The organism is Paraburkholderia graminis, from assembly GCF_003330785.1.
In the GTDB taxonomy this organism is placed as follows: Bacteria; Pseudomonadota; Gammaproteobacteria; order Burkholderiales; family Burkholderiaceae; genus Paraburkholderia; species Paraburkholderia graminis.
The window spans coordinates 3,954,107-4,011,320 of the sequence record NZ_CP024934.1 but is presented as its reverse complement, the minus strand read 5'-3'; the positions used below and the strand labels follow the sequence as shown (position 1 = coordinate 4,011,320).

General features: G+C 63.5%; 51 protein-coding genes (2 of these 51 cut by a window edge). 32 read left to right on the top strand and 19 right to left on the bottom strand.

Annotated elements, in window-relative coordinates; translation table 11 throughout:
• The 4 genes from ada to CUJ91_RS18090 all read left to right on the top strand — a co-directional run.
• A protein-coding gene (gene ada / locus CUJ91_RS18105; RefSeq protein WP_114156641.1) for a bifunctional DNA-binding transcriptional regulator/O6-methylguanine-DNA methyltransferase Ada crosses the window boundary here: on the top strand, positions 1–338 show its end. The gene continues 838 nt to the left of window position 1, outside the view; 338 of the gene's 1,176 nt are visible here — the last part of the coding sequence; the start codon falls outside the window, past its left edge; it ends in the stop codon at positions 336–338.
• A complete protein-coding gene (locus CUJ91_RS18100; RefSeq protein WP_114156640.1) occupies positions 335–1,252 on the top strand; it encodes a DNA-3-methyladenine glycosylase family protein in 918 nt (305 codons plus the stop codon). The genes ada and CUJ91_RS18100 overlap by 4 nt, the downstream gene beginning before the upstream one ends.
• Before the next feature lie 318 nt (positions 1,253–1,570).
• On the top strand, positions 1,571–3,187 hold the full coding sequence (gene gshA, locus CUJ91_RS18095; protein ID WP_114156756.1) for a glutamate--cysteine ligase: 1,617 nt from the start codon (positions 1,571–1,573) through the stop codon (positions 3,185–3,187).
• Between the two features lie 136 nt (positions 3,188–3,323).
• The gene (locus tag CUJ91_RS18090; protein WP_029971187.1) at positions 3,324–3,851 is read left to right on the top strand and encodes a hypothetical protein; all 528 of its coding nucleotides are present in this window, start codon (positions 3,324–3,326) and stop codon (positions 3,849–3,851) included.
• Between the two features lie 19 nt (positions 3,852–3,870).
• Here the strand turns inward: CUJ91_RS18090 and CUJ91_RS18085 are convergent, their stop codons facing one another.
• Positions 3,871–5,469 (bottom strand): DHA2 family efflux MFS transporter permease subunit, encoded by a 1,599-nt coding sequence (locus CUJ91_RS18085; RefSeq protein WP_006050793.1) that lies wholly within the window; start codon positions 5,467–5,469, stop codon positions 3,871–3,873.
• Positions 5,470–5,600: 131 nt separating this feature from the next.
• Positions 5,601–6,146: a MarR family winged helix-turn-helix transcriptional regulator gene (locus CUJ91_RS18080; RefSeq protein ID WP_114156755.1), complete on the bottom strand. Its 546-nt coding sequence runs from the start codon at positions 6,144–6,146 to the stop codon at positions 5,601–5,603.
• 217 nt (positions 6,147–6,363) lie between these two features.
• Between CUJ91_RS18080 and CUJ91_RS18075 the strand changes: the two genes are divergently transcribed.
• A complete protein-coding gene (locus CUJ91_RS18075) occupies positions 6,364–6,789 on the top strand; it encodes a hypothetical protein (RefSeq protein WP_114156639.1) in 426 nt (141 codons plus the stop codon).
• A 178-nt stretch (positions 6,790–6,967) separates the two neighbouring features.
• Entirely contained in the window at positions 6,968–8,551 is a 1,584-nt protein-coding gene (locus tag CUJ91_RS18070) for an efflux transporter outer membrane subunit (protein ID WP_114156638.1), read from the top strand.
• Positions 8,552–9,209: 658 nt separating this feature from the next.
• Here CUJ91_RS18070 and CUJ91_RS18065 read toward each other — a convergent pair.
• From CUJ91_RS18065 to gspG, 8 genes are read right to left on the bottom strand one after another with little or no spacing between them, the layout of a single operon-like run.
• A complete protein-coding gene (locus tag CUJ91_RS18065; protein WP_114156637.1) occupies positions 9,210–9,989 on the bottom strand; it encodes a type II secretion system protein N in 780 nt (259 codons plus the stop codon).
• A 22-nt stretch (positions 9,990–10,011) separates the two neighbouring features.
• On the bottom strand, positions 10,012–10,515 hold the full coding sequence (locus tag CUJ91_RS18060) for a type II secretion system protein M (protein ID WP_006050798.1): 504 nt from the start codon (positions 10,513–10,515) through the stop codon (positions 10,012–10,014).
• Positions 10,512–11,933 (bottom strand): type II secretion system protein GspL, encoded by a 1,422-nt coding sequence (gspL, locus tag CUJ91_RS18055; RefSeq protein WP_029971194.1) that lies wholly within the window; start codon positions 11,931–11,933, stop codon positions 10,512–10,514. The genes CUJ91_RS18060 and gspL overlap by 4 nt, the downstream gene beginning before the upstream one ends.
• A 28-nt stretch (positions 11,934–11,961) precedes the next feature.
• The gene (gspK, locus tag CUJ91_RS18050) at positions 11,962–13,080 is read right to left on the bottom strand and encodes a type II secretion system minor pseudopilin GspK (protein WP_114156636.1); all 1,119 of its coding nucleotides are present in this window, start codon (positions 13,078–13,080) and stop codon (positions 11,962–11,964) included.
• A gap of 43 nt (positions 13,081–13,123) precedes the next feature.
• Entirely contained in the window at positions 13,124–13,825 is a 702-nt protein-coding gene (locus tag CUJ91_RS18045) for a PulJ/GspJ family protein (protein ID WP_114156635.1), read from the bottom strand.
• Positions 13,803–14,237, bottom strand: coding sequence for a type II secretion system minor pseudopilin GspI (gspI, locus tag CUJ91_RS18040; RefSeq protein ID WP_029971197.1), 435 nt, complete (start codon positions 14,235–14,237; stop codon positions 13,803–13,805). The genes CUJ91_RS18045 and gspI overlap by 23 nt, the downstream gene beginning before the upstream one ends.
• A 1-nt stretch (position 14,238) precedes the next feature.
• Complete coding sequence (locus CUJ91_RS18035) at positions 14,239–14,778, bottom strand: GspH/FimT family pseudopilin (protein WP_114156634.1); 540 nt, start codon at positions 14,776–14,778, stop codon at positions 14,239–14,241.
• Positions 14,769–15,233, bottom strand: coding sequence for a type II secretion system major pseudopilin GspG (gspG, locus tag CUJ91_RS18030; protein WP_006050804.1), 465 nt, complete (start codon positions 15,231–15,233; stop codon positions 14,769–14,771). Before gspG ends, CUJ91_RS18035 begins: the two co-directional genes overlap by 10 nt.
• A 157-nt stretch (positions 15,234–15,390) precedes the next feature.
• On the opposite strand from gspG, the gene CUJ91_RS18025 reads away from it, so the two are divergent.
• Positions 15,391–15,804: a type II secretion system protein N gene (locus CUJ91_RS18025; RefSeq protein WP_006050805.1), complete on the top strand. Its 414-nt coding sequence runs from the start codon at positions 15,391–15,393 to the stop codon at positions 15,802–15,804.
• A 60-nt stretch (positions 15,805–15,864) separates the two neighbouring features.
• On the opposite strand, the gene gspF is transcribed toward CUJ91_RS18025, so the two are convergent.
• The 3 genes from gspF to gspD are packed head-to-tail and all read right to left on the bottom strand — an operon-like array spanning position 15,865 to position 20,988.
• Positions 15,865–17,082, bottom strand: a complete 1,218-nt coding sequence (gene gspF / locus CUJ91_RS18020) for a type II secretion system inner membrane protein GspF (RefSeq protein ID WP_006050806.1) — start codon at positions 17,080–17,082, stop codon at positions 15,865–15,867.
• A 4-nt stretch (positions 17,083–17,086) separates the two neighbouring features.
• Entirely contained in the window at positions 17,087–18,646 is a 1,560-nt protein-coding gene (gene gspE / locus CUJ91_RS18015) for a type II secretion system ATPase GspE (protein WP_006050807.1), read from the bottom strand.
• Positions 18,643–20,988 (bottom strand): type II secretion system secretin GspD, encoded by a 2,346-nt coding sequence (gene gspD / locus CUJ91_RS18010; RefSeq protein WP_114156633.1) that lies wholly within the window; start codon positions 20,986–20,988, stop codon positions 18,643–18,645. The genes gspE and gspD overlap by 4 nt, the downstream gene beginning before the upstream one ends.
• Before the next feature lie 520 nt (positions 20,989–21,508).
• On the opposite strand from gspD, the gene CUJ91_RS18005 reads away from it, so the two are divergent.
• Complete coding sequence (locus CUJ91_RS18005) at positions 21,509–21,955, top strand: lytic transglycosylase domain-containing protein (RefSeq protein WP_006050809.1); 447 nt, start codon at positions 21,509–21,511, stop codon at positions 21,953–21,955.
• A gap of 144 nt (positions 21,956–22,099) precedes the next feature.
• The gene (locus CUJ91_RS18000) at positions 22,100–23,464 is read left to right on the top strand and encodes a GTP-binding protein (RefSeq protein ID WP_114156632.1); all 1,365 of its coding nucleotides are present in this window, start codon (positions 22,100–22,102) and stop codon (positions 23,462–23,464) included.
• Between the two features lie 133 nt (positions 23,465–23,597).
• Here the strand turns inward: CUJ91_RS18000 and CUJ91_RS17995 are convergent, their stop codons facing one another.
• Entirely contained in the window at positions 23,598–23,876 is a 279-nt protein-coding gene (locus CUJ91_RS17995; RefSeq protein ID WP_006050811.1) for an HU family DNA-binding protein, read from the bottom strand.
• A gap of 414 nt (positions 23,877–24,290) precedes the next feature.
• Between CUJ91_RS17995 and mnmC the strand changes: the two genes are divergently transcribed.
• The 7 genes from mnmC to CUJ91_RS17960 all read left to right on the top strand — a co-directional run bounded on the left by mnmC (position 24,291) and on the right by CUJ91_RS17960 (position 33,630).
• A complete protein-coding gene (mnmC, locus tag CUJ91_RS17990; RefSeq protein ID WP_006050812.1) occupies positions 24,291–26,309 on the top strand; it encodes a bifunctional tRNA (5-methylaminomethyl-2-thiouridine)(34)-methyltransferase MnmC2/FAD-dependent 5-carboxymethylaminomethyl-2-thiouridine(34) oxidoreductase MnmC1 in 2,019 nt (672 codons plus the stop codon).
• Positions 26,310–27,169: 860 nt separating this feature from the next.
• Positions 27,170–28,375: a cation:proton antiporter gene (locus CUJ91_RS17985; RefSeq protein WP_029971201.1), complete on the top strand. Its 1,206-nt coding sequence runs from the start codon at positions 27,170–27,172 to the stop codon at positions 28,373–28,375.
• Between the two features lie 127 nt (positions 28,376–28,502).
• On the top strand, positions 28,503–29,618 hold the full coding sequence (locus CUJ91_RS17980) for a YbdK family carboxylate-amine ligase (RefSeq protein ID WP_006050814.1): 1,116 nt from the start codon (positions 28,503–28,505) through the stop codon (positions 29,616–29,618).
• A 539-nt stretch (positions 29,619–30,157) separates the two neighbouring features.
• A complete protein-coding gene (locus tag CUJ91_RS17975; RefSeq protein ID WP_006050815.1) occupies positions 30,158–30,796 on the top strand; it encodes a MarR family winged helix-turn-helix transcriptional regulator in 639 nt (212 codons plus the stop codon).
• A 123-nt stretch (positions 30,797–30,919) separates the two neighbouring features.
• Positions 30,920–31,633: a glutamine amidotransferase gene (locus tag CUJ91_RS17970; protein ID WP_114156631.1), complete on the top strand. Its 714-nt coding sequence runs from the start codon at positions 30,920–30,922 to the stop codon at positions 31,631–31,633.
• A gap of 97 nt (positions 31,634–31,730) precedes the next feature.
• The gene (locus tag CUJ91_RS17965; protein ID WP_006050817.1) at positions 31,731–32,843 is read left to right on the top strand and encodes an NADH:flavin oxidoreductase/NADH oxidase; all 1,113 of its coding nucleotides are present in this window, start codon (positions 31,731–31,733) and stop codon (positions 32,841–32,843) included.
• A gap of 229 nt (positions 32,844–33,072) precedes the next feature.
• A complete protein-coding gene (locus CUJ91_RS17960) occupies positions 33,073–33,630 on the top strand; it encodes an SET domain-containing protein (protein ID WP_114156630.1) in 558 nt (185 codons plus the stop codon).
• Positions 33,631–33,693: 63 nt separating this feature from the next.
• Here the strand turns inward: CUJ91_RS17960 and CUJ91_RS17955 are convergent, their stop codons facing one another.
• A complete protein-coding gene (locus tag CUJ91_RS17955) occupies positions 33,694–35,196 on the bottom strand; it encodes a sensor histidine kinase (RefSeq protein WP_006050819.1) in 1,503 nt (500 codons plus the stop codon).
• A 132-nt stretch (positions 35,197–35,328) separates the two neighbouring features.
• Positions 35,329–36,015 (bottom strand): response regulator, encoded by a 687-nt coding sequence (locus CUJ91_RS17950; protein ID WP_006050820.1) that lies wholly within the window; start codon positions 36,013–36,015, stop codon positions 35,329–35,331.
• A 179-nt stretch (positions 36,016–36,194) separates the two neighbouring features.
• On the opposite strand from CUJ91_RS17950, the gene CUJ91_RS17945 reads away from it, so the two are divergent.
• On the top strand, positions 36,195–36,419 hold the full coding sequence (locus CUJ91_RS17945) for a DUF3717 domain-containing protein (protein WP_006050821.1): 225 nt from the start codon (positions 36,195–36,197) through the stop codon (positions 36,417–36,419).
• A 39-nt stretch (positions 36,420–36,458) separates the two neighbouring features.
• On the opposite strand, the gene CUJ91_RS17940 is transcribed toward CUJ91_RS17945, so the two are convergent.
• Complete coding sequence (locus CUJ91_RS17940; protein ID WP_006050822.1) at positions 36,459–36,788, bottom strand: 4a-hydroxytetrahydrobiopterin dehydratase; 330 nt, start codon at positions 36,786–36,788, stop codon at positions 36,459–36,461.
• Between the two features lie 192 nt (positions 36,789–36,980).
• On the opposite strand from CUJ91_RS17940, the gene CUJ91_RS17935 reads away from it, so the two are divergent.
• Positions 36,981–37,472, top strand: coding sequence for an Lrp/AsnC family transcriptional regulator (locus CUJ91_RS17935; protein WP_006050823.1), 492 nt, complete (start codon positions 36,981–36,983; stop codon positions 37,470–37,472).
• A gap of 28 nt (positions 37,473–37,500) precedes the next feature.
• On the opposite strand, the gene CUJ91_RS17930 is transcribed toward CUJ91_RS17935, so the two are convergent.
• Complete coding sequence (locus tag CUJ91_RS17930) at positions 37,501–38,040, bottom strand: class IV adenylate cyclase (protein ID WP_006050824.1); 540 nt, start codon at positions 38,038–38,040, stop codon at positions 37,501–37,503.
• Positions 38,041–38,299: 259 nt separating this feature from the next.
• Entirely contained in the window at positions 38,300–39,199 is a 900-nt protein-coding gene (locus CUJ91_RS17925; protein ID WP_114156629.1) for a LysR family transcriptional regulator, read from the bottom strand.
• 156 nt (positions 39,200–39,355) lie between these two features.
• Here CUJ91_RS17925 and CUJ91_RS17920 point away from each other — a divergent pair, with 156 nt between their 5' ends.
• The 14 genes from CUJ91_RS17920 to rsmG form a co-directional block, all read left to right on the top strand.
• Complete coding sequence (locus CUJ91_RS17920) at positions 39,356–40,894, top strand: CoA-acylating methylmalonate-semialdehyde dehydrogenase (RefSeq protein WP_006050826.1); 1,539 nt, start codon at positions 39,356–39,358, stop codon at positions 40,892–40,894.
• A 133-nt stretch (positions 40,895–41,027) separates the two neighbouring features.
• Positions 41,028–42,740 (top strand): GMC family oxidoreductase, encoded by a 1,713-nt coding sequence (locus tag CUJ91_RS17915; RefSeq protein ID WP_006050827.1) that lies wholly within the window; start codon positions 41,028–41,030, stop codon positions 42,738–42,740.
• 322 nt (positions 42,741–43,062) lie between these two features.
• The gene (locus CUJ91_RS17910; RefSeq protein WP_006050828.1) at positions 43,063–43,842 is read left to right on the top strand and encodes an ABC transporter ATP-binding protein; all 780 of its coding nucleotides are present in this window, start codon (positions 43,063–43,065) and stop codon (positions 43,840–43,842) included.
• Positions 43,839–44,597: an ABC transporter ATP-binding protein gene (locus CUJ91_RS17905; protein ID WP_006050829.1), complete on the top strand. Its 759-nt coding sequence runs from the start codon at positions 43,839–43,841 to the stop codon at positions 44,595–44,597. The genes CUJ91_RS17910 and CUJ91_RS17905 overlap by 4 nt, the downstream gene beginning before the upstream one ends.
• A gap of 53 nt (positions 44,598–44,650) precedes the next feature.
• Entirely contained in the window at positions 44,651–45,865 is a 1,215-nt protein-coding gene (locus tag CUJ91_RS17900) for an ABC transporter substrate-binding protein (RefSeq protein ID WP_006050830.1), read from the top strand.
• A 164-nt stretch (positions 45,866–46,029) separates the two neighbouring features.
• Positions 46,030–46,914 (top strand): branched-chain amino acid ABC transporter permease, encoded by an 885-nt coding sequence (locus CUJ91_RS17895; protein WP_006050831.1) that lies wholly within the window; start codon positions 46,030–46,032, stop codon positions 46,912–46,914.
• On the top strand, positions 46,914–47,885 hold the full coding sequence (locus CUJ91_RS17890) for a branched-chain amino acid ABC transporter permease (protein ID WP_006050832.1): 972 nt from the start codon (positions 46,914–46,916) through the stop codon (positions 47,883–47,885). The genes CUJ91_RS17895 and CUJ91_RS17890 overlap by 1 nt, the downstream gene beginning before the upstream one ends.
• 523 nt (positions 47,886–48,408) lie before the next feature.
• On the top strand, positions 48,409–49,575 hold the full coding sequence (locus tag CUJ91_RS17885; protein ID WP_006050833.1) for an ABC transporter substrate-binding protein: 1,167 nt from the start codon (positions 48,409–48,411) through the stop codon (positions 49,573–49,575).
• A gap of 387 nt (positions 49,576–49,962) precedes the next feature.
• Positions 49,963–51,135, top strand: coding sequence for an ABC transporter substrate-binding protein (locus CUJ91_RS17880; protein ID WP_006050834.1), 1,173 nt, complete (start codon positions 49,963–49,965; stop codon positions 51,133–51,135).
• 164 nt (positions 51,136–51,299) lie between these two features.
• Positions 51,300–52,355: a branched-chain amino acid ABC transporter permease gene (locus tag CUJ91_RS17875; protein ID WP_006050835.1), complete on the top strand. Its 1,056-nt coding sequence runs from the start codon at positions 51,300–51,302 to the stop codon at positions 52,353–52,355.
• A 4-nt stretch (positions 52,356–52,359) separates the two neighbouring features.
• The gene (locus CUJ91_RS17870; RefSeq protein WP_006050836.1) at positions 52,360–54,144 is read left to right on the top strand and encodes a branched-chain amino acid ABC transporter ATP-binding protein/permease; all 1,785 of its coding nucleotides are present in this window, start codon (positions 52,360–52,362) and stop codon (positions 54,142–54,144) included.
• A gap of 11 nt (positions 54,145–54,155) precedes the next feature.
• Positions 54,156–54,908 carry an ABC transporter ATP-binding protein gene (locus CUJ91_RS17865; protein WP_006050837.1) on the top strand — a complete coding sequence of 251 codons (753 nt, stop codon included), beginning with the start codon at positions 54,156–54,158 and terminating at the stop codon, positions 54,906–54,908.
• A 162-nt stretch (positions 54,909–55,070) separates the two neighbouring features.
• Positions 55,071–57,029, top strand: a complete 1,959-nt coding sequence (mnmG, locus tag CUJ91_RS17860; RefSeq protein WP_114156628.1) for a tRNA uridine-5-carboxymethylaminomethyl(34) synthesis enzyme MnmG — start codon at positions 55,071–55,073, stop codon at positions 57,027–57,029.
• A protein-coding gene (gene rsmG / locus CUJ91_RS17855; RefSeq protein WP_006050839.1) for a 16S rRNA (guanine(527)-N(7))-methyltransferase RsmG crosses the window boundary here: on the top strand, positions 57,026–57,214 show its 5' portion. Its footprint extends 510 nt past the window's final position; the window shows 189 of its 699 coding nt (coding positions 1–189); the start codon lies at positions 57,026–57,028; its stop codon lies off the right edge, out of view. Before mnmG ends, rsmG begins: the two co-directional genes overlap by 4 nt.

Sequence of the window (57,214 nt, the reverse complement as noted above, 5' to 3'; positions counted from 1 at the left end):
CGACGGCCTTCCGCCAGCGCGTGTGGGACGCGCTGCGGCACATTCCCTACGGCGAGACGCGCAGCTACACGGAGATCGCCGAAGCCGTCGGCGCGCCGCGCGCCGTGCGCGCGGTCGCGAGCGCCTGCGCGACGAATCCGGTTGCGCTTGCCATTCCGTGTCATCGCGTCGTGCAAAAGGGCGGGGCGCTTGCCGGCTATCGTTGGGGCTTGCCGCGCAAAGCCGCGCTGCTCGACAACGAGGCGCAGCACGCGCACCGCGTTTCCGCCGACGAAACCGCCCGCCCCGAAACGACGCCTGTTCAACCCCTCGCCAACAAACTGGACCACGCCGCGTGAGCACGCTCGACGACGTTGCAACTCTTGAACTCCCGTACAAAGCGCCGTTCGACTGGCGGCGCCTGCTGCGCTTTTTCAGCGGACGCGCGACGCCCGGCGTCGAGACCGTCGAAGACGGCGCGTATCGCCGCGCGATCGAATGGGCCGGCGACAGCGGCACGCTCAGCGTGTGCGAGCATCCGCGCAAGCGCTGTCTGGTGGCGAGCATAGAAGGCCCGGTGAGCCGTCACGCCGACGCGCTCGCCGCGCCGATTGCAAAGATGTTCGATCTGCACGCCGATCCGAAGAAGATCGGCGCCGCGCTCGCCGCGGACCCCTGGCTTGCGCCGCTGATCGACGCCGCGCCCGGCTTGCGCGTGCCGGGCGCGTGGTCGGGCTTCGAACTGGTGGTGCGCGCGATTGTCGGCCAGCAAATCAGCGTGAAGGGGGCGACCACTATCATCGGACGATTGGTGCAGCGGGCGGGCGAGCGTATCGAAGGGCATCCGCATGACAACACGGCGTGGCGTTTTCCGACGCCCCAAGCGCTGGCAGCCGTCGACCTCGCGCAAATCGGCATGCCGGGCAAGCGCGTGGCCGCGCTGCAAGGCTTCGCGCACGCGGTCGCGACGGGCGATGTGCCGCTCGACAGCGCCACGGCGGACGCAAGCGAACTGCGCGCGGCCTTGCTCGCCCTGCCGGGCATCGGCCCCTGGACGGTCGAGTATGTCGCGATGCGCGCGTGGCGCGATTCCGACGCCTGGCCGGCGTGGGATCTCGTGCTGATGCAGTCGATCTGCGCGCGCGACCCGTCGCTCGTGCGGCCCACGCAGCAGCGCACGCGCACCGACGCTTGGCGCCCGTGGCGCGCTTATGCGGCGATGCATCTGTGGAACGAGGTGGCGGATCGGGCCGGGGCCGCGCGCGGCGGTTAGTGCTGCGCGAGCTAGCCGTCTAAGGCGAAGGTGGCGACACGTCATGCCGTGTCGCCACGCTCACTAAAAAACGCGGCTGCAATGGCCGCAATAACCTGGAATCCGTGTGGCCAAATCCGCAAATCCGGCGTGAAAACACACCGGCCAACAGACGCCCCGGCGGCCTGCAATCGCCCGCCGAAGCGGCCTCAAGCAGGCGCGGTGGCGAGATGTTAAAGTGCCCGCTACTGAAAATTCCGCCGAACGTTGTCAACCGCAACATGCTGCCCGCGAGCAGCCAGGCGGCACATGGCGGCCGACAACGCCCGACTCGCATCAATGCCAAACACGACCTCATCCCGCACGACCGACGCGTTCCTGCACCGCCTGTCCGTGCTGACTTCAGGGCCGCAGCGCGACGCGCTGCTACGCGGCCTGCGCGGCATCGAAAGAGAAAGCCTGCGCGTGACGCACGAGGGCCAGCTCGCGTTGACGCCGCATCCGCGCGCGCTAGGTTCGGCGCTCACGCATCCTTCGCTGACCACCGACTATTCCGAAGCGCTAATCGAACTGATCACGCCGGCCGAGCACGACGTCGCGCTCACGCTCGAGAAGCTCGACACGCTGCATCGTTTCGTCTACGCGAACCTCGGCGACGAGATTCTGTGGAACAACTCGATGCCGGGCCTGCTGCCCGACACCGATGAAGGCATTCCGATCGCGGATTACGGCTCGTCGAACATCGGCAAGCTGAAGTACGTGTATCGCATCGGCCTCGCGCTGCGCTACGGGCGCACGATGCAATGCATCGCGGGCATTCACTACAACTATTCGCTGAACGAAGAAGTGTGGCGGCTCCTGCACGCCGAGCAGCAATCCACCGCGAACGCGGTCGATTTTCAGTCCGACCGTTACCTCGCGCTGATCCGCAATTTCCGCCGCACGAACTGGCTGCTGATGTACCTGTTCGGCGCGTCGCCCGCGCTCGACCGCCGCTTCTTGCGCGAGCGCAAACATTCGCTCGAAACCTTCGACGCCGACACGTTGTATCGCCCGTATGCGACGAGCCTGCGCATGAGCGATCTCGGCTACTCGAACACCACCGCGCAAGCCGCGCTGCACGCCGACTACGACACGCTGCCCGGTTATCTCGACGCGCTCGCGAAGGCCGTCAGCCAGCCGTATCCGGCGTATGAGGCCATCGGCACGCAGCGCGACGGCGAGTGGGTGCAGATCAACACCAACGTATTGCAGATCGAAAACGAGTTTTATTCGACGATCCGTCCGAAGCGCGTCACGTATCCCGGCGAGCGGCCGCTGCATGCGCTCGCCGCGCGCGGCGTGCAATACGTCGAAGTGCGCTGCATGGACATCGATCCTTTCGAGCCGGTCGGTATTTCGCTCGAAACGTCGCGCTTTCTCGACGCCTATCTGCTCGTGTGTGCGCTCGACGACAGCGCGCCGCTGCCGCCGCCCGCGTATTGCGAGGCGAACCAGAACTTCGCGCGCGTGACGACCGAAGGGCGCAAGCCTGGCCTGGAACTCACGCGCGACGGGCAGACCATCGCGATGACCGAATGGGCCGACGAACTGTTCGTCAAGATCGAAGCGGCCGCCGCCGCGCTCGACGCGCTCAACGGCGGCGACGCGCATGCGCGCTCGGTTGCGGTTCAGCGCGCGAAGCTGGCGGATGCGTCGCTGACGCCGTCCGCACGCGTATTGCAGACCATGCGCGAGAAGCAGCAGAGCTTCCTCGAATTCGGTCTTGAACAGAGCGAAGCGCATGCGGCGCATTTCCGCGCGCGTCCGCTGCCTGCAGACGTGGCAAAGGAGTTTGAGGAGCTGGCCACGCAATCGCTGGAGGAACAGGCGAAACTCGAGCGGGAAGAAGTGGGCTCGTTCGATGCGTTCGTCGCCGCTTATCGGGCTTATACGTTGAACCGCTTCAGCGTGTGACTGAAGCGGCTGCCGCATCGGCACGCATCGGTAAGTTGTCCACGCATTTGCACGTTTCTCTGATCTGAAGGAAACACCCTCTACACGACGCGGTCCAAACTGATAAGACACGCTAACAAGAGGGAGGATCAACGTGATGAAGCAACGTCTGTTGTCCGTACTGTGCGTTACCGCGGCTGCCGTTGCCGCGACGGCATGCTCTACACAGGGACAAGTCGATCCCGACGTCATGCAGATCGCCACCACGCCGCTGACCTGTTCGAGCAAGGCCGAGTGCGACCTCTGGTGGCAGCGCGCGCAAACGTGGGTCGCGAATAACTCAAAGTACAAGATCGAAGCCGCGACCAGCACGCTGATCCAGACGGCCGGCCCGGACGGCGGCAAGCGCGCGCTCGCCTACCAGATCACCCGCACGCAGAATCCGGACGGCACCGCGACGATCGGCTTCGCCGCGCATTGTGACGGCTCGCTCGGCTGCAAGCCGAACCCGTGGGAAGCGGGCGCGGACTTCAAGCAATATGTGCGCGGCACGCCGGCAGGCACACAGGGAACCGATGCCAAGCCGGCGCAGCCCGCGTCCGCCGCGGTGCATCCCGCCCTGCATCCCGATATGCAGCAAGGACAGTCGGTCACGCCATCCACTGGCGAAGCCGTGAGTCAGTGAGCGACGCGTTGCGCGCCGCTCAATGCCCCATCGACGGACCGACGCCTTTGCGCGGCTTCGTGATCCACACGAGCACGGCAAGCACGAGGAAGCCCGCGCACGAAATGCGGAAGAAGTCGTTGGTGGCCAGCATATAAGCCTGCGCGGTCACCACCTGGTTGAGCTGCGCCGTGATGCTGTCGCCGGAAAGGCCGGCGCCGGCCAGCGCACTCGTGTACGCGTTCGTGTTCGCCGTGTAGACGTTGACGTTATCGACCAGCATCGCGTGATGGCGAATCGTGTCGTTCTCCCAATACGTCGTGCTGATGGCGGTGCCGATTGCGCCTGACAACGTCCGGAAAAAGTTCGATAGGCCCGAGGCGCTCGCGAGCCGGTCGTCCGACACGCTCGAGAGCGTGATGGTCGTCATCGGCACGAAGAAGCAGGCCACGCCGATGCCTTGCACGAGGCGCGGCCAGATCACGTGATTGAACGGCACGTCGAGCGTAAAGGTGGAGTTCCAGAACGACACGAACGCAAACACGATGAACGCGAAGCTCGCGATCACGCGCAGATTCAGCCGGTGCATGTTCTTGCCGATCATCGGCGAGAGGAACAGCGCGAGGATGCCGACCGGCGCGGTGGCGAGACCGGCGAGGCCCGCCGTGTAACCCATCACCGTTTGCAGCCACAGCGGAAAAATCACCACCGAGCCGAAGAACGCCATGAAGCCGAACGAGATGATCAGCACGCCGAGCGCGAAATTGCGGTCCTTAAAGAGCGATAAATCGACGACCGGCTCTTTCTCGGTCATCTCCCAGACGAGCATGAACGCAATCGAAATCACCGCGATCACCGCGAGCGTCACGATGAACGTGGAGTTGAACCAGTCGCGGTCCTTGCCGAGGTCGAGCACCATCTGGAGACACGCCACGCCGATCACGAGCAGCGAAAGGCCGATTGCGTCGATACGCTGCTGCGTGGTTTTGGTTTCGCGCCCGCGCAACAGCACGAACGCGCAGGCCGCGGAGAAAAGGCCGATCGGCACGTTGATGTAGAAGATCCACGGCCAGGTGTAGTTGTCCGTGATGTAGCCGCCCATCACCGGGCCGAAGATCGGCGCGCAGATCACGGTCATCGCCCACAACCCCAACGCGAGCCCGCGTTTCTCGGGCGGATACGAGCGCATCAGAATGGTTTGCGACAGCGGGACCATCGGGCCGGACACAAGCCCTTGCACGAGCCGGAACAAGATCAGCGACTCGAAGTTATGCGCGAAGCCGCACAGCGCTGAGGCGATCGTGAAGAGCAGAACGGACAGCGTGAAGAGCCGCACTTCGCCGACGCGCCGCGCGAGCCAGCCCGTCAACGGAACGGCAATCGCCGAAGCCACCGAATACGACGAGATCACCCATGTGCCCTGACTCGTCGCCACGCCGAGGCTGCCGGAGATGGTCGGCACGGCGACGTTGGCAATCGACGTGTCCAGCACCTCCATGAACGTGCCGAGCGCGAGCCCGACGGTCAGGAGCGCGAGCGCGCCGCCTTTGAGCGGCGCCGGCTCGGCCGCGGGCGGGGTGGCGGGCTGGTGTGCAGGTTGAGCTGCGGGTTCGTCAGCGTTGGAAGCCGTAGCGGCCATGTGTTGTTCTCCTCAGCGCGGAAGTGTGTCGTGCCTGGCTTGTCGCGTTTCTCTGGGCATTTGCATGCTGCATCACACTCTGCCCAGACAGATATTGTTTTACAACTGCGCCCCTAGAAGGCGCTCTGCGGTTAATGCTCGCCCTTCTCCGGCGATGAATCGTCGGCCGTTGCATCGCCGGGCGGCTCAGCTTCCGCACACAAACCGCAGCCTGTGTTCGCCCCCGGGTCGATACCGTTGGCGATGAAACGGCTGAGCAGTTCGATCAGCGTCGCGAGGTCCGCGTCCGAGAAGCCGCGCAACTGCTCGTTCAGCACGGCCGCGCCGATGCCGGGCAACTGCTGCGCCGCTTCATGCCCTTGCGGCGTCAACTCCAGCTTGACCATCCGACGATCGGCGTCGCTACGCGTGCGCTGCAAAAAGCCTTTCTTTTCAAGGCGGTCCAGCAGACGGGTCATCGAGCCGCTGTCATAGGACATCACGCGCGACAACTCGAACGGCGTGTTCGCGCGCCCGGCAGCGAGCAACAGGATCACGCCGATCTGCTGCGCCGTCAGCCCCAGCGGCTTGACCGCGCGGTCGGTGCGCTCGACTAGCACGTTGCGCGCTTTCGACAAGTAATAGCCGAGACTCGTATCGAGCCGGATCTCGTCCGCTTTGTAGGGGCCGTCAGTCATTTGGGTACAGGAACATTGCAGCAGACGCACATTCTGGACGCGCGCGACACCGAAAAACAACAACGCGGCCGCGCATCGCGCACAGTATCTTGAAATTTACTTGCATAGTCAATATTATATTAAGCAACGAGTTACGCGATCCGCGCCACCCGAGACTATGTTCTGACCGCTTTTTTTGTCCGCCGCCAGGCCGGCGTGACCCAAGGATGTCCCTCCCATGCTGTACCTGAAAAATACCCTCGGCGGCCTCAGCCGCTCTCTGACCGATTCCGCTTTGCACAGCTTCCAGGGCCCGCATCGCTGGTGGAAGCTCGCGTTGTTCGCCGTGCTGTTCGTGCTGCCCGGCGGATCGGTGGGAGTCGCGGTGTTGGCGTGGTTCGAGCATCGTCGGGCGCGCAAGCGTTTGAAGGGCATCGCGGACATCAAAGCTGCGAAGGGCGGGTCGGTGGACAGCGCGGCGGCGCTCGCGAACGCGGCAAGCGTGTCAGGCGTTAAGAGCGCGGCACCTGTCATTGCGCACGGTGCGGCAAGCGCCTGCCAGTCGCGCGGCGAAGCACCGTGCCGGGCCGCAGCCGGCAAGCTCGCGCGCAAGACGACATCGACGGAATCGCGGATCGATTCGCGCACCGACGCCCGCGTTTGAACGGCAGCCAGTAATGGCGCGTAACCTTCGCGACACCGTCAGTAACACACCTTCGTCGCTGCCCGCATTAACCTTTCTGTTTCCCGCGCCCAGCGGGCTCATACGCTAACATGCCGGCACATCGTAGGCCGGCGCCGTCCGTCATTGGCGGCGTCGTGGCGTCCAGAAGGAAAAATGCATGCAGTCTGACCGAACCTCGTCCGCGCGGACCTATGCGCCTCGCGTCCTGACCCTCGCCGTCGCGCTGGCCGCCGCGGGCCTCGTCGCAGCCTGCGCGGTCGGCCCCGACTACCAGCGCCCCGCCGCCGAGATTCCGGCTTCATACAAGGAAGCCGCGCCCGGCTGGAAAGTCGCGCAACCGGCGGATCACGAGGACCGCGGCGCATGGTGGACGATCTATCAGGACCCGCAACTCGATGCGCTCGAAGACAAGCTGAACGCCGCCAATCAGACCATCGCGCAATTTGCGGCCGCCTATCGGCAGGCTCGCGCGCTGGTCGGCGAGGCGCGCGCGGCATACTTCCCGACCCTCGGTTTGTCGGCGGGCGCGACGCGCTCGGGCAGCGGTGCTTCGTCGAGTACGCGATCGACGAGCGTCAGCCGCTCGGGCGTCAGCAACAGCTACGACCTGCAACTCGACGCTAGCTGGGAGCCCGACCTGTGGGGCTCCGTGGGCCGCTCGGTGAATGCGCAGAAGGCCGGCCAGCAAGGCGCCGCGGCCGATCTGGCGAACGCGCGGCTGTCCGCGCAGGCCACGCTCGCGCAGACGTATTTCGCGCTGCGCGCGCTCGACGCGAATCAGAAACTGCTGGACGAAACCGTCGCCGCCTATCAGCGCTCGCTGCAACTCACGCAGAACCAGTACGCCGCGGGCGTGGCCGCGCGTTCGGACGTGATCCAGGCGCAAACGCAACTGCAATCGGCGCAGGCATCCGCGATCGACAACGGCGTGCAGCGCGCGCAGGACGAACATGCGATCGCGGTGCTCGTCGGCGAACCGGCCTCCACCTTCTCGATCCCGCCGATGCCGCTCACCGCCACGCCGCCCGCCGTGCCCGCGCAAATGCCGTCGGCGCTGCTGGAGCGGCGGCCGGACATCGCTTCCGCCGAGCGCAAGGCTGCGGCGGCCAACGAGCAGATCGGCATCGCCATCGCCGCGTTCTTTCCGTCGCTGACCTTGTCGGCGAGCGGCGGCTTCGAAAGCTCGGTGTTCTCGCAATTGCTGACGGCGCCGTCGCGCTTCTGGACGGTCGGCCCGCAACTCGCGGCGACGCTCTTCGACGCGGGCCTGCGCCGCGCCCAAACCGAAGCAGCGCGCGCCGCCTATGACCAGAACGTCGCCACCTATCGTCAGACGGTGCTGACGGCGTTTCAGGACGTCGAAGACAATCTCGCGTCCCAGCGCATCCTCGAACGGGAAATCGTGGTGCAGCAGCAGGCGGTGGAGTCGGCGCGCCAGGCGCTTGCCATCGTGACGAACGAATACAAGGCGGGCACGGTCGGTTATGTCAACGTGCTGACCGCGCAGACCACGGCGTTCACGGCCGAGCAGAAGCTGCAAACCATCGCGGGGCAGCGGATGGTGTCGTCGGTCGGGCTGGTGAAGGCGCTGGGCGGCGGCTGGGATGTGTCGCAGATGAATCGCGAAACCGGTGGGGTGGCGGCGCCGGAGCCGGCGTCGGCATCGGCGGCGACGCCTGTCGCGCAGGGAGGAGCTGCGCAGACGGCGACGTCCGCGCAGATGCAAGCGCAAAGCAAATAGGCGGGCGAGCGGGGCGCCGCGCGATACAGCGGCGTTCAAAGAGGCATAACGGGCCAACGAAACCCGTCATGCCTTTTTTGCATCTAGCGCTGTACGAGCCGCCGCGGGTTCAACTCGACATGCGAGCGGCAACGACGTCCGTGTGCCGTTCGCTGCTAATTCGAAGTGCCGCACGGCGGCTTTGTCAGCACCCGCGCCGCGCATCCGCGGCTCTAGCCCGAGTTGCGAGCGACAACCTTGACCGGTCTCGTTTTGCCGCCAGATCAAACGCGTCGCTCCGCGCGTTGCAGCATCCGCGCCACGCATCGGCGGGTCCAGCTCGACGTCCGAGCGACGACGTTGTCTGCCGTCGAACTCGACGTGCGAGCGACAACCTTGACCCGTCTCGTTTTGCCGCTAGCTCAAAGGCGCTGCTCCGCGCGTTGTTAGCACCCACGCGACGCATCTGCGGGTCCAGCTCGACGTCCGCGCGACGACGTTGACCAGTCTCGTTTAGTCGCTAGCTCGAAACGCCGCACCGCGGCTTTATCAGCATCCGCGCGTCCGCGCGTCAGACTAACGCGCGAGCGGCAGCAACGCGACGACCGCATCCCCTTTTGCCGCGACTTCAAAAGCACCGAACGGCGCGGTCTATCACCACCCGCGCCACCCACCCACCTCAATGCACGAACGACAACGCAACCGTATCCGGTCCGCTCGGTCGTCCGAGCAGGTTCAACAGTCCCGCGAGATTGTCGCGTGCCTCGGGCGCCGATGTCGCCGTGCCATGAAACGACGTCGAAGCCGGCGACACGACCCCACGTCCGTTAAGCATCAGCGGCCCCTTGATGGTCCGCAGCTCGAGCGTCGACGACGCCCCTTCCGCCTGAAACACCAACTGATACGAGCCGAGCGGCTTCACCGGCGAGACACGCGAACTCACGTCGTTCAGCGCGACCGTCAACTGGCCGAACGCCTGACGGTTGAAACTGCGCCAGTCGGACCACGAGAGCCGCACGTCGCCCTGTAGATCCAGCGTATTGAACGGCGCGCCGAGACCGCTCAGCAGCGAGGCCGGCACCGCGATCGCGCCGGGCGTCACATTCGCGCTGCGCGGCGTGGCGTCGACGGTGATCGGCTCCGGCATCGCCTCGCTCTGCCGCATGGTCATGCGCACGCGGCCCGTGAAGAGCGGCCAGAAGGCCGTGCGCCATTCGATGCGTCCAGGCAGCAGCGTCGCGGCGCTCATGTCGGAGCCCGGGGCGAGCATCAGCGTGGCGGAGCCGTGCCACAGCGAACCGGCCGGGTCGACGAGGTTCACGTGCCCGCCGCTCTGACGGGCGAATTGCGGCGTGATCCAGGCGGCCGGCAACATCGCGAGCATCACTGCCGCGCTGGAAAACACCGCGACCACGAGCCAGGGCAGCGCGGCGCGCAGGCGCCGCATCCAGTAAGTCATGCGAGATCCCGTGGCAGCGCGCTCATTTCGCCGTCGATGGCTGCAGCGACGCCGTCACGTCCACCTGGCCGTCTTCTTTCAGCGCGGTCACGTGCGCTTCGGCGACCTGCACTTTGAACTGGCGGCGCACATCGTCGACCCAACCCGTCCACACGGGAAACGACGCGTTCTTCATCTGCACCTGCACCGCATTGCCGATCACCTGAACCTGCGTGGCCGCTAGGCCATGATCGGCAAGCGACGCGGACAGCGCGTCCTTCAGCGCGCCGCCGGTCGGCGCCACACCCTGAGCGGCGCCGGAAAGCTGACGCGCTTCGTTGGCTTGCGCCGTCATCTGCGCGAGTTGGCGCTGCAAGGTGGGCAGCGATTGACGCAGACGCGCGCGCCCCTCCTGCGCGGGCGCCCACAGCACCGACCACGCGATCACCACCGCGAGCACGCCGCCGCCCCACGTCAGCAGACCCTTTTCGCGGTCGGTCCGCTGCTCCCAGAAGCCTGCCCAGGTTTGCGCGAGTTGAGCTTTCATTGTCCGTTCCTGATGGTCCACTTGCCGGTATTGCTGTCGATCGCGCCATTCAGTCCGTTGCGCGCGAGGCGCGCGGCGAAATCGGGATCGAGCTTCACCTCCGGCTTAAAGGTCACGTCGAGCCGCCGGTCGTGATAATCGAGCGCGGCAATGCCGTTGACGGGCACGGGCGGCAGAGCGCGCGCGAGACGATCGGCGATGGAGAGGAAGTCGTCCGGGGAAAGCTCGCCGGCCGCCACACGCAACTGCTGCAACTGACGCGACATCTGATCGGGCGCATCGAGCACGACCGTCGTCTTCGGGAACGCGTTGAGCAGCAGTTCGGTCATCTGCGTGTTGATCGCGTCGCGCTGGCGCGACAGCATCAGCCACTGCACATTGGCGCCGATGATCGCGACCAGCAGCGCGCCGACAGCGAGCAGCACCGGCAGGCGCAGGCGGCGCAGCGTCGCGCGGTCGAGCCGCCACGGCTGCGACGCGAATTCGAACTGGCACAGATCGAAGCGGCACGCGAGCGCGCGCCGCGCGAGTTGCTCGAACGGCAGCGGACTCGCGCCGTGCACATGCGCGGCAAGCCGCGCCGGGCTGCTCGCGCCGAGACTCGGCTCGTTGCCAGGCACTTCGGTGAGCATATAGAGCGACACGGGCATCGCGCCGGCGAGCGCCGCGAGCGTCGCGTTGACCGCGTTCGCCGGCACTGCGAGCCCTTCGCCTTGCGCGCCGCGCGCAATCGCCAGTTCGACGCGCGGCGTGCCGGTTTCGACAGCGCCTTCCAGCAGCAGTGCCGGCGCGGTTTGAACGACTGCGCCGAGCACCGCCGCGACCATCGGCATGGCTCCAGTTGCGGCGTCGGACAATGTATCAGCCGCGCTTGCCACCGGCGCGGCATCGCGGCGTGGCGAAGCGTCGGCGCCCGCCAATGCTGGCTCGGCCGCGCTCACCGTTTCGGCAACGTCGACCGGCGCCGCGGATAACCGCGCCTCCGGCAGACAGCGTGTAACCGGCACCGCGCGCAAACTGCGGTGCCCAGCAGCGGAAAACGCTTCGTAGATAAAGCGGAACCACCCTCGGTCGATGATCGCCAGCACTTGCCGTCCGCCCGCCGCCGGTTGCGGGTCCACGGCGATATGGCAGGTTTGCGGATCCTGGATCAGCTGATCCTCGACGATGTTCGGCAGCGCCTGGCGCAGCTTCGGACCGCGCAGCGGCGGCAGCGTGGCGGGCATCATCAGGAGGTCGCGCGCGGCGACCATCAGCACCGTCGACGTCGCGCGCGGCAACAGCGCAAGCGCCGAACGCCCGGCGCGCTGCGTGCGTCCCGACTTGTCGAGCAGCACGAACGGCAAGTCCGGCAACTGCCATTCCTGCGACGGCACCGCCGGATCACGCGGCGGCAATAAGACGATCAGCGTGCTCAAAGGCCACTCTCTCTGGGAAAGGCGTTGTTCATAGTTGGTCTTGCACCCGCACGATACGCGTAGTGTGAGTCAAAGCATCGCGATAGACGAGCGTCGTGCGGTCGACTTCGGCGCGCTCGTGCTGCACGCGGCCATGAATCAGGAAGTAGTTCGTGTTGACGTCGAACTGGTTTGGATCGATCGAAGTCTGCGGCGCGCCCGCGCCGCGCAACGCGAGCTGCACGTCGCCGGCGTTATGGAAAAACACGGTCTGCCGCCGCGCGACGAACGCCTGCGCGGAAGACAGATTCATGCCCGGCACAACGGCCGCAATCACTTCGGCGGGCGCCGTGTTCATGTTGATCGCCGACACGGTCGGCAGCACGGTCACGAAGGGCCGCAAGCGCGCGACCATCTCCGGCGTGTAGCCGGGAATGTCGAGCAGCGAATCGACGCTCGTCATTTGCAGCGGCGCGTGCGCGGCGCTGTCCTCGCCGTCTTCGATGCCCGGTTTGTCCGTGAAGCCGCCGCCTGTTGCCCCACCTGCGGCGCCGCCCTGGATCGCCGGCGTCGACGGCGTGCCGGACGTCGATGTGACGGTCTGAAAGCGCGTCGCCGATTGCATCAGGCTCGCGCGCACCTGGACCGCGGTGTTCTTCGCGAGCTGGCTGTTCACGCCGAGCGAAACCAGCAGCCGCTGATACGCGCCGATCTGCTCCACGTCGAGTTGCATGACGCCGGGCGCCGGGCTCGCGACCAGATTGCGCAGATTGAATTTGGCCTGAGCGTCTTCGATCGAACCCGACAGGTAAGTCGCGGCGCCTTGCTGCGCGCGCACCTCGCCGATCTGACCGAGGAAGTCGGAAAGCCGCGTCTTCGCGATCGGCACGCCCCACACGCCGCCGAGATACGTGATGCCCGCGGACGTATCGCCTTCGGAGCGAAGAATCAGACGCGTCCAGTCGAGCGCGCCGCGCGCAACCCATTGCGCCTGCGCGAGCAGACGCTGGTTCTCGATCCGGCGGATCTGGACTTGCTGACGCCACAACATGCCGGAGACAAGAATCGCCGAGAGCGCAACGACGAGCAATGCGCTGATGATGGCTGCGCCGCGCTGGTGGGTGCGGTGGGCGTGGCGTGAGTTAAGCGCGCCGCGCGTTCCGCGCATAACACGGGTCGAGCGTCCCGCGCTGAAGGAGAACAATCTCATCTCATTCCCCAATCAAAAAAACGCGCGTGATGGGCCGTGCGAGCGACTTCGCGCCCACGCTCACTTCGAGCCCCGTCACCGAGCGCGGCAGCGGAGCATTGCCAAGCTGCGGCACCTTGAGATTGTTGTCGGCCTCCGTGATCGCGCCTTGCACGTCCTTCATCTGCGTTGTCCAGCCGACGCGCGGCACGTAGAGCCGCGCCGAAATTGCGCCGACGCCGCCCATCAACGGCACGGCCGACCAGCCTTCGCCTTCACTGCCGCGCGACGCCGCGCGCAGATCGCCGACGCTGGCAAGCGGCGGCGACGCATAGCGGATCACGCGGCCTTCCGTGACGCGGTAACGCACGACCTGCAAGCGCGGCGCGGAGCCGGGCAAGCTCATCTGTCGCACGATCTGCAATGCGCCGCCGAGGAGCGACACCGCCGGCTGACCGGATTCGTCGTCGGAAGCGGCCTGACGCGCGTCGATGCGCATCTGGTCGAACAGTTGCGCGAACACGCGCTCGTCTTCCATCGCGTTCGTGATGGTCTGTCGGCCGCGGATGATCTGGTCGAGCCCGCGCCACGACAGCACCGCGATCACCGCCATGATCGCGATCGCGACGAGCAGTTCGATCAGCGTGAAGCCATGCACGCCCGCGCGAGAGCGGCGGCGGCCGGTGCGCTCGCCGCGGCGCTCAGAGCGAACGATTCGTTTCATTCGCGACCACCGTGACCATCTGGGCGAGATTGCCGGAGCGCCCGGGCATCGTCACCATCACTTCCACGCGACGAAACACCGGATTCGGCGTCGCCGACACTTGCTCGGTACAGATCAACTGCAAATTTCCTTGCGAGCAATCGAAACTCGTCGAGCCGACATTCGGCCATGCATGCGTGAGGCGCAATTGCGCGAGCGTGTTATCCGCGCTCCAGCCGGCCAGCAAGCGCCGATGAAGATCGGCCTCGCCGGTCGCGAGTGAGCCGACCGCGCGCAGCGATGCGGCAAGCGCGACGGCGATGATCGCGAGCGCGACCAGCACTTCGATCATCGTGAAACCGCGCTCGCGGTGGACGGCCCGGCGAGCCGCCGTGCTGCTGCTTCTGCTACTGCTGCTGCTGCGATGGCGCATGTCAGTGCACCTCGTAGCGGCCATTGCCGGTGCCGACGATCGTCGCGCTGCCCGCCGCGGAAAACAGCGTGACGCGCACTGGCACGTCGATCGCCTCGGTGCCGAACACGACGCGATTCGCCTTCGAATTCGAGCCCGGATAGTCGATCGTCACGCCGCTCACGCCGCCTTCCCACTGACGCGGCTTGAGCAGATCGTCGCGCAGCGGACGCCAGCCGTCCTCGGTGCGCAAGTCGAAACGAAAGCCGCCGTCGAACGGTTGCCACGCGATCGGGCGCGCGCGCACCTGCGCTTCGTCGCCGGCCGATTCGAACAGCAGCGCGAGGCGCTGTGCTTCCTCGTTCAGATCGGTGCGCGGATTGCGCGTCATCGTCAACGCGGTCAGAGAGACCAGCAAGCCTGCAATCACCAGCACCACCATCATTTCCAGCAGCGTGAAACCTGCCTGATGCCGGCGCAGGCCGCGCGCGTGCAACGCCGCGCCCGCCGCGCGGGGCGGCGGGTTCGTTGCGACACGTGCGTTGCTATCGTCTATTGCCACGAGCCCACGTCGGCGTCATTGCCTTCGCCGCCTGCCTTGCCGTCCGCGCCGTAGCTGAAGACGTCGATTTCGCCGTGCACGCCGGGGTTCAGATATTGATAGCCGTTGCCCCAAGGATCGTTCGGCAAACGTTCCAGATAGCCGCCGTCTTTCCAGTTGTTCGGCACGGGGTCCGTCGCGGGCTTTTCGATCAGCGCGCGCAGACCTTGCTCCTGCGTCGGATAACGGCCGTTGTCCAAACGATAAAGCTTGAGCGCCTGCATCACAGTGCCGATGTCCTGCTTCGCGGCGACGCGCCGCGCTTCGTCGGGACGGCTCATGATTTTCGGCACGATCAACGCGGCCAGGATGCCGAGAATCGCGATCACGACCATGATTTCGATCAGCGTAAAACCGCGTTGACGACGGCTGCGCGAACCCGCAATTGCTGTGCGGCGAATGGTCGACAGTTGCATAGCTTGCTACCTCTTTTCAGGTGAATTATCGACTGGGCGGACTCGGTGCTCTGGCACTCGCGGTGCCATTGAACGTGCCCGGCCGGTCATTTTAATGTCATGCAGTTGAAGGGTTTCAACCCAACGCAATTTTCACAATAGTCCGTACAATGTGCGCATGAACGCACTCCAAATCCGCCTTCTGTCGCTCGCGCTCTTCGCCGTGTTCTGCGCGACGCTGACCTACTGGACCATCACACTGACCGCGATGTCCGGTGCGCCGGTGCCCGCAGCCGCCGCGCACGCGCAGGTCTCGACCGATCAGGCCGCCACGCTGTTCGGCGGACAGCTCACGCGCACGGTCAACCAGGACGTGCATCTGTTCGGCATTCTCGCGCTGACTCAAGGCGCCGCGGCCATCGTCAGCGTAGGCGGCGAGCCGCCGCGTGCGGTGTCGCTCGGCAGCACGCTGATGCAAGGCGCCAAACTCTCCGAAGTCCGCGCCCGCTCCATCGTGATCGACCGCAATGGCGCGCATTCCGAAGTATTCCTGCCGGCCAACGCCGCGGGTCCTACTATCTACGTGCGTTAAGCCTGATCGCCAAGGTCAGCCATCACGCCGCTGCGCAATCGCGCCGCGGCATTCCACGCCTCACTGCACCAGATTATTCAACTCGATGATCGGCAGCATCACCGCGAGCACGATCACCAGCACCACGCCGCCCATCGCCAGAATCAGCAGCGGCTCCAGCAGACTCGTCAGGAACATCGTGCGGCGCTCGAGCTCGCGCGCTTCGCCGTCGGCGGCACGGTCGAGCATCGTCGTGACGTCACCGGTCGCTTCGCCGGAACGGATCAGGTGAACCAGCACCGGCGGGAACGTCTTGGTATTGCCGAGCGCGCGTGACAGCGACGTGCCTTCACGCACGCGCACGATCGCATCGTCAATGTTGCCGCGCATCGCCGTGTTGCTGAGCGTTTCAGCGGCGGCTTGCAGCGCACGCAGAATCGGCACGCCGGCCGCCGTCAGAATGCCGAGCGTGCTCGCGAAGCGCACGGTGTTGTAGCCGCGCACGAGTTTGCCGAGCAGCGGCGCGGTGAGCAGCCACCGGTCGAACGCGAAGCGCGGGCCCGCTTGCCTGAGCGTCGAACGCACCACATAGAACAGCACCGCGACCGCGATCAGCACGGCCCACCACCAGTTCCGCACGAAGCCGGAGAGCGCCATCATCATGATCGTGAGAAAGGGCAGTTGCTGCTTGGTGCTCGCGAACACGTTGACCACCTGCGGCACCACATAGCTCAGCAAAAACGTGACGATGCCGAACGCGATGATCGTGACGATCGTCGGGTAGGTGAACGCCAGCACGATCTTCTGCTTGAGCGCGTTGCGTTGCTCGATGTAGTCCGCGAGCCGCGATAACACCAGGCCGAGCTTGCCGGTATGTTCGCCGGCCGCGACCAGCGCGCGATAGATCTCCGGAAAGTCTTTCGGATGCTGCGTGAGCGCATTCGCGAGCGAATGGCCGCCGAGCACCTCGGCGCGAATCGCCGCCATCAATTCGCGGATGTAGTCGCGCTCCGATTGCTCCGTCAAAACCGCGAGCGCTTCGTCGAGCGGCAAGCCGGCAATCAGCAGGCTCGCCAGTTGCCGCGTGAGAATGGCCTGCTCGCGCTGCGACAGCCGCCGTCCCAACGAAAGACGCTGATTGCGCTCGCCGCGCGTGCGCGTGGCGGCCGGCTCGACGACGAGCGGCGTGAGTCCTTGCGAACGCAGATTGGTGCGCGCGCCGCGCGCGCTGTCCGCGTCGAGCACGCCTTTTTGCGCCTTGCCCGCCGCGTCGATCGCTTCGAAACGAAATGCCGGCATGCGCTTAAGCTCCGCCCGTCACGCGAATCACTTCTTCAAGCGACGTCAGCCCGGAAGCGAGCCAGCGATCCGCGTCCTCGCGCAGTGTGCGCATGCCTTGCGCGCGGCCGGCCGTGAGAATTTCGGCGTCCGATGCATTGCGGTGAATCAGCGCGCGGATTTCGTCGTCGATAAGCAGCAGTTCATACACGCCGCGCCGCCCCGCATAGCCCGATTGACCGCACTTGTCGCAGCCGACCGGATGCCAATGCACGCGCCCGTCTTCCTCGACGCGCTTTTCGCGGCATACCGGACACAGCCGCCGCACGAGCCGCTGCGCCAGCACGCCGAGCAGCGACGACGCCAGCAGATACGGCTCGACACCCATGTCGGTCAGACGCGTGACGGCCGAGGCGGCGTCGTTGGTATGCAACGTCGCGAGCACGAGGTGGCCGGTGAGCGAAGCCTGCACGGCGATCTGCGCGGTTTCGAGGTCGCGGATTTCACCGATCATGATGATGTCCGGGTCCTGCCGCAGAATCGAGCGCAGCGCGCGCGCGAAGGTCATGCCGATCCGCTCGTTGACCTGCGTCTGGCCGATGCCCGACAGGTCGTATTCGATCGGGTCTTCGACCGTCATGATGTTGGTGGTCGCGGTTTCAAGCCGCGACATCGACGCATACAGCGTGGTCGTCTTGCCCGAACCCGTCGGGCCGGTCACGAGCACGATGCCGTGCGGCCGGCCGATCAGCTTGTCGAACTTGACGAGCGTGTCCGCGCCCATGCCGAGCGCTTCGAGGTTCAGGCGCGACGCGTCTTTTTCCAGCAGACGCAGCACGGCGCGCTCGCCGTGACCTGTCGGCAGCGTGGACACCCGCACGTCGACCGGACGACCGCCCACGCGCAGCGTGATGCGGCCATCTTGCGGCAGACGTTTCTCGGCAATGTCGAGCTGCGCCATGATCTTGATCCGCGAAATCAGCGCGCCATGCAGCGCTTTCTTCGGACGCACGACATCGCGCAGCGTGCCGTCGACGCGAAAACGCACCACAGAAGAAGTCTCGAACGGCTCGATGTGAATATCCGACGCGTGCTCGCGCGCGGCCTGCGTGAGCAGCGCGTTGATCATGCGGATGATCGGCGCGTCGTCTTCCGATTCCAGCAGGTCTTCCACTTCGGGAATGTCCTGCATCAGTCGCGAGAGGTCGACTTCGCCTTCCACTTCGCCGACCACCTGAGCCGCGCTGCCGTCCTGGCGCGCGTAGGCCTGGTTGATCGCTTGCGCGAGTTCGTCGGCGGGAAGACGCACCACCGACACCGCGCCGAAGTTGCGTGCGACTTCGGCGAGCGCGGCCTCGCTGGTGCGCTCGCTGATCCAGACTTCGAGGCTGTCGGCGTGCTGATGCGCGACCAGAATCTGGCCGCTGCGCGCGAAGCCGTAGGGCACGAGCCGCGCGGCAATCGCCGACGGCGCCGCGCGTTCGGCGTGGTCCGCTTGCTCTGTCATCGCCGCCGAGGCAATCTCGGCGGCTCGCGACGATGCCGGCGACGTTGAGGCTGACGGCGGCATGGACGGCGTACTCACGGCTTGGCTCCTGGCGATACGGTGGACGGTGCGACTGGCACCGGATTACTTTGCACAGCGCCGTTCGTGGCGGGCGGCGTTGTCGGCGCGGCCGAGCCCGGCTGAGTTTGCTGCTGCGGCGGCTGCATCTGCTGACGGCGCATCTGGTCGAGGTCGAACAGGTTCAACGTCGAACCGCCCTGGCTCGGGCCGACGGGCTTCGGCGGAACCACCGGATCGTCGTTGTCCTTCATCAGATTGTTGTCCTGACGATACGCGCCCTGCACACCTTGAATATAGTCGTAGCGATTCGACGTGACAGCCTGCGCGGTATCGCGATCGCCGATGATGACCGGACGCAGGAACACCATCAGGTTCGTCTTGTTGCGGTTCTTCTGCTCGGAACGGAACAACTGACCGATCCACGGGATGTCGCCAAGCAGTGGCACCTTGCTGTTGCTGACCTGGTAGTTGTCCTGCATCAGGCCGCCGAGCACGATGATTTCGCCGTTGTCGGCGAGCACGGTCGACTGGATCGAGCGCTTGGTGAACTGCGGGCCGGCCGGGTTGGTCGTCGCGTTGGTCGTGCCGTTCACGATGGCGGAATCTTCAGTGTAAAGCTGAAGCTTGAGGATGCCGCCGTCGGTGATTTGCGGTTTGACGTGCAGCGTCAGGCCGACATCCACGCGGTCGTACGTGTTGAACGCCGAACTCGCGTTGCCGCTCGTCAGATTCGAATACGAACCGGTCTGAATCGGTATGTTCGTACCGACGACGATCTTCGCTTCCTCGTTGTCGAGCGTGATCAGGTTAGGCGTGGACAGCACGTTGGCGTCCGCGGTCTGCGACAGCGCCTGAAGCAACGCGCCGAGTCCCTGCACGCCGAACATGTTGTGAATCCAGCCGACGTTCAAGCCCTGCTGAACACCTGAGCCGAGCGCGTTGGCGAGACCGCCGGTCGCGCCCGCTGCGCCCGCCGCCGCAGCAGCCGCCGTCAGGTTGATGATGCTGTTGCTCGAACCCGTGGCGAGGTTCGTGCCGGCAAAAATCGAGTTGTTCGCGACCTGCCATTGAATGCCGAGATTGCCGCTCGTGTTCGAGTTCAGCTCGACGATAAGCGCCTCGATGTAGACCTGCGCGCGGCGCGCGTCGAGCTGGTCGATCACCGCGCGCAGATTGCGGTAAACCGGCTCCGACGCAGTGATGATCAGCGAGTTCGTCGCCGAGTCCGCCTGGATCATGCCGCCCGGCTGATTGTCCTCGTTCTTGTCCTTGTCGCCGCCGAGCAGGCCGCCGGATTGACCGCCGCCGTTCGCGCCGTAGCCGCCCGCGCCGCCGCCGCCACCCATCGGCGAGGACAACGAACTGTTGTTCAGTCCGCCCGACGGCAGCGGCGGGGTGCCCGAAGTGCCCGTCGAATTGTTGCCGCCAATTCCGCCACCGCCGCCATTCTGGTTGAACGCGTTGGCCTCGTTGCCGCCGCCCGCCGAGCCGCCTTCGCCGCCCTTGCCGAGCATGCCGCGCAAGGTCTTCGCGAGCTTGCTTGCCTCGGCGTTGCGCAGCGGCACGACGTGCATGTTGCCCGGCATGCTGGTCGGCGCGTCGAGTTCGCGCGCGAGCGTTCTCGCGGCGGCCAGACGCGCGCCGTTCGACGCGCGGATGAGCAGCGAGTTCGTGCGCGGGTCGGCGGTGATCGACACTTTCAGCGTGGCGTCCGTGCTGCCGATCGCGCCCGGGTCGAGCATCTTGTTCAGTTGCGTGGCAATGTCGAGCGCGTTTGCATTCTTCAGTTGTACGACGGACACCGACTGACCGGCCGCCGTATCCACACCGGCGATGATCTGCGCGATACGGCGCACGTTGTCCGCGTAGTCGGTGACGACGATCGTGTTGTTGGCCGGATAAGCGGCCACGGTATTGTTCGGCGAGATCAGCGGACGCAGCACCGGCAACAGGTTATTCGCCGATTCGTTCTTCAGCACGAACACTTGCGTGACCACCTGATCGCCGCGCGCGCTCGGCGAATTGCCGACGTAGGTCGGCACGCCTTGCAGCTTGGCGTCGGCCTCGGGCACGACTTTCAGTACGCCGTGATCCTGGACGAGCGCGAAGCCCTGCATGCGCAACGCGGATTGCAACGTCTTCAGCGCCTGATCCTCGGGCACCGCGTTTTCCGACACGAGATTCAACTGACCTTTGACTCGTGGGTCGACGATGATTGTCTTGCCGGTCGCCGCGCCGATCGCCTTCGCGACCTGGTCGATATCGGCGTTGACGAAGTTCAATGTCACCTGCGCCTGTGCGGTCTGCGCAGTGATCAAGCCAGCCAACAGCAACGCCGTTGCGACGCGACGCAAAGCCATACGATTTCTTCTCATGGAATGTAATGTCGATGCCGGCAGCGCAGGCCGCCGGCGGTCATGCAGCGCGGACACAGGAGCAAACCGCCGGTCGGTCGGTCTGCCGGCGGGCCAGGTGGGCGAAAGCCGCCCTAAAATGCTGGCCATCCGATGTCCGAAAAGAAGGAACAGTAACAGTTTTTCATGTCGGATTTGTCACAAAAGGAAAGCCTCAGTGAGTTTCCCTAAACGTTCGGGCCCGCTCGGCGGGCCTTGAAAGCGAAACCACTGCGGACTGAAAGCGGCAAGAAAACCTAGTGTTTCCGCGCTCTTATGTCTGTTAGCCAACTTGACGGGTCACGGCCTGCCGGTATCATACGAGCCGTTCAAGCCGTCGGATCGCCGTTGCGAACACGGGTTTTCCCGCATCTTCCGTCAATGCCCCGGCCAGATTGCGCCCACCGGCTAGTCCCCGGCTGAACAATGGCTGACACGAGCCCTTACGATCCCTTACTCTTGCGGTTTGCCCCAGTCGTCTTGACCGATGAAACGAAGCTTCGTCACCTTTCTGGCAGGAATTACCATCTTGGCTTCGGCCGGGACGGCACGCGCCGATTGCTTCGACGAAGCCGCGAAATATCAGAAAGTGAACCCGCTGATTCTGCGTGCGATCGCCTGGCAGGAGTCGCATAACCGTCCGGACGCGCAGCACAAAAACGCAAACGGCTCGACCGACTACGGCGTAATGCAGATCAACTCGATTCATCTGCCCACGCTCGCGCAATACGGGATCTCGCAAGGCACGCTGATGGAGCCGTGCAAGAACGTGTACATCGCCGCGTGGCATCTGCGCCGGCAGATGAACAAGTACGGCAATACGTGGCAAGCCATCGGCGCTTATCACTCCGAGACGCCCGCGCTGCGCGACAAGTACGCTCAACAGATCGCCGCAATTCTACGCAAGTGGAACCTGATGCCGGCGTCACGCTGATCGACCGCTCGCCGTTTCCGATTTGATGCACAATGCGGCTTCGTGCTGCCGCCGGCGCTCGAGCGTCCGCTGGACCGCGGCTAGACTCGCGTAGCAATGCGGCGCCCGGCACGCCTTCCACTCCTCCCGATTTTCCGTACTGCGATGAACCAGCCGCCACTGCCCGTCACCGTGCTCTCCGGTTTTCTGGGCGCCGGCAAGACCACGCTCCTGAATCACATCCTCGCGAATCGCGCCGGCTTGCGCGTCGCCGCGATCGTCGACGATCTCGCCGCCGTCAATATCGACGCGGCGCTTTTGCGCGATCCGGCCGCGCTGTCGCCCAGCGAAGAAAACCTGGCCGAACTGTCGAACGGCTGTGTCTGCTGCACGCTGCACGACGATCTGCCCGCCCAGGTGAAACGGCTGGCCGCCGAAAAGCGCTTCGACGCGATACTGATCGAGTCGGCCGGTGTGGCGGAACCCATGCCGATCGCCGAGACCTTCGCCTTCGCCGACGATGACGACGACGGCGCGCCGCTCGCCGAGCTCGCGCGGCTCGACACGATGGTCACGGTGGTCGACGCGTCCAATTTTCTGCGCGACTACGGTTCCGCGGATGCGCTCGCCGAACGCGGCATCGCCGCGAGCGACGAAGACGACCGGACTCTAGTGGAACTGCTGATCGAGCAGGTCGAGTTCTGCGACGTGCTGGTCGTGAACAAGGCCGAACTCGTGACCGCCGACGAGCTGACGCGCCTGCAACGCATCCTCGCGCGCATCAATCCGCGCGCGGTGCAAGTGGTGAGCCGCTTCGGCGCCGTGCCGCTCGAACAGATCGTGAACACCGGCCGCTTCGATTTCGACGAGACGGCGAACGCTCCCGGCGCGATCGCGTTGCTCAACCAGGCCGAGAAGCACGTAGACGAACGCGGCCACGGTCATCGCAGCGAAGCCGACGAGTTCGGCATCGGCAGCTTCGTTTATCAGGCACGCCGTCCGTTCCATCCGGAGCGGCTGTGGGCGTTGCTGCACGAGGAGTGGAAGGGCGTCTTGCGCAGCAAGGGTTTCTTCTGGCTCGCGACGCGTAACGACATCGCCGGTTCGCTGTCGCAGGCGGGCGGCGCTTGCCGGCACGGTCCCGCAGGCATGTGGTGGGCGGCTCAGGACCGCAGCGAATGGCCCGATGCCGACGACGAGCTAGCCGCCGAAATCGCCGCCGACTGGTATGGCACGCCGGACGACGTCAGTATTGGCGACCGTCGCCAGGAGCTGGCGATGATCGGCGTCGGCATCGACCCGACGCTGTGGTCGGCGAAGTTCGACGCGTGCCTGCTGACCGACGACGAGTACGCAGTGGGACCGCAAGGCTGGCAACAGTTCGCCGATCCGTTCCCGGCGTGGGACTTCGACGACGATCACGATCACGACGGACATGATCACGGTCATCATCATGATCATGATCACGGCCACGACGACCATGATCACGATGGCCACGGCCACGGCGGAACAGCACATCGCCACGACTAAGCGGCTCTTTCAACTGCGTCGACAGTAGCAACGAAACCCGCCGCACACTCCCCTGCGGCGCGCCCATTCGCAAAGAAAAAAGACGAAAAAAAACCCGCCGTTGGCGGGTGTCAACTGCCTGGCAGTAATCTGCTTAGCGCTTGTTGACTGCGTCTTTGAACGCCTTGCCTGCCGTGAACTTGACGGTCTTTGCGGCCGGAATCTTGATGGTTTCGCCCGTCTTCGGGTTGCGACCTGTACGCGCTGCGCGCTTGCCCGAACCAAAGCTGCCGAAGCCGATCAACTGGACCGCGTCGCCCTTCGACACAGACTTCTTGATCACTTCAAGCAACGTGTCCAGCGTTTCACCGGTTTGAGCCTTGCTGGCGCCCGTCTGTCCTGCGACAGCGTCGATCAGTTCCTGTTTGTTCATTAAGGTTCCTTTCTGAGTTTAGGTTGACACGAACAGCGCGAACGCGCCGATTATACGTGCGCGCGCCGCGCCGTCGAGCAGCTACGGCTCCGGAGCCCCTCCAGATCAAAAGCGCCGGACAGCGAGTGTCCGTCGGCCGTGCTGCCGCTCCCTTCGCGGCGCTTGCTATGATAGCGCAGCGCAAACCCAATCAGGACAAGGGTTTCGAAGAATTACGCGGTTTTGGAACAGATACAGCAAGGAAACGGCACTTTTTGCTGATCCGGCCTCGCTGAGAAGCCCGAAACCCAGTGTGGACGGGGCTTTGACGTTGGTTTTTGCCAACGCTCGGCGCGTCTATTTCGCCGCCCGGCGAGCCGCGCGCGCTGGCGGTAACGTTGGACCCGCTTCTCGGGGCCTCACTTTGCGTCGCGCATGACCGATCCGCTGATCCCAGCCGTCCTCTCGTTCCGGGACAACGGCACGCCTTTTTCGCCTCTCTACGACGACATCTATCACAGCGCCGTCGGCGGTCTCGAGCAGGCCGACCATGTTTTCTTGCGCGGCAATGCGCTGCCCGAGCGCTGGCAAGGCCGGCGCATTTTCACGGTGCTGGAGACGGGCTTCGGCATGGGCATCAACTTCCTCACGACGTGGGCCGCCTGGCGCGCCGACCCGTCGCGTTGCGAGCGGCTCCATTTCGTCTCGACGGAAAAGCATCCGTTCGCGCTCGCCGATCTGCGCCGCGCGTACGCCGCGACCATTGCCGATCCGTCGATTGCCGCGCTCGCCGACACGCTCGCGAACGACTGGCCGATGCTCGTGCCGGGCACGCATCGGCTGGAATTCGAGGACGGGCGCGTGGTTCTCACACTCGTTTTCGGCGACGCAGAGCAGAGCTTGCCGAATCTCAGGCTGCGCGCGGACGCGTTTTACCTCGACGGCTTCTCGCCGGCCAAAAATCCGGAGCTTTGGACGCTCGCCATCTTCAAGTCGCTTGCGCGGCTCGCGGACGACGGCGCGACCTTCGCCACTTACACGAGCGCCGGCGACATCAAGCGGGCGCTGACTCAATGCGGCTTCGAGTATCGGAAGGTCGAAGGTTTCGGCTGGAAGCGCGCGATGCTGGTCGGCCGCTTCGCGCCTCGCTGGCGCGTGCGCCGTCATGAGCCGCCCTCGCCACTCGGACCACTCGGAGCGCTCGGATCGCTCGGACCGCTCACGCCTCGCGAACGGCATGCGGTCGTGATCGGCGGCGGTCTCGCGGGATGCGCGATGGTCGAGCGGCTCGCCGCGCGCGGCTGGCGCGTGACTTTGCTGGAGCGGCATGCGTCGGTCGCGCAAGACGCGTCGGGCAATCCGGCCGGCGTATTCCACCCGATGATCTCGCGCGACGACAGCGTCGCGTCGCGCGTCACGCGCGCCGGCTTTTTATACGCGCTAAGACGCTGGACGGCGCTCGAACGGCTCGGCCACGCGCCGCTGCGCGGCGGCTCGGGTCTGCTGCAAATCGCCGAAAACGCCGACGAAGCCCACGCGATGAGCGAAGCCATCGCCGCGCTGCGCTATCCGCCGGAATTCGTCACGCCGGTCTCCGCCGACGACGCGCAAAAACTCGCCGGTACACCGCTCGCGCGCGGCGGCTGGTTCTTCCCGCACGGCGGCTGGATCGACCCGGCCTCGCTTTGCGCCGCGCAATGCGCCGCCGCCGGTGATTTGCTCGAGCGGCGCTTCGGCGTCGAAGCCGCGCGTCTCGAGCGCTCGGGCGATCAGTGGCTGGTATTCGACGCGGCCGGCGACGTGCTCGCGCGTGCGCCGGTCGTGATCGTCGCCAACGCTCACGACGCGGCGCGCATTGCCGGTTTGCGTCACGCGCCGACTCGCAGCATCCGCGGCCAGCTCACTTTGCTGCCGCCGGGCGCGGCGCCGTCGCTGGAGTTGCCGGTGATTGGCGAAGGTTATGCGATACCGCTGCCCGGCGGCGTCACGCTGACGGGCGCGACTTACGAACTCGACGACGCTCAAACGTCGCTTCGTCCTGCCGGTCATCTGGAAAACATCGAGCGCGTCGCGCAGATGCTGCCCGCGTTCGTGAGCGTTGTCGGGCGCGGCGATGCCGCGGCATCGGGTCATGCGCTGACCGGCCGCGTCGCATTCCGCTGCGTGACAAGCGACCGCATGCCGATGATCGGCAACCTCGCCGACGAAGCGCTCGCCGCACACAACGCGCAACGCCTGCGCGGTGCGTGGCCGCTCGATCTGCCGCGCGTCGACGGTCTCTACAGCGCCTTTGCCTACGGCTCGCGCGGTCTCGTGTGGGCGGCGCTTGGCGCGGAACTGATCGCGTCGCAGATCGAAGGCGAGCCGTTGCCGCTCGAACGCGATCTCGCCGAAGACATCGACCCTGCGCGCTTCCTGCTGCGCACTTTGCGGCAAGGCGGCGTCATCAGTTAACTCTTGGCGGTGCGCAGCGCGGTTATCCACCGCAAATTGTGGATAACCACGTTGTTTACTAGCGCAACTCATGTGGAACCGTTGTGGACGTAAACGGGGTAACTCGAGCGCCGTCGAATTTCGCGGAAAGTTACCCGCGACTACCCGGCGTCGCCGCACATGCTGTGCATCCGGTTATGAAGTCTGCAATCCGCTGATTCGCTTCGGTAAACCGGGGTTATCCACAGAAAAGCGGGCTGCTTGTTAACTGCTACTACGTATACATACAGTAAACACGTAAACAGCAAGGCCCGAGCTGGACCGTGCGCCACCGCACAGATCGGGCGACGCATTCAACCCGTGTGCTAGCGGCTGTCCTGAAAAGCACACGTAGATGGTGCAGACTCCATCGACGGGTACTGGAACAAGCCAGCAATCCAGGCGTCGCGAGCTTCAAAACGGTCGCTTTTTCCACATCTCGCGAAGATGAAGTACTTTCTTACCGTTTTGCCTGCATGTTCGTGTCTTTTCGGTCGAAGCTAAAAAAGCTATGGCACAATCGCCGTTCTTTTCCGCGTGGTGCCTGGCCCCCTGCGGTACCCGCTGCAATGGAACGGTCCCGTTCAATCAGAATCTGATTCAACGTCGACGGCGTTCTTTCACCGTGCCGAGCCGGTTGCTACGGCCGCACCCCTGAATGCGCCGAGCTCCCTGCGACTGCGGCGCGTTCGAATCATCCGATCGTTGAAAACCCGCAACGCGGATCACGCGAAGCGATTGCGACAGTGGCCCGCGTCTTGCGCCCACCCGCTCGCCGGTGTTCGCGCCGGCTCATGCTGGTTCATGTGATCTGCCGTTGCTGCAAAGGAGAACCCATAACGATGAATTCGGCGTTTTCATTTTTTCCAGCCTGGCCGCTTTCACCCGACGCCATTTTTTGGGCTGGTCTCGCCTTGCTCGCCGCGGGCTTGTGCGGCGAGTTGTGCTATCGCGCGTGGCGCTTGCCGCGTATTTCGGGCTATGCGGTCATCGGTCTGATTGCCGGCGCGGCTGGCTCGGGCGTGATCGATGCCGAATCGGCGAAAGCCGCGCGGCCCTTGCTCGACGTTGCGCTCGGCTTGCTGCTGTTCGAACTCGGCAGCCGGCTCGATCTGCGCTGGATCCGTCGTAATCCGTGGCTCGTGATGTCGAGCGTCGCGGAAGCCACTTTGACTTTCGCCCTCGTTTTGCCCGTGCTGCTGTTTTTGAACGTGCCGCTGATGGTCGCAACCGTGCTGGCCGCCATCGCGATGGCGACTTCGCCGGCCATGGTGATTCAGCTCAAGACCGAGCTTCGCGCCGAAGGCCAGGTCACGCAGCGTCTGTTGACGCTGACCGCGTTGAACAGCATGTATGCGGTCGTGATCGAAAAGCTCGTGTCGAGCTGGCTGCATCAGGAAGCGTACGGCAATGTTTTCGCGACCATTCTGCAGCCGCTTTATCTGCTGGTCGGCTCGCTCGTGCTCGCCTATCTGCTCGCGCGCACCTGCACGTTCTTTTATCGCCGGCTCAACATGCAGGACGAGCATTCGTTCGTTGCGCTATTCGGCCTGATTCTGGTGGCCATCGCGGTCGCGCATCTGTTCAAGCTGTCGACCATTCTCGCGCTGCTCGCCGCCGGCATCATCGTGAAGAATCTGGAGGCTCGGCCGCAGTTGTGGCCGCGGCATTTCGGCACGGCCGGCTGGCTTCTCACTGTGATTCTGTTCGTGCTGACGCTCACTTCGTTTGAATGGAAAGACATTGCGCTCGGCGGCGTTGCGGCGCTGGGCCTGATTGTTGCGCGGCTCGTCGCGAAACTCGTCGGCGTGCTTGCGTTTGCAAAGCCGAGCGGTCTGGACTGGAAACAGGGCATGGCGCTCGGTTTGTCGCTCTCGCCGATGTCGGCGCTGGCTTATCTGCTCGTCGACGATACGTACAACCTGTATCCAAATTTCGATCCGCAATTGCGGGCGATCATGATGTGTTCGATTGTCGTGCTGCAGATTCTCGGGCCGTGGCTCGTTTATCGCAGCCTCGCGCTGGTCGCCGAGCGGCGCGAAGAGTAAGCGGTTAAGCGGTCATAAGCGACCGTGAGCGCTCCGCGCTGCAAGCCACACGTTATTCAAATTTATTCGCTTCAAAAAACGGCCGGGCTTCCGACAACCGTCCGGCCGACCTCACTCAGGGGACGCCATGTCACTCGAACCCTTCATCGATTCGAAGCCGTTCACTTTCGGTGTCGAACTCGAGATGCAGATCGTCAATACGCACGACTATGATCTGACCAAAGCCGGCTCCGATCTGCTGCGCCTCGTCAAGGATCAAAAGATCCCCGGCAACATCACGCCGGAAATCACCGAGAGCATGATCGAGCTGTCCACCGGCATTTGCACGAACCACGAACAGGCACTCGCCGATCTGCGCAAGATTCGCGACACGCTCGTTTCCGCGGCCGATCATCTGAACGTCGGCCTGTGCGGCGGCGGCACGCACGCTTTCCAGCAATGGAGCGAACGGCAGATCGTGGATACGCCGCGCTTTCAGTATCTTTCCGAACTGTACGGTTATCTTGCGAAGCAGTTCACCGTATTCGGCCAGCATGTGCACATCGGCTGCCCCGATCCGGACAGCGCGCTGTTCCTGCTGCATTCCATGTCGCGCTTCATTCCGCATTTCATTGCGTTGTCCGCATCGTCGCCGTTCGTGCAGGGCGTGGACACCGGCTTTCATTCGGCACGCCTGAATTCCGTGTTCGCGTTTCCGCTATCGGGCCGCGCGCCGTTCGTGCTGACGTGGGACAGCTTCGAGGAATATTTCTCGAAGATGGTCCATACGGGCGTGGTCAACAGCATGAAGGATTTTTACTGGGACATCCGGCCGAAGCCGGGCTTCGGCACCATCGAAGTACGCGTGATGGATACGCCGCTTTCCGTCGATCGCGCCGCGGCGATTGCCTGCTACATCCAGACGCTTGCGCGCCATCTGCTGCTCGACAAGCCGATCACGCCGCACGAAGACGACTACCTCGTCTACACGTTCAACCGCTTCGAGGCATGCCGTTTCGGTCTTGCCGGAACCTGCATCAATCCGCAGACAGGCGAACGCAAGACGATTTCGGAAGACATTCTGGAGACGCTCGACCTCATCGCGCCGCACGGCGACGCGTTGGGCTCGGGCCATGCGCTTGCCGAAATCGGCGCGATTGCGCGCGGTCAGATCAACGATGCAACGTGGCTAAGAGGCGTCGTCGAACAGGAAAAGTCACTGCATGAGGCTGTCCGGCAACAGTGTCTGAAGTGGCGAGCGTGATCGGCCGAACGGTGTCGCTTGTGTTCAACAGTAAGAAAACCCGCCTGCGCGGGTTTTTTTTCGTCGTTAAAATTTTCCAGTTCGGGGCCCTTAAGGTTTTTCCAATAAGTACGTATACAAACGTAGTAGTAGTTAACAAGCATCGCCGCCGACTGTGGACAACTGAATAATTCCCTGCAAAGTCAAGGCGCTGCGTAAACCATAAGTAGGCCGGTGAGCAGTGCGTGGCCGGCGGTAAACGAGGACAACTTAAGGACTCACAAGTGGACGCGGGTGCTTATCAAGAATCGGCGCACATGTCATCCCTGATGTTGTCCCACGGTTATCCACAGATTGCATTGGATAACTTAGCTGTACGATTCGCCGCTCTCGCATAGAATGTCGTCTTAACCGCTTCGGCTTGCAAGGCGGTGAATTTTTGAGATAGTTAGAGACCGTCTCGTCCTGTTTTGGGCGGGGCTACCCCACACAGGCTACGGGCGTTCCCGGCAACAACGGCCGGCACCGCACAAAAGCTGTAAATAAACCAATCGAAGATTATGAGCGAAGGCGTATACGGAGAACAGGCAACCGGGCGAGTCACCCACAGCCTCTTGCGACTGAGCACGGCGATGCGAAGCCAGGCTTGGGAATGGGCGGAAGGCGCGGGCCTCACGCCCACGCAGGGCGAAATCCTGGTTTTGCTGATGCAACGAAAAGGGCCGATGCGGCTCGGGGAAATCGCGCGCGAAACGGCACTGACTGCCGCGACCACCAGCGACGCGGTCAGTACGCTCGAGACCAAGGGACTGGTCGAAAAGCGCCGCGCTCTCGATGACGGCCGCGCGCTCGCCGTTCGTCTGACCACTCGCGGCCGCACGGCTGCGAAGCGCGCCGCGCAATGGCCTGACTTTCTGGCCAAGGCTGTGGGCACGTTGCGCGACGACGAGCAGGCCCTGTTCTATCGCACGCTGCTCAAGACGGTTCATCAACTGGAAGCGCAGGGCAACATTCCGCCGCACCGCATGTGCCTGAGCTGCACGCATTTCGAGCCGAGCAAGAATCCGAAGAAAACGCCGCATCATTGCGCGCTGCTCGATCTGAACATGGCGGATACGGATCTGCGTCTGGATTGCGCCGTGCATGAAACCGCCGACGTCGCCACGCAGAAAAAGACCTGGAAGATCTTCGCCCAGTAAGGCGACTGCTTCGCTGCCAATCCGCTACACTGCAACCGGCAACAGCAGGCGGCGTTTGCCGCCTGCCGGCTTTTTCGGTGCCGCGCAGCGGCAGTCCGCAGTCAATCTGAAGGTGACAGGCTGATGAATCAGGAAGTTCTGGCCATTCGCCACGTGCACTTCGAGGATCTGGGCAGTCTCGAACTCGTGCTCGGCGAACGCGGGCGGCCCGTGCGTTATCTCGATGTCGGCTTTGCCCGCATCGAGGCGCCGAACCCGGTCACGTCATCGTTGATGGTGGTGCTCGGCGGCCCGATCAGCGCCACCGACGACGCGCGCTATCCCACGCTCGTGCCGCTGCTTTCGATGATCGAAAAACGCATCGAAGCAGGGCTTCCCACACTCGGCATTTGTCTCGGCGCGCAACTGATCGCGCGTGCGCTCGGCGCGCGAGTGTATCCCGCGGGCCATACGGAGCTCGGCTGGGAACCGCTCACGCTGACGGAGGCCGGCCGCGCATCGCCGGTGCGTCATCTGGATGGCGCGCATACGTCCATGCTGCATTGGCATGGCGATACCTTCGACCTTCCCGCGAACGCGACGCGTCTTGCCTGCACGAGCGCGTGTGAAAACCAGGCGTTCACGTGGGGCAGCCATGTGCTCGCGTTGCAATGTCATCCCGAGATTCGCACCGATCGCTTCGAGCCCTGGCTGATCGGTAATGCGGGCGAACTCGTGGAGCATGGAATCGACGCGCGTCAATTGCGCGCCGAGACCGCGCAGTTCGGCCCGGCTCTTGAGGCGGCCGCTTGCCGTATGTTCGGCGAATGGCTCGATCAGGTACAGGCGCAGCCCTGAGCGAGCGCTTCAGCGGCGGCCGCAAGTGGCCTGCCTGCAGCAAATGACTCGCGGTGCTATCCTCGTTCGCTCTCGGTTTTCTACTGGGCGGTGATCCATGAGCGCGCTATTTTCTCCACTCACGCTGCGTAGCGTGACGCTTCCGAATCGCATCGTCGTGTCGCCGATGTGCCAGTATTCCGCCGAACGCGGCGAAGCCACCGCGTGGCACATGATTCACCTCGGCAGTCTCGCATTGTCCGGCGCCGGCATGTTGTGCATCGAGGCGACGGCTGTCGAACCGGACGGCCGCATCACGCCCGGCGATCTGGGCTTGTGGGACGACGCGACCGAAGCCGCGCTCACGCCCGTGCTTGCCGCGATCCGCAAGCACTCGCACATCAACGTGACGATGCAGTTGTCGCATGCCGGGCGCAAGGCGTCGAGTCATGCGCCGTGGGAAGGCGGCCAGCTGATTCCGGTCTCGCAGGGCGGCTGGTTGCCGCATGCGCCGTCGGCGTTGCCGCACAAAGCGGGCGAAGAGCCGCCGCTCGCGCTCGACACGCCTGGGCTGAATCGCATCCGGGAAGCGTTCGCGGCGTCCGCGCGGCGCGCTGCGCGCCTCGGCATCGACGCACTCGAAGTGCATGCCGCACACGGCTATTTGCTGCATCAGTTTCTTTCGCCGCTCGCCAATCAACGGGATGACGACTACGGCGGTTCGCTCGAAAACCGCATGCGTTTTCCGCTCGAGATCTTCGACATCGTGCGCGCGTCTTTTCCCGCCGACAAACCGGTCGGCGTGCGTGTGTCCGCAACGGATTGGGTCGAAGGCGGCTGGTCGCTGGAAGACACCATCGCGTTCGCACATGAGTTGAAGAAGCGCGGCTGCGACTGGATCGACGTATCGTCCGGCGGCGTCTCGCCGTTGCAGAAGATTCCGCTCGAGCCGGGCTATCAGATCCCGTTCGCCAAGGCCGTCAAACAGGCGACGGGGCTCACGACCATCGGCGTCGGACTTATCACCGATCCGTTTCACGCCGAGCAACTGATCGAACAGGGCGACGCCGATCTGATCGCGCTGGCTCGTGCGCTGCTATACAACCCGCGCTGGCCGTGGCACGCCGCTGCGCAACTCGGCGCGACGGTCGAAGCGCCGCCGCAGTACTGGCGCTCGCAACCGCGCGATCAGAAGGCGCTGTTCGGCGAGATTTCATTCGGACAAAGATGAGGCGGCTCATGCGTGACGCACGATCGCATGAGGTCCACGTTTTTGACGGTTGAACGAAGCCGTCTTCAGCGTGTAGGATGCCGGTTGTGGCGCGTGAGCGTCGCAGGTCGACGCGGCGCTCGCAGGGCGCCGCGTTTGCTATGAGCGCCAGAAAAAATCAGCGCGTCAGACGCGAGCTTTTCCGACGGCTGCCGGACTTCATCCCCAGTTCTTCACAAGGATTCATTCAATGAGTTCACGCAGGATCGCCGTGCGTCGTTCCGGTGTGCACGGCAAAGGCGTGTTTGCGCTCGAACCGATTGCGGCCGGCGAGCGGCTAATCGAATACAAGGGCGAGCGGATTTCCTGGAAAGAAGCGTTGCGCCGTCATCCGCATAATCCTGACGAACCGAATCACACGTTCTACTTTGCGCTCGATAGCGGCAAGGTGATCGACGGCAAGGTGAGCGGCAACAGCGCACGCTGGATCAACCACTCGTGCGCGCCGAACTGCGAAGCGGAAGAGATCGACGGTCACGTGTACGTGCATGCGCTGCGCGACATCGCCGAGGGCGAGGAGATCTTCTACGATTACGGTCTCGTGATCGACGCACGTCAGACGAAGAAGCTCAAGAAGGAATACGAATGCCGCTGCGGCTCGCGCAAATGCCGCGGCACGATGCTCGCGCCGACCGAGAAGGACAAGGCCGCGGCTAAAGCGGCGAAGCCGGCCAAGGCTGCGAAAACCGCAAAGTCGGCTAAGTCCGTGAAGCCGGCCAGCTCGGCCAAGAAGGCCAAGAAAAAGTAACGCGCGAGCTGCGCGGTTCGCCGTGTGAATGACGCCCGCGCAGCGCGAAGACCTAAGTTACCGCTACAGATCGACCGGCGCCGAGTGCGCCGGTTTTTTTTCGTGGTCTTGTGCGTCGTCGTTAGCGTGTGCCGGCCGCGCCGTTTCCACGACCGGAATACGCACGATGAAACGCGCTCCGCCTTCGGGCGCGTCCTCGTAATGCACGCTGCCGTGATGCAGCGCCATGATGTCGTGAACGATCGCGAGACCGAGACCGGCGCCGCCGTCCACGCCGTCATCGCTCTGACCGTCGCCGCGGAAAAACCGCTTGAACAGGTCGGCTTGCTGCGTGTGAGGCACGCCCGCGCCATTGTCTTCGACGACGATCTCGGCCATGCGCACGTCATCGATCACGGTTTGCGACACCGTGACCGTAATGCGCCCACCGTCGAAGCGCGAAGGCGGCACGTACTTCAGCGCGTTATCCAGCAGATTCGCGATCACTTCGTGCAGCAGCACCGGATTGCCGCGCGCGATCAACGGATGATCGTTGGCCGGATCATCGAGCCGCTGAAAACCCAGGTCGATGTGCGAAGCCAACGCGCGCGGCACCCATTCCGCGCCGGTATCGAACGCGAGCGCGGCCATATCGACATTGACGAAGCGCGCGGCCTGCTCGGCCGGTTCCGCGCGCGCGAGAGACAGCAACTGATTCGACAGACGCACCGCGCGATCGGCGGCCGCACGCAACTCGCGCACCGCGGCGAGCGTCTGTTGCGGATCGCGCGCGACAGCCGCTTGCTCTGCATGCAGCTTGACGGCCGTGAGCGGCGTGCGAAGTTGATGCGCGGCATCGGCGATGAATTTGCGCTGGCCGTCGAGCGCGGTCTTGAGACGGCCGAGCAGCGCATTGACGGCGCCGGTCAGCGGCCGGATTTCGACGGGCACATAGGTCTCGTCGACCGGTTCGAGCGACGTGTGCGTCTGCCGGTTGAGCGAGTCCGCGAGATCGGTCAGCGGATTGAGCTGCTGATTCACCACGCGCCACACGATCACCCAGCCCGCGAGCAGCAGCAGCAACAGCGGCATCATGATCGCCACGAGAAATTCCGCGGCGATGCGAAAGCGGTGATGCACCGGCTGCCCGACCTCGACGACGATCGGATTGCCCACCGGCTGATCGACCCTCACCTGCGCGACGCGCACGGTCACGCCTTGATGCTGCGTTTCGAACACATACGCGTAATGCATGCGCCGAACGCTGGTGCCTTGCAGCGGCAGCGTTTCATCGCCGGCAATTTCGGTTTCGCCATCGCTGATCCGATAGACGAGATGCTCGACCGGATCGGAAAACATCGCTTGCGCAAGCGGCGGCACGGTAATGGGCGCTTCGGGGCCTGCAATCTGAATCTGCTTCGAGATGGCGGTCGCGAGGTCCGCAAGCGAGCGGTCGACCACGTGCTGCGTGTACTGCCACGCGAGCCAATAGGCGATCAGGCCGCTCATCAGCGCGAGCAGCGAAAGCGGAGCAGCTAGGCGCCGCAGCAGCGTGCGGCGCAGACTATTGGCGGCCGGCTGGGGCATGATCGAACGCGTGGGAAGAGGGCAGGCGCGAGGCGCCATGAAGTTTCACCGGACGCCGGCGACTCGCGCACGCAGTGCGCCGCGCCGGCCCGGCGCCGTCAGGCCGCAACAGAGTGGCGGCCTTCACGACGATTATGCGGCCTGACGGATTTCCTGCAACAGGTAACCGAAGCCGCGCACCGTAACGATTTCGACGCGGCAGCTCTCGAGCTTTTTGCGCACGCGGTGCACATAGACTTCGATCGCGGTGTCGCCGAGATCGCCGCCGAAATGCGTGAGGTGGTCTTGCAGTTGCGCCTTGCTGACCACGCGGCCGTGGCGCAGCAGCAGCATTTCGAGCACGGCGAATTCGCGCGGCGACAGTTCGAGCGGCTTGTCGTCGTTGAAAATGCGCCGATCCACACCCGACAGACGCACGCCGCCCAGCGACACTTCCGGACGCGGCATGTCGCCGTGCGGACCGCTGCGGCGCATCACCGCGCGAATGCGCGCTTCGAGCTCGGTCGGCTCGAACGGCTTGAGCATGTAGTCGTCCGCGCCGGAATTCAGGCCCTGGACGCGGTCGTTCAGTTCGTCGCGCGCGGTGAGGATGATCACCGGCGTATGGCGATTGCTCTGACGGAAACGCGCGAGCAGCGTCATGCCGTCGATGCCCGGCAAGCCGAGGTCGAGAATCACCAGTTCGTGACGGTTTTGGGTGAGAGCCTGTTCGGCGAAAATGCCGTCGTGGACCATGTCGACGGTGAAGCCGGCTTGTTCGAGGCTGCTTTGGATGCCGCGTGCGATGGGGCGGTCATCTTCGATCAGAAGGAGTCGCATGGATCTCGCTCAATTACAATGGGTTTAGGCGTTCGGGCAAGCGGTTCGCCGGGGCGCCTGCTTTACAGATCTGCTACGCGGACCGCGGTGTGTGCTCATGCCGGATCGGCCCAAGCCACCAAGCAGTCAACCACGCAGTCATCGAGCAGCGCCCTCGCGCCCTCCGGGTAATCGAAGCCATGTCCGAGATCAGCATTCAGGAACTCGAAGCCGCGATCAACTTCTGGCGCGCCCGCTCACCTTCGAGCGGAGACGAACTCGTTCTGTGCAAGGAGGCAAGCGCGCTCTCCAAGCCGTATGCGCTCCTGATTGTACAGCGTCGGAACACGCTATCGCGGGATCGTTTGGACGCCAATGCACGCCAGGCGTGGGATTCTTACGTGCGCCTTAAAAATAGCCTGTAGAACTGAAGGTTTTCATCCGCGGTTGCCTGCAAAGCCCTTTCAATACGACGAATTCTGCGTGTTGGCCGCGTTGCGCGTGTGTGCCGTGATCGTCTCGATAAAGTGCGCCAGTTCGATATCGCGCTTCGTCAGTCCATTTGCTTCATGCGTCGACAGCGTGATCTGCACCTTGTTGTACACGTTAAACCATTCCGGATGGTGATCCATTTCCTGCGCCTTGATTGCGACACGCGTCATGAAGCCGAAGGCTTCGTTGAAATCGGCGAACTCGAACTGCCGCTGGATCGCATCGCGGTCGGTCGCGGGTTGCCAGCCGTGCAAGCGGGCGAGTTCGGCGGTGCGTTCTTCGGAACTCAGTTTGTGGATCATCGGGTCACCTCGTGTGCTCGGTTTGCGTCGCCATGCCGACGCTTTCGTTTATTTTTCCACGGATGCGGCGGGCTCGCTGAGAGGTGGGGCGGCGGCATGCAGCGGCCCGTCGGATGAGCGGGCGTTGGGCGTATCGTCGGGATCACATGCAATAATCCCGCATTGAACGGCTATTTAATGCGGAATTGCACCATGCTAGACCTCGACCACTTCGACCTCGCGCTGCTGGACGTGCTTCAGCGCTTCGGCCGCGCGACTCATCAGCAGCTTGCCGAGCAAGTGCCGCTGTCGCCGTCGCAGATCGGGCGGCGCTTGCAGCGGCTGGAACAGATCGGCGTGGTGGACGGCTATCGCGTCGTGCTGCGGCCGGAAAAGCTCGGCCTGGGCGTGACGGCCTTTACGAGCCTCAAGCTCAAGCATCACGGCGATTCGATCATCGAGCAGTTTCAGCAGCAGATCGACGCGTTGCCCGAAGTGCTGGAATGTCACGCGGTGGTGGGCGACGCCGACTATCTGCTGCGCATCGTCGCGCCCGACCTGAATTACCTGTCCACGTTCGTGATGAAAAAGCTGATGCGCGTGCCCGGCGTGGACAGCGTGCGCTCGAACATCGTGCTCACGACGTTCAAGCGCAACGGGCCGTTGCCGCTTGCGCATCTGTCGCCGGGAACGGCTGCGGCGTGAGCCGCGCTCGAGCGGCGATACGCGCGTTTTATGCGGCCTGCTTCGGCTCGCCGCCGGGGCTCGTCAGCAGATCGACATAAGCCACCGCCACCAGATCCGATTCCGGCACGCCGAGACTCGCGAACATCGCATGCGCTTCCGCGTGACCGTCTTCCTCGTTATCGTCTTGCGCGAGGACCACTTCCAGCTCGACGAAATCGCCGAGGCCATCGACGCGGTCCAGATGAATGCGCGTGCGCCCCGCCAGATACACATGCCGTTCCTTGGTGACGATGCCGCGCGTGGTCAGCGCCGTGGCAAGCAGCGAGTGCATCGCTTCGGGGTTCGTCACGGGACTGCGTGTGTAGTACGACGCCTTCGGACCGTCGCGGTCGTCGCGCCGGTAGAAGATCAGTTCGGCGGGCGTGCCGTCGTCGAACTGGCGCAGCTTCAGACGTCCGCGCGGCACGTCGTAGAAGAAATCCTGCTGGCGGAAGATCAGCGGCGCGTCCGGCGCAAGCTGCGCCGCGCGTTCGCGCAGCTGTTCGAAATGCTGGGCGCGGGCTTTGATTTCGATGTTGCGTGCCATGTCAGGCTCCTGTCGGGAATAGGGTGGTAAGCGGCTTCGTCGTGAGTGGGGCGAAGCTGCCGGGAAGACAGAGTCGGTCGGAACGGGAAAGCAGGGACAGCACGAAGGGCCGGCGCATGCGCGAACCGTCAATCTAACAAAAACTCCGTGACGCCGCGGTTTCAGTCGGACTCGATTACTTTGCGGGAGTGCCCGCGCGCTGTCATGAGAACCGCTCATATCGCGGCGGTCCAATACCGGACCCAAGTTCAGGCGGTTTTCACGTCGTCCACTGCAGTTCGATCAGCTTCAACGCGGCGGCTATCGCAGGCTCGTCCTTGCGCTCGGCCAGCGTGATAAAGCTCAGTTGCGTCGGCACCGTAATGCCTTCGACGATGGTCAGCGCATGCGCGTGAGCCTCGGCGATCGCAATCGCGTCGCGCGCGAGCGTGAGGCCCACGCCCGACTTGACGAGATCGAGCATCGACGGCTCCTGGTCCACTTCGGCCACCTTCACCGGCTTGACGCCCGCCTCGCCGAACGCTCGGGACAGCAGCCGGTTATGCGCCGACGCGGGCGGCGTCCAGATCCACGGAAACGCGGCGAGCGAACGCCAGTCGCGCGCGCCTTTGACGCGGTCTTTCCAGCCGGCCGGCGCGAGCACGCGGTACTGGAAGTGCGTGAGCGTCAGTGTATGGAACGCGGAACCGTCGCGTGGATCGTCGTCGGACGGCACGCCGATGTAGTAGCCGACGTCCAGCTCGCCTGCGCGAACCTGGTCGAGCACCCAGCCCGACATGCCGTGCCGCAAAGCCGTCTCGATGTGCGGCCACGTCTCCACCAGTTGCTTCAGAAAGCCGCCGAGCCGCAGGAACTCCGGATCGAGGATCGTGCCGATGCGCAAGCGCCCGCGCACTTCCTGACGCAGCGATTGCGCGGCGCGCTGCACGTCGCTGGCCGCGGTCAATGCACGTTCGGCATGTGGCAGCAGCGCCTGGCCGTCGCGCGTGAGCGAGAGCCCGTGCGAGGTCCGCGTGAACAGCGCGACGCCGAGCGTCTCCTGCAAATGCTTGATTTGCAGACTGACAGCCGGCTGCGTGAGATGCAGTTGCACGGCGGCACGCGTGAGATTGCCCTCGCGTGCCACAGTGACGAACGCGCGTAGCAGAGTGAGATCCATCCACTGATATTAACGCGGCTTATAGCGCAGTTGAGCATTACTCATTGGATTTCGCGCGACGAAGCGCCGTAACCTCGTATTTCAGTACGCCGTTTTGTGGCGGAAGATAGGCAGCAAACCATCGCGAACGATGGTCCCCAACCGAGAGGACAGAACATGAGCGAGACATATCAGGACGAAACCGTCCGCAGCGCCGCGGGCGTGCGGGCGCTGACGCATTTCATCAACGGCAAGGCCATTGACGGAACGAGCGGCCGTTTCGCCGACGTCTTCAATCCCGCGCTCGGCGAAGTGAGCGCGCGCGTGCCGCTCGGTAGCGTCGCCGAAGTCGATGCGGCCGTCGCCGCCGCCTACGCCGCGTTTCCCGCATGGAGCGAAACGGCGCCGATCAAACGTGCGCGCGTGCTGTTCAAGTTCAAGGAACTGCTCGACCGCCATCACGACGAACTCGCGGAACTCATCACGCGTGAGCACGGCAAGGTGTTTTCCGATGCGAAGGGCGAGGTGATGCGCGGCATCGAAGTGGTCGAGTTTGCCTGCGGCATTCCGAATCTGTTGAAGACGGACTTCACTGACCAGATCGGCGGCGGCATCGACAACTGGAATCTGCGCCAGCCGCTCGGCGTGGTCGCCGGCATCACGCCATTCAATTTTCCGATGATGGTGCCGTGCTGGATGTTTCCGGTCGCGATTGCCTGCGGCAATACGTTTGTGCTGAAACCGTCGGAGCGCGATCCGTCGGCATCGAACCGTATCGCCGAATTGCTCAAAGAGGCCGGTCTGCCCGATGGCGTGTTCAACGTCGTTCACGGCGACAAGGTCGCGGTCGACGCGCTGCTCGTGCATCCCGATGTGAGCGCGGTGTCGTTTGTCGGCTCGACGCCGATTGCCGAGTACATCCACAGCGAAGGCACGCGGCACGGCAAGCGCGTGCAGGCGTTGGGCGGTGCCAAGAATCACCTCGTCGTGATGCCGGACGCCGACCTCGATCAGGCCGTCGACGCGTTGATCGGCGCGGCCTACGGTTCGGCCGGCGAGCGCTGCATGGCAATCTCGGTCGCGGTGGCAGTCGGCCATATCGCGGATGAGCTGGTCGAGCGGCTCACGCCTCGCGTGAAGAGCCTGAAGATTCTGAACGGCATGGAAGCGGCCGCCGAAATGGGACCGTTGGTGACGGCCGCGCATCGCGAGAAAGTGCTCGGCTATATCGAAGCCGGCGTCGCGGCAGGCGCGAAGCTCGTCGTCGATGGCCGCGGTCATCAGGTCGATGGTCACGAGAAAGGCTTCTTCCTCGGCGGCACGTTGTTCGACAATGTGTCGACCGATATGAAGATCTATCGCGAGGAAATTTTCGGGCCGGTGCTGTGCGTGGTGCGCGTGCCCGATTTCGCGTCGGCGGTGGAACTGATCAACGCGAATGAGTTTGCCAACGGCGTGTCGTTGTTCACGTCGGACGGCGGCATCGCGCGCGCGTTCTCGCGGCAGATCCAGATCGGCATGGTCGGCATCAACGTGCCGATTCCCGTGCCGATGGCGTGGCATTCGTTCGGCGGCTGGAAGAAGTCGCTGTTCGGCGATCATCACGCGTACGGCGAGGAAGGCGTGCGGTTTTACACGCGCTACAAGAGCATCATGCAGCGCTGGCCCGACAGCATCGCGAAGGGCGCGGAGTTCACCATGCCGGTCGCGAAGTAGTTCGCGACGTAGTTGGAAGCGGTTCACGGTTGTGGCCTTCGGCGTGCGTCGCGCGTTTCTCGTGACGCGCGCCGAAGGTGTCGATAAAGCCGGGCGTGAAGCCGTCGGCAAAAAATGATTAGGAGACTGAACGATGAGCCACGCGCAAGCTGCGTCTTCGGGGCGGCGTCTCGAAGGCGAATTCGACTACATCATCGTTGGCGCCGGGACGGCGGGCTGCGTGCTCGCCAATCGCCTGACCGAAGATCCGGACGTGCAGGTCCTGTTGCTCGAAGCGGGCGGCAAGGACGACTATCACTGGATTCATGTTCCGGTCGGCTATCTCTACTGCATCGGCAATCCTCGCACTGACTGGCTTTATAAAACGCAGGCCGAGCCGGGGCTAAACGGCCGCGCGCTCTCGTATCCGCGCGGCCGCGTGCTCGGCGGCAGTTCGTCGATCAACGGCATGATCTATATGCGCGGCCAGCGCGAGGATTACGACGAATGGGCACGCGTGACCAACGACGCGTCGTGGTCGTGGGACGCCGTGCTGCCCGTCTTCAAACGCAGCGAGGACCACTACGCGGGTGCGAGCGAATCGCATGGCGCGGGCGGTCCGTGGCGCGTCGAGAAGCAACGCCTCAAATGGAAAATACTCGAGGAGTTCGCGAAGGCCGCGCAGGAAACCGGCATTCCCGCCACCGACGACTTCAATCGCGGCGACAACACGGGAGTCGGCTACTTCGACGTCAACCAGAAGCGCGGCATTCGCTGGAATGCTTCGAAAGCGTTCTTGCGCCCCGCGATGAGGCGGCCGAATCTCACGATCATCACCGGCGCGCATACGCAGCGCGTCATATTCGAAGGACGCCGTTGCACGGGCGTCGAATATCGCGGCAACGAGATCGACTACGTGGCCAAAGCGCGCTGCGAAGTCATACTGAGTTCGGGCGCGGTGAACTCGCCGCAATTGCTCGAGCTATCCGGCATTGGTAACGGCGCGCGTCTGCACAACCTCGGTATCGAAGTCGTCAACGATCTGCGCGGTGTCGGCGAAAACTTGCAGGACCATTTGCAACTGCGCATGGCTTATCAGGTCGACGGCGTGCGCACGTTGAACACGGCGTCCGCCCATTGGTGGGGCAAGCTGATGATCGGCGTGCAGTACGCGCTGTTTCAAAGCGGCCCCATGTCGATGTCGCCGTCGCAACTGGGCGCGTTCGCGAAGTCCGATCCCGACGATCGCTCGCTCGCGCGGCCCGACCTCGAATATCACGTGCAGCCGCTTTCACTCGATCGCTTCGGCGAACCGCTGCACCGGTTCAATGCATTCACGGCATCCGTGTGTCAGTTGCGGCCGACTTCGCGCGGCAGCATTCATATCGAATCGGCGGACTCGTCGGCGCCGCCGTTGATCGCGCCCAACTATCTGTCGACGGATTATGACCGCCATGTGGCGGCGAACGCGTTGCGTCTCACGCGCCGCATTGCTGCCGCGCCTGCGCTCGCGCGTTACCAGCCGCGGGAAATCTTGCCGGGTATCGAGTATCAGAGCGAGGAAGAACTGCAACGTGCGGCAGGGCTTGTGGGCACCACGATCTTCCATCCTGTCGGCACATGCCGCATGGGCACGACCGACGATCCCGCTGCGGTCGTCGACAACAGGCTACGAGTTATCGGGGTGGATGGGCTGCGCGTGGTCGACGCATCGGTCATGCCTACCATCACATCGGGCAACACGAACTCGCCTACGTTGATGATCGCGGAGCGCGCAAGCGACATGATCCGCGAGGATCGCCGCGCGCGCGTGGCCGGCAGCGTGACCGCGCAGGCAGGCAAGGCAGTCTCGATGACCGCAGCCTGACACACATCTCGCATCGCGGCACGCGCCATGCGTGCCGCGCATTCCAAGCACAGTCGCGTGCATCCACACGCCGCCTGTCTCCAATGAGAGACTGCCGTGCGCGGTCGCACACGCATCATCCACTAAGTGCAAATCCCAATGAATGCGCTGCATCATTGGCGCGACAATGGCAGCCATGCTGCGTGTTGCCCCAGGGATTACCGTCCGGATTGGTGCAGCACGCCAACGAGCGTGCACGGGGTGCCGCCGTCCAAATTAAAAGTCGCGCAAGGCTTCGCGCGAAAGCTCGTAGTGCTTCGCCTAACTCCGTATGGAAGGGAACATGATTCTCGGCGATACGATTCTCGAAACGCGCGGCCTCACCCGTGAGTTCAAAGGCTTCATTGCCGTGAACGGCGTGAACCTGCGCGTGCGCCGTGGCTCGATCCATGCGCTGATCGGCCCCAATGGAGCAGGCAAGACCACCTGCTTCAACCTGCTCACCAAGTTCCTCGAACCGACAGCCGGCCAGATCGTCTTTAACGGCGTCGACATTACGAAAGAGCGGCCGGCGCAAATCGCGCGGCGCGGCATCATTCGTTCGTTCCAGATTTCCGCTGTGTTTCCGCATCTGACGGCATTGCAGAATGTGCGCATCGGTTTGCAGCGCTCGCTCGGCACGGCTTTTCATTTCTGGAAAAGCGAGCGCACGCTGCGCCAACTCGACGACCGGGCGATGGACCTGCTCACGCAAGTGGGCCTGACCGATTTCGCCGATGTACTGACCGTCGAACTCTCATACGGCCGCAAGCGCGCGCTGGAAATCGCCACCACGCTCGCGATGGAACCCGAACTCATGCTGCTCGACGAGCCGACGCAAGGCATGGGCCACGAGGACGTCGATCGCGTGACGGCATTAATCAAGAAAGTATCGAGCGGCCGCACGATTCTGATGGTCGAACACAACATGAACGTGATTGCCGGCATCTCCGACACGATCACCGTGCTGCAACGAGGCGAAGTGCTCGCCGAGGGCACGTATGCCGACGTGTCGAAGAATCCGCTCGTGATGCAAGCCTATATGGGCAGCGCCGACGCGGCGCTCGCCGGAGCCCACGCATGAACACAATTGCCGAGCGCGAAAGCCTCGAGGTGAGCGGCAAGGCCGCTGGCGCGCCCGCGCTCGAAATCACGGGATTGCAGGCCTGGTATGGCGAGTCGCACATCCTGCATGGCGTCGATCTGACCGTGGACCGCGGCGAGGTTGTCACGCTGCTCGGACGCAACGGGGCGGGGCGCACCACGACATTGCGCGCGATCATGGGACTCACGGGTCGGCGCACGGGCTCGATCCGCATCGGCGGACGTGAAACGATCAATCTGCCCACGCATCGCATCGCGCATTGCGGCATTGGCTATTGTCCCGAAGAGCGCGGCATTTTTTCGAGCCTCTCGTGCGAGGAAAATCTGTTGTTGCCGCCGCCTGTCGGCGACAAGGCGCACATGATGTCGCTCGAGGAAATCTATTCGATGTTCCCGAATCTGCAGGAACGCCGCATGAGCCAGGGCACGCGGCTCTCAGGCGGCGAACAGCAGATGCTCGCGGTTGCGCGCATACTGCGCACCGGCGCGAGCCTGCTGCTGCTCGACGAGATTTCCGAAGGGCTCGCGCCTGTCATCGTGCAGGCGCTCGCGCGCATGATCGTCACGTTGAAGGCGCGCGGCTACACGATCGTGATGGTCGAACAGAATTTCCGCTTTGCCGCGCCACTTGCCGATCGCTTCTATGTGATGGAGCACGGTACGATCGTCGAACACTTCGGGGCAAGTGAACTCGAAAGCAAGATGCCGGTGCTGCACGATTTGCTGGGCGTGTAGAGAGCGCGCCCAACTGCCTCTGATAACCACAAGCGAAGAACCAGGAGACACGAATGAAAAAGAACCCACTCGCGCGGCTTGCCTCAGTTTGTTTCGCGGTCGCCGCCGGCGCCGCTATCACGATGAGTAGCGCGCAAGCGGCTGACGACGCAGTGAAGATCGGTTTCATCACCGACATGTCGGGGCTTTACGCGGACATCGACGGCCAGGGCGGCCTCGAGGCGATCCGCATGGCGGTTGCCGATTTCGGCGGCAAGGTCAACGGCAAGCCGATCACCGTGCTGTATGCGGATCACCAGAACAAGGCGGACATCGCGGCATCGCGCGCACGCGAATGGATGGATCGCGAGGGACTCGATCTGCTGATCGGCGGCACGAACTCGGCAACCGGCCTGTCGATGAACACCGTCGCCGGTGAAAAGCACAAGGTGTACATCAGCATCGGCGCGGGCGCGGACACGCTGACCAACGAGCAATGCACGCCGTACACGATTCACTATGCGTACGACACGACGGCGCTCGCAAAAGGCACCGGCTCAGCGGTCGTGAAGCAGGGCGGCAAGTCGTGGTACTTCCTGACGGCCGACTATGCGTTCGGCAAAGCGCTTGAAAAGAACACGTCGGACGTGGTGAAGGCGACCGGCGGCCAGGTGCTGGGCGCGGTGCGTCATCCGTTGTCGGCGTCGGATTTCTCGTCGTTCCTGTTGCAGGCACAGTCGTCGAAGGCGCAGGTTCTCGGTCTCGCCAATGCGGGCGGCGACACGATCAACTCGATCAAGGCCGCGAAGGAATTCGGCATTACGAAGAGCATGAAGCTCGCCGCGCTGCTGATGTTCATCAACGACGTGCACAGTCTCGGTCTTGAAACAACACAAGGTCTCGTGCTGACCGATAGCTGGTACTGGAACAAGGACGCGAACACGCGCAAGTGGGCGCAGCGTTACTTCGACAAGATGCGCAAGATGCCGTCGAGCCTGCAGGCCGCCGACTATTCGGCGACGATGAATTACCTGAAAGCGGTGCAGGCAGTCGGCTCGACCGACTCCGAGAAAGTCATGGCGCAACTGAAGAAGACGAAGATCGACGACTTCTATGCGAAGGGCTACATCCGTCAGGACGGCAGCATGATCCACGACATGTACCTGATGCAGGTGAAGACGCCGGCTGAGTCGAAAGAGCCGTGGGACTACTACAAGATCACCGCGACGATTCCGGGCGAGCAGGCGTTCACGACGAAGTCGGAAACGCGCTGCGCGCTGTGGAAATAAGCGCGGATTGACGGCCTGACTGTGACGGCTGGCTGTCCGCGTGGGCAGTCAGCCGTTCGCTTCGCTTCGCTTCATATGCCGCGCGCGGCCGGCGTGATGCGCGCTTCGCGTGCCGGCCCGATCGTGCGCAACCGATCTCGCCTTGACGATAGGTGAAGGCTTCAATGGACATCTTTGGCATTCCGCTTCCCGCGATGCTGAGCCAGTTGCTGCTCGGACTCGTGAACGGCTCGTTCTACGCAATTCTGAGTCTGGGCCTTGCGGTGATCTTCGGCCTGCTGAACGTGATCAACTTCGCGCACGGCGCGTTGTTCATGCTCGGCGCGATGCTCGCGTGGATGGGTTTCTCGTACTTCGGCGTGCCGTACTGGCCGATGCTGATCATCGCGCCGCTGCTCGTCGGCCTGTTCGGCGTACTGATAGAACGCTCGATGCTGCGCTGGCTGTACAAGCTCGATCATCTGTACGGGCTGTTGCTCACGTTCGGGCTGACGCTCGTCGTGGAAGGCGTGTTCCGCTCCATCTACGGCTCGTCCGGTCAGCCTTACGACGTGCCATCGGCGTTGTCGGGCGCGACCAACCTCGGCTTCATGTTCCTGCCGAATTATCGCGCGTGGGTCGTCGTGGCGTCGCTCATCGTCTGCTTCGCGACGTGGTTCGTGATCGAGAAGACACGGCTTGGCGCCTATCTGCGCGCGGGCACGGAGAACCCCAAGCTCGTCGAGGCGTTCGGCATCAACGTGCCGCTGATGATCACGCTCACCTACGGCTTCGGCGTCGCGCTCGCCGCGTTTGCCGGCGTGCTCGCCGCGCCCGTCATCCAGGTGTCGCCGCTGATGGGCCAGCCGATGATCATCACCGTGTTCGCGGTCGTGGTGATCGGCGGAATGGGTTCCATCATGGGCTCGATTCTCACGGGCCTCATGCTCGGCGTGATCGAAGGACTGACGCGCGTGTTCTATCCGGAGGCGTCGGCGACCGTGGTGTTCGTCATCATGGCGCTCGTGTTGCTGGTGCGTCCGGCGGGTCTCTTCGGCAAGGAAAAATGATGCAGAGAAAACTGCTCTACGGTCTGCTGCTGCTCGCGCTCCTCGCGGTGCCCGTGCTCGGCATCTATCCGCTCTTCGTGATGAAGGTGATGTGCTTCGCGCTCTTCGCCGCCGCGTTCAATCTGCTGATCGGATACACGGGGCTGCTGTCGTTCGGCCACGCGATGTTTCTCGCGTCGGCAGGTTACGTCACCGGTTATGCGATGCAGACGCTCGGCTTTTCGCCCGAGCTCGGCGTGCTTGCGGGCACTGCTTGCGCGACGCTGCTGGGGTTTGTCGTCGGCATCTTCGCGATTCGCCGCCAGGGCATTTACTTTGCGATGGTGACGCTCGCGCTCGCACAAATGGTCTACTTCGTGTTCCTGCAAGCGCCGTTCACACATGGCGAGGACGGTCTGCAAGGCGTGCCGCGCGGCAAGCTTTTCGGCGTGCTGGATCTTTCGTCCGACGTCGCGCTGTACTTTGTCGTGCTGGCGATCATGGTGCTCGCGTTCCTGCTGATCGTGCGGATCGTGCATTCGCCGTTCGGTCAGGTGCTCGTCGCGATCAAGGAAAACGAGCCGCGCGCCGTGTCGCTCGGCTACGATACCGACCGCTTCAAGTTGCTGGCCTTCATTCTCTCGGCGGGGCTTGCGGGACTCGCAGGGTCGCTGAAGGTCGTGGTGCAAGGCTTCGAAACTTTGAGCGATGCGTATTGGACGATGTCGGGCCTCGTCGTGCTGATGACGCTCGTCGGCGGCATGGGCACGCTGTTCGGGCCGCTGCTCGGCGCGGCGCTGATCGTGGCTCTTGAAGATCGGCTGGGCGACATCGGCAGCGCGCTCGCTTCGACGACGGGCGTCGAATGGTTCCGCTCATTGGGCGAATCGGTGACGATCGTGACGGGCGTGATCTTTATCGCCTGCGTGCTCGCGTTCCGGCGCGGGATCGTGGGCGAGATCATCGCGCGCGTTCGTCCGTTGCGCGCCTGAGCGGTGCAGTCCGGTTGCAGTGCATCGAATTACTTCGGCGTCCGATCTAATTGCGCTGCTTTGCAGTATGACCGGTCGATACCGCTTGAGCCCTTATTCACGTATCCTGCGGCAACGGCGCTTAAACGCGCCCCAATTTAGTGCCGCACTGCACCACTAGGGTAATTGCTAGTTGTGGCATGGGGGGTGCTCGTTTAACCTTCATGCAGTTCTGATGCACCACGAATTTGCAGGTGGAGAACGAGGAGACATGAGGCACTAAGTGCCCACACGAAAGCGCTGTTGGATTGATATCCAACAGCGCTTTTTATTTTTGTTTTCCAAATAGCGCCATTCAAATCTTTTGCTAACTCGGTGACCGTTTTATGTCGCCGACGATTCGCTCATTTGCCACGCCACAGCCCGTCAAAACGCTTGCGGCGTGCGGCTCGCCTCCGCTACACTCCTCATTCACCGACCGCTGGGTCGGGATTTAATTCACGAATTTAATTTGAATTGTTTTAACGGGGCACAGAGGAGCGGGATGAAGTCGGCATTGCGTTGGATCAGCGCGGCATTGGTCGCCACCGGAGTTTCGGCTGCATGGAGCGGCCCTGTATTCGCGGACGTGAAAATCGGCGTCACTGTCTCGGCAACCGGCCCGGCCGCATCGCTCGGCATCCCGGAGAAAAACACCATCGCGTTGCTGCCCAAGGAAGTGGCCGGGCAGAAGATCGATTACATCGTGCTCGACGACGCGACGGATTCCACGCAAGCCGTCAAGAACGCCCGCAAGCTCACCAGCGAAGATCACGTCGACGCGATGATCGGCTCGACCGTCGTGCCGAATTCGCTCGCCATGATGGACGTCGCCGCGGAAAACACCACGCCGGTTATCTCTCTGGCTGCTGCCGCAAGCATCGTCGAGCCAATGGACGCAAAGCGCGCGTGGGTCTTCAAGACGCCGCAAAACGACATCCTGATGGCCACCGCGATCGCGCAGCACATGTCCAACCAGGGCGTGAAGACGGTCGCGTTCATCGGCTTCTCGGACGGCTACGGCGAGAGCTGGTTCAAGGAATTCAGCAAGGCCGCCGACCTCGCGAAGATCAAGGTCGTGGCGAACGAACGCTTCGCGCGCAACGACGCGTCGGTCACGGGCCAGGTGCTGAAGATCATGTCGCAGAACCCGGACGCGGTGCTGATCGCAGGCGCGGGCACACCCGCAGCGCTGCCGCAGAAAACGCTCAGGGAGCGTGGTTACAAGGGCAAGTACTACCAGACGCACGGCGTCGCGAATAACGACTTCCTGCGCGTGTGCGGCAAGGACTGCGAGGGTACATATCTGCCGGCTGGCCCGCTGCTCGTCGCGGAGCAACTGCCCGATTCGAATCCGGTGAAGAAGAGCGCGCTCGCCTACAAGCGCGCGTACGAAGGCGCATATGGCGCGGGCTCGGTGTCGACTTTCGGCGGTCACGCATGGGACGCGGGTCTGCTGCTGCAACGCGCGATTCCTCTCGCGCTGAAGAAAGGGCAGCCCGGCACGCCGGCGTTCCGCGAAGCGCTGCGCGCCGCGCTCGAAGGCACGAAAGATCTGCCTGCATCGCATGGCATCTTCAACATGAGCGCGAACGACCATGCCGGTCTCGATCAGCGGGCGCGCGTGATGGTGCAGATTGTCGGCGGCAAGTGGAAGTTGTCCGGCGACTGAGCAAGGGCGAAGCAATAGTCGACCTCATACAAAAAGACGCGTGCAGTTGACGCGTCTTTTTTATTGCCTCGGTTGCTTTTTGCAGCGCTGTATCGACGCCGCGAGTGTGGTTGTGCGGCTTCAGGACAAACCCGCATTTGGGTTGCAGTCTATTGACCGTCGGCGCGACACGACGCAATACTACTAACATGTTAGTGTTTTGTGCACGCCAGTTCGGAAACGACATTTCAGGAATCGCAGCAGCAGGGAGTGACCTACAAGCGGCGAAGGCTATCTCGTTGAGCAGGGAAAACCATGCTTGGCACAGCCGGACCCTATAACTAGATTCAGACACCCGACCCACGAGTCGGATCACAGATACGCACTTCGGAGCGTTGGAGACTTGCAATGGCAATGACAAAGACAAAGACAAAGCAATGGGTACGGACTGGCATCGCGATGGCATTGATGTGCGGTGCAGGCGCGGCGTTCGCTCAGGTGAAGATCGGCGTGACGCTGTCGACCACGGGGCCGGCTGCATCGCTCGGGATTCCTGAGAAAAACACGATTGCGTTGCTGCCGAAAGAGATCGGCGGCAAGACGGTGCAGTACATCATCCTCGATGACGCGTCCGATACGGGCAAGGCCGTGCAGAACACGCGCAAGCTGATCGACGAAGATCACGTCGACGCGATCATCGGCTCAACCGTCACGCCGAATTCGCTGGCCATGCTCGATCCCGCATCAGAAGGCAAGACGCCGGTCATTTCGCTCGCGGCTTCCGCTGCGATCATCTCGCCGATGGACGCGAAGCGCGCATGGGCCTTCAAACCGCCGCAGAACGACAGCCTGATGGCCGACGCCATTGCCGAGTACATGGAGCATCACGGCGTGAAGACGGTCGGCTTCATCGGCTTCGCGGATGCCTACGGCGATAGCTGGAACAAGGTGTTCACAACCGCAGCCGCTGCGCACAACCTGAAGATCGTGACGAACGAGCGCTTCAACCGTACCGACGCTTCGGTGACGGGCCAGGTGCTCAAGACGATGGGTGCGAATCCCGACGCGGTCCTGATCGCAGGCTCCGGCACGCCGGCTGCGCTGCCGGCCAAGACGCTTAAGGAGCGCGGCTACAAGGGCAAGATTTATCAGACGCACGGCGTCGCGAATAACGACTTCCTGCGCGTGTGCGCCAAGGACTGCGAAGGCGAAATTCTGCCGGCCGGTCCGATCCTCGTCGCCGATCAATTGCCGGAGTCGAATCCGGTGAAGAAGTCGTCGCTGGCCTATAAGGCGGCGTACGAGAAAGCCTACGGCGCGGGTTCGGTCGCGACCTTCGGCGGTCATGCATGGGACGCCGGCCAGATGCTGCAACGTGCGATTCCGGAGGCTTTGAAGACGGCTCAACCGGGCACCGAAGCATTCCGCGTGGCACTGCGCGGCGCGCTGGAAAGCATCAAGGAACTGCCGGTCTCGCACGGCATCATGAACACGACCACGACTGACCACAACGGCCTCGACAAGCGCGCACGCGTGATCGTCGAGATCGTCGACGGCAAGTGGAAGCTGCAGAACGACTAATACAAAGCGACTCATAGAAAGCGGTACGCGCCTCTCGTGAAGTGCGGCACATGACGCCGCACTGCCATTCTGTTCGATGACAATGGCACCGACCGCCGCGCCGTGCTCCGGCGCGGCGGTCGTCTTTTTCCAGTTTCGATTTCGACGCTTCAGGACGAGGAAGTATGGATCTATCAATTGCGGCGATCCTCGCGCAGGACGGCATCACGACGGGCGCCATTTACGCGTTGCTCGCGCTCGCGCTGGTGCTGGTGTTCTCCGTGACGCGGGTGATCTTCATCCCGCAGGGCGAGTTTGTTTCGTATGGCGCGCTCACGCTCGCCGCGTTGCAAACCCAAAAGTTTCCGGCCACCTGCTGGCTGCTGATGGCGATGGGCGCGGCATGCTTCGTCGTCGAAGTAGTGGGATTCGTGCGGCACGCGGAACGGCGCCGGCATGCGGCGCGCACGCTGGCCGTACTGGTCGGCAAGTATCTGCTGTTTCCGGTTGCGGTTTATGCGCTGACGCAAGGTGTTTTCCTTCACCCTCTGCCGATGATCGCGCAGATCGCGTTGACGCTCCTGATCGTGATTCCGATGGGACCGTTTGTTTACCGGCTCGCGTATGAGCCGATCGCCGAGGCGACCACGCTGTTGCTGCTGATCGTCGCAGTGGCGGTGCATTTCGCGATGGTGGGCCTCGGTCTCGTGATGTTCGGCGCGGAAGGCTCGCGCACCACCGCGTTTTCGGACGCGACGTTCAACCTGGGCAGCCTGTCGATTTCAGGACAAAGCCTGTGGGTGGTCGGCACGGCGGTCGTGCTGATCGGCGCACTGTATCTGTACTTTGACCGCTCGATCTCCGGCAAGGCATTGCGCGCGACATCCGTGAACCGGCTCGGCGCGCGGCTCGTCGGCATCGGCACGACGCAAGCAGGGCGGCTCGCGTTCACGCTCGCCGCGGGCCTTGGCGCGCTGTGCGGCATTCTCGTCGCGCCGTTGACCACCATCTACTACGACTCGGGCTTCCTGATCGGCCTGAAGGGCTTCGTGGGGGCGATTATCGGCGGGCTCGTCAGCTATCCGCTGGCGGCGGCCGGCTCGATCCTCGTCGGTCTGCTGGAGTCGTACTCGTCGTTCTGGGCGAGCGCCTACAAGGAAGTGATCGTGTTCACGCTGATCATCCCGGTGCTGCTCTGGCGCAGTCTCGCCAGCCCGCACGCCGAAGAGGAAGAGGAGTGACGCGATGAAACGGATCATGAAAAACAAGTTCTTCTGGCTGTTCCTCGTCGTGCTGTTCGCGTTGCCGGTGTTGCCGCGGCCGATTCACGTCCCCGAATACTGGGTGACGCTGCTTAATTACATCGGCCTCTATTCGATCGTGGCGATCGGGCTCGTGCTGCTGACGGGCATCGGCGGGATGACGAGTTTCGGGCAGGCGGCGTTTGTCGGCATCGGCGCCTATGCGACGGCGTACCTGACCACGCGCTTCGGCGTCTCGCCGTGGCTCGCGCTAATCGCCGGCGTGTTGGTGACGGCGTTGATCGCGCTGATTCTGGGTCTCGTGACGATGCGCCTGTCCGGCCACTTTCTGCCGCTCGGCACGATCGCATGGGGACTCTCGCTGTTTTACCTGTTCGGCAATCTGGAGATGCTGGGCAAGTACGACGGCATCAACGGTATTCCGGTGCTGAACGTTTTCGGCATCGACCTTGAGTCTGGCCGCCATATCTATTACCTGATCTGGCTGGTCGTGCTCGGTGCCGTAGTTTCTGTTCAAAACCTGCTTAACAGCCGGCCTGGACGGGCGATCCGCGCGCTGCGCGGCGGCGGCATGATGGCCGAAGCAATGGGCGTGAATACGGCGTGGATGCGCGTCGTCATTTTCGTCTACGCGGCGGTGCTGGCTTCCGTGTCCGGTTTTCTGTACGCGCATTTGCAGCGGGCGGTGAATCCGACGCCGTTCGGACTGAATCACGGCATCGAATTCCTGTTCATGGCGGTGGTGGGCGGGGTGTCGCATGTGTGGGGGGCGGTGCTCGGCGCGGCCATCCTCACGGTATTGCAGGACTATTTGCAAACGCTGCTGCCGAAGTTGCTCGGCGAGAACGGCAACTTCGAGGTGATCGTCTTCGGCATTCTGATGGTGCTGTTGCTGCAATACGCGCGGCAGGGCGTCTGGCCTTTCGTCGCGCGTTTCTTCCCGCGTGGGCCGCGCGCGCATCTGCCGGATCACGCGGATCCGTTGCCGCAGCGCAGCAAGCCGACGGCCGGCGAAAGCCTGTTGACGGTGAACAAGGCGCGCAAGCAGTTCGGCGGTCTGGTTGCGGTGAACGACGTCAGCTTTGAAGTAAAAGCAGGGCAGATCATCGGCTTGATCGGCCCGAACGGCGCCGGCAAATCGACCACGTTCAACCTGGTGACGGGCGTGCTGCAAGCGACGAGCGGCGAAATCTCGTTCCGCGGCGAGCGGATCGACTCGCTCAGTTCACGTGAAATCGTCAAGCGGGGAATCGGCCGCACGTTTCAGCACGTCAAGCTGCTGCCGGGCATGACTGTGCTCGAGAACGTCGCAATTGGCGCGCATTTGCGGGGGCATGCGGGTGTCTGGCGAAGCGTCGTGCGCCTGAATGGCGTCGAAGAAGCGCGGTTGATGGCCGAGGCGGCTCGTCAGATCCGGCGCGTCGGACTCGAGCAGCACATGTACGACGAAGCCGGAAGTCTCGCGCTCGGGCAGCAACGGATTCTCGAAATCGCGCGCGCACTGTGCTGCGATCCGACATTGCTCCTGCTCGACGAGCCGGCGGCCGGCTTGCGATATCAGGAAAAGTTGCAGTTGGCGGACTTGCTTCGCCGGCTGAAGGCGGAAGGGATGAGTGTGCTGCTGGTCGAGCACGACATGGACTTTGTGATGAATCTGACCGACCGGCTAGTCGTGATGGAATTCGGCACGCGTATCGCCGAAGGTCTGCCGCAGGAAGTGCAGCAGGACCCGGCTGTGCTCGAGGCGTACCTCGGCGGGGTGGAGTAATGGAGAACGACATGAATGCAGCGGCACCGATTCTCGATGTGAACGGTCTTTCCGTGCGCTACGGCAAAGTCGAGGCACTGCACGGCGCGGCGATCAAGGTACGGGCCGGCCAGATCGTGTCGGTGATCGGGCCGAACGGCGCGGGCAAATCGACGTTGCTGAACGCGATCATGGGCGCCTTGCCGCCTACGGGGCACGCTAAGGGTGCGGTTGTCTACCAGGGCGAGGACGTCAGCGCGGTGCCGGTTGAGAAGCGCGTGGCTCGCGGCATGTGTCTGGTGCCGGAGAAGCGCGAGCTTTTCGCGTCGATGACCGTCGAGGACAACCTCGTTCTGGGCGCTTACCGGCGCAAGCGGGCGGGCGAGCGTAACTTCCTGGATCAAATCGAACCGGTCTTTGAACTCTTCCCGCGCCTGAAGGAGCGCCGCAAGCAGGCGGCAGGGACGTTGTCCGGCGGTGAGCGGCAGATGCTCGCCGTAGGGCGCGCGCTGATGGGCAAACCGGACTTGCTGATGCTGGATGAGCCGAGTCTGGGTCTTGCACCGTTGATCGTGAAGGAGATTTTTCACATCATCAGCGCGCTGCGCCAGACGGGAGTGGCGACGCTTCTGATCGAGCAGAACGCGCGCGCTGCGCTGCAAATTTCCGACTATGGCTACGTGCTCGAAACCGGCGAGTTGGCGCTGGAAGGCGCGGCGGCTGAATTGGCGCAGAATCCGCGGGTTATCGAGACTTATCTGGGGCTGGCCAAAAAGGCAGCCTGAGCGTTCTTTTCGAGGGTTCTTAAGCGGCGTGTTTCACGTGAAACACGCCGCTTTTTTTGTCTTAGGCCATCCGGCCGAATTCGGGCCGAAACCGAACCCGTTATAATTCGCCCAATACTTTTCTTTTGAAGGCTCACGCGACGATCTGGCGTGAGATCCGCGATGCTTTTTCCCACAGAATTTGACGTAATCGTTGTCGGTGGAGGCCACGCCGGCACCGAGGCCGCTTTGGCCTCCGCGCGCATGGGCAATAAAACGCTCCTGCTCACGCACAACATCGAAACGCTTGGACAGATGAGCTGCAATCCGTCGATCGGCGGCATTGGCAAGGGCCATCTGGTCAAGGAAGTCGACGCGCTCGGCGGCGCTATGGCGGCCGCGACGGACGAAGGTGGAATCCAGTTCCGCATTCTCAACTCGTCTAAGGGGCCGGCTGTGCGTGCTACGCGCGCCCAAGCCGACCGACTGCTTTACAAGCAGGCGATTCGTCATCGTTTGGAAAATCAGCCGAACTTGTGGCTTTTCCAGCAGGCTGTCGACGATCTGATGGTCGAAGGGGATCGCGTCGTCGGTGCGGTTACGCAGGTGGGAATCCGCTTCCGCTCGCGCGCTGTCGTGCTGACGGCGGGGACTTTCCTCGACGGCAAAATCCACGTTGGGTTGAACAATTACACGGGCGGCCGGGCGGGCGATCCGGCGGCCGTCTCGCTGTCGGCGCGTTTGAAGGAGCTCAAGCTCCCGCAAGGACGTCTCAAAACGGGGACGCCGCCGCGGATTGACGGTCGCACGATCGATTTCTCGCAGCTTGAAGAGCAACCGGGCGACCTCGATCCGGTGCCAGTATTTTCGTTTCTCGGTCGGGCGGAGCAGCATCCGCGGCAAGTGCCGTGCTGGGTGACGCATACCAACGAGCGTACGCACGACATCATCCGCGGTGGATTGGATCGCTCGCCGATGTACACGGGCGTCATTGAAGGAGTGGGGCCGCGGTACTGCCCGTCCATTGAGGACAAGATTCACCGCTTCGCGTCGAAGGAATCGCATCAGATTTTCCTGGAACCGGAAGGGCTGACGACCAACGAGTTTTACCCGAACGGGATTTCGACCAGCCTGCCATTCGATGTGCAGCTTGAGCTCGTGCGGTCGATGCGTGGGTTAGAGCATGCGCACATCCTGCGACCGGGTTACGCGATCGAGTACGATTATTTTGATCCGCGCGGCTTGAAGGCGTCGCTGGAGACTAAGGTAATTAGCGGGTTGTTCTTCGCGGGTCAGATCAACGGCACTACTGGCTATGAGGAGGCTGCGGCTCAAGGGCTGCTGGCTGGCATCAACGCTGGTCTGTTCGTCCAAGGGAAGGACGCGTGGTGTCCGCGTCGCGATCAGGCGTACCTCGGTGTGCTGGTCGACGATCTCGTCACGCGCGGCGTCTCCGAGCCGTATCGCATGTTCACGAGCCGCGCCGAGTACCGGTTGAGCTTGCGCGAGGACAACGCGGATATGCGGCTGACGGAAATCGGCCGCGAGTTGGGCGTGGTGGACGACGTTCGGTGGGACGCGTTCAGCCGCAAGCGCGACGCTGTTTCACGTGAAACAGAGCGGCTACGGACAACCTGGGTGAACCCCAAGACGCTATCCGCCGACGAAGCGACGGCCTTGCTCGGCAAGCCTATCGATCACGAATACAGTCTGGCGGATCTGCTGCGTCGGCCCGGCGTCAGCTATGACGGCGTTTGCGCGCTCCGGGATGGGGCTTGCGCCGCGCCCGGGACCTTGGCGGAAGACGAGGTATTGTTCGCTCAGATCAAGGAACAGATCGAAATCGGTATCAAGTATCAGGGCTATATCGACCGTCAGGCGGATGAGATCGAACGGAACGAGGCGCACGAGAGCACGCGCTTGCCGGAAGGCTTGGACTACGCGGAAGTAAGAGGGCTGTCGTTCGAAGCGCGCCAGAAGCTGACGCAGTTCCGTCCCGAGACTATCGGTCAGGCATCGCGCATTTCGGGGATCACGCCCGCAGCCATTTCGTTGCTGATGGTGCACCTGAAGCGTGGGCTCGGCCGCCGCGCCACAAAGCCCGCGGAGCCGGGCGCCGACAGCTCGCCGGTGGCGCAATGACGTCGAAGCAGAAGGGCAGCGACCGGGAAGCGTTGGCGCAGCTACTCACGGACGGCACACGTGAGCTCGGTCTCCTCGACCTGAGCGACGCTCAACTTGGCAAGCTGCTCGACTACGTCGCTTTGCTGGGTAAATGGAACGCTGTATATAACCTGACGGCGATCCGCGATCCGCGACAGATGCTG

What these genes read in the sequence shown, in the direction of transcription:
- CUJ91_RS18045 (WP_114156635.1), bottom strand. Translation starts at nt 13,825, where the DNA reads ATGAAACGAATCGTTCGCTCTGAGCGCCGCGGCGAGCGCACCGGCCGC.
- CUJ91_RS17940 (WP_006050822.1), bottom strand. Translation starts at nt 36,788, where the DNA reads ATGATCCACAAACTGAGTTCCGAAGAACGCACCGCCGAACTCGCCCGC.
- CUJ91_RS17865 (WP_006050837.1), top strand. Translation starts at nt 54,156, where the DNA reads ATGAATGCAGCGGCACCGATTCTCGATGTGAACGGTCTTTCCGTGCGC.
- CUJ91_RS17925 (WP_114156629.1), bottom strand. Translation starts at nt 39,199, where the DNA reads ATGGATCTCACTCTGCTACGCGCGTTCGTCACTGTGGCACGCGAGGGC.
- CUJ91_RS17885 (WP_006050833.1), top strand. Translation starts at nt 48,409, where the DNA reads ATGAAGTCGGCATTGCGTTGGATCAGCGCGGCATTGGTCGCCACCGGA.
- CUJ91_RS17985 (WP_029971201.1), top strand. Translation starts at nt 27,170, where the DNA reads ATGAATTCGGCGTTTTCATTTTTTCCAGCCTGGCCGCTTTCACCCGAC.
- gspD (WP_114156633.1), bottom strand. Translation starts at nt 20,988, where the DNA reads ATGGCTTTGCGTCGCGTCGCAACGGCGTTGCTGTTGGCTGGCTTGATC.
- CUJ91_RS17915 (WP_006050827.1), top strand. Translation starts at nt 41,028, where the DNA reads ATGAGCCACGCGCAAGCTGCGTCTTCGGGGCGGCGTCTCGAAGGCGAA.
- CUJ91_RS17890 (WP_006050832.1), top strand. Translation starts at nt 46,914, where the DNA reads ATGCAGAGAAAACTGCTCTACGGTCTGCTGCTGCTCGCGCTCCTCGCG.
- CUJ91_RS17995 (WP_006050811.1), bottom strand. Translation starts at nt 23,876, where the DNA reads ATGAACAAACAGGAACTGATCGACGCTGTCGCAGGACAGACGGGCGCC.
- mnmC (WP_006050812.1), top strand. Translation starts at nt 24,291, where the DNA reads ATGACCGATCCGCTGATCCCAGCCGTCCTCTCGTTCCGGGACAACGGC.
- CUJ91_RS17950 (WP_006050820.1), bottom strand. Translation starts at nt 36,015, where the DNA reads ATGCGACTCCTTCTGATCGAAGATGACCGCCCCATCGCACGCGGCATC.
- CUJ91_RS18000 (WP_114156632.1), top strand. Translation starts at nt 22,100, where the DNA reads ATGAACCAGCCGCCACTGCCCGTCACCGTGCTCTCCGGTTTTCTGGGC.
- CUJ91_RS17930 (WP_006050824.1), bottom strand. Translation starts at nt 38,040, where the DNA reads ATGGCACGCAACATCGAAATCAAAGCCCGCGCCCAGCATTTCGAACAG.
- CUJ91_RS18070 (WP_114156638.1), top strand. Translation starts at nt 6,968, where the DNA reads ATGCAGTCTGACCGAACCTCGTCCGCGCGGACCTATGCGCCTCGCGTC.
- CUJ91_RS17975 (WP_006050815.1), top strand. Translation starts at nt 30,158, where the DNA reads ATGAGCGAAGGCGTATACGGAGAACAGGCAACCGGGCGAGTCACCCAC.
- CUJ91_RS18065 (WP_114156637.1), bottom strand. Translation starts at nt 9,989, where the DNA reads ATGACTTACTGGATGCGGCGCCTGCGCGCCGCGCTGCCCTGGCTCGTG.
- CUJ91_RS17875 (WP_006050835.1), top strand. Translation starts at nt 51,300, where the DNA reads ATGGATCTATCAATTGCGGCGATCCTCGCGCAGGACGGCATCACGACG.
- CUJ91_RS17880 (WP_006050834.1), top strand. Translation starts at nt 49,963, where the DNA reads ATGGCAATGACAAAGACAAAGACAAAGCAATGGGTACGGACTGGCATC.
- CUJ91_RS17955 (WP_006050819.1), bottom strand. Translation starts at nt 35,196, where the DNA reads ATGCCCCAGCCGGCCGCCAATAGTCTGCGCCGCACGCTGCTGCGGCGC.
- mnmG (WP_114156628.1), top strand. Translation starts at nt 55,071, where the DNA reads ATGCTTTTTCCCACAGAATTTGACGTAATCGTTGTCGGTGGAGGCCAC.
- CUJ91_RS18085 (WP_006050793.1), bottom strand. Translation starts at nt 5,469, where the DNA reads ATGGCCGCTACGGCTTCCAACGCTGACGAACCCGCAGCTCAACCTGCA.
- gspK (WP_114156636.1), bottom strand. Translation starts at nt 13,080, where the DNA reads ATGCGCGGAACGCGCGGCGCGCTTAACTCACGCCACGCCCACCGCACC.
- CUJ91_RS17945 (WP_006050821.1), top strand. Translation starts at nt 36,195, where the DNA reads ATGTCCGAGATCAGCATTCAGGAACTCGAAGCCGCGATCAACTTCTGG.
- CUJ91_RS18005 (WP_006050809.1), top strand. Translation starts at nt 21,509, where the DNA reads ATGAAACGAAGCTTCGTCACCTTTCTGGCAGGAATTACCATCTTGGCT.
- CUJ91_RS17970 (WP_114156631.1), top strand. Translation starts at nt 30,920, where the DNA reads ATGAATCAGGAAGTTCTGGCCATTCGCCACGTGCACTTCGAGGATCTG.
- CUJ91_RS18075 (WP_114156639.1), top strand. Translation starts at nt 6,364, where the DNA reads ATGCTGTACCTGAAAAATACCCTCGGCGGCCTCAGCCGCTCTCTGACC.
- CUJ91_RS18025 (WP_006050805.1), top strand. Translation starts at nt 15,391, where the DNA reads ATGAACGCACTCCAAATCCGCCTTCTGTCGCTCGCGCTCTTCGCCGTG.
- CUJ91_RS18080 (WP_114156755.1), bottom strand. Translation starts at nt 6,146, where the DNA reads ATGACTGACGGCCCCTACAAAGCGGACGAGATCCGGCTCGATACGAGT.
- CUJ91_RS17935 (WP_006050823.1), top strand. Translation starts at nt 36,981, where the DNA reads ATGCTAGACCTCGACCACTTCGACCTCGCGCTGCTGGACGTGCTTCAG.
- gspF (WP_006050806.1), bottom strand. Translation starts at nt 17,082, where the DNA reads ATGCCGGCATTTCGTTTCGAAGCGATCGACGCGGCGGGCAAGGCGCAA.
- CUJ91_RS17895 (WP_006050831.1), top strand. Translation starts at nt 46,030, where the DNA reads ATGGACATCTTTGGCATTCCGCTTCCCGCGATGCTGAGCCAGTTGCTG.
- CUJ91_RS17920 (WP_006050826.1), top strand. Translation starts at nt 39,356, where the DNA reads ATGAGCGAGACATATCAGGACGAAACCGTCCGCAGCGCCGCGGGCGTG.
- CUJ91_RS18090 (WP_029971187.1), top strand. Translation starts at nt 3,324, where the DNA reads ATGAAGCAACGTCTGTTGTCCGTACTGTGCGTTACCGCGGCTGCCGTT.
- CUJ91_RS18060 (WP_006050798.1), bottom strand. Translation starts at nt 10,515, where the DNA reads ATGAAAGCTCAACTCGCGCAAACCTGGGCAGGCTTCTGGGAGCAGCGG.
- CUJ91_RS17910 (WP_006050828.1), top strand. Translation starts at nt 43,063, where the DNA reads ATGATTCTCGGCGATACGATTCTCGAAACGCGCGGCCTCACCCGTGAG.
- CUJ91_RS17900 (WP_006050830.1), top strand. Translation starts at nt 44,651, where the DNA reads ATGAAAAAGAACCCACTCGCGCGGCTTGCCTCAGTTTGTTTCGCGGTC.
- gshA (WP_114156756.1), top strand. Translation starts at nt 1,571, where the DNA reads ATGCCAAACACGACCTCATCCCGCACGACCGACGCGTTCCTGCACCGC.
- CUJ91_RS17965 (WP_006050817.1), top strand. Translation starts at nt 31,731, where the DNA reads ATGAGCGCGCTATTTTCTCCACTCACGCTGCGTAGCGTGACGCTTCCG.
- CUJ91_RS17870 (WP_006050836.1), top strand. Translation starts at nt 52,360, where the DNA reads ATGAAACGGATCATGAAAAACAAGTTCTTCTGGCTGTTCCTCGTCGTG.
- gspI (WP_029971197.1), bottom strand. Translation starts at nt 14,237, where the DNA reads ATGCGCCATCGCAGCAGCAGCAGTAGCAGAAGCAGCAGCACGGCGGCT.
- CUJ91_RS17980 (WP_006050814.1), top strand. Translation starts at nt 28,503, where the DNA reads ATGTCACTCGAACCCTTCATCGATTCGAAGCCGTTCACTTTCGGTGTC.
- gspG (WP_006050804.1), bottom strand. Translation starts at nt 15,233, where the DNA reads ATGCAACTGTCGACCATTCGCCGCACAGCAATTGCGGGTTCGCGCAGC.
- CUJ91_RS17905 (WP_006050829.1), top strand. Translation starts at nt 43,839, where the DNA reads ATGAACACAATTGCCGAGCGCGAAAGCCTCGAGGTGAGCGGCAAGGCC.
- CUJ91_RS17960 (WP_114156630.1), top strand. Translation starts at nt 33,073, where the DNA reads ATGAGTTCACGCAGGATCGCCGTGCGTCGTTCCGGTGTGCACGGCAAA.